The sequence below is a fragment of the Bacillus sp. UNC41MFS5 genome, assembly GCF_000686805.1.
Genome location: NZ_JMLP01000011.1, coordinates 57,672 through 115,342, shown reverse-complemented (window position 1 = coordinate 115,342; position 57,671 = coordinate 57,672). Strand labels below are relative to the sequence as shown.

Sequence of the window (57,671 nt, the reverse complement as noted above, 5' to 3'; positions counted from 1 at the left end):
ATTGTTTCAGAAGGTAGTTTGATTGGTTTTATCAAGCTATCATTAGCCTTTACAACTGGTCATTTTAATGATTGGGGCGGTGCAATAGAAACATCCAAAATAAGTTTTTTTGAGAGGCTGACGAAATTCACATGGGGGAATATTGTCTGGACAGGCATCGCCGGCAAATCTATTATCACTGTAGTTATTTTCGCTTTTTTTCTGGCGGTAATTCTATTTCGAAGCTATAAAAGGCAGGAACCAAAGGCTAATCATCCCTTTATGAATCTACTTTACCTTCTGTTTTCCTGCTATTTTGTTTGGGGATTACTTGGACAAAACATTGAAAAAGCTCGGCACGTACTTCCATTAATCATTCTGTTAGTCTTCATTATTTGTATCATTCTTTTTTCAAAAAGGGTATCATATCTGATACTAGGACTAGCGGTCATCCTCTTAGGACATCAAGTTTGGAAAGATGTTATATTATTAAAGGCCGAAGGAACCGAAAGTCCAGCTATATATAAGATGGATGAGTATCTATCGAAAATGGATCAACCTGTGATTCTTTATACATGGGAAGAAACAAGGGTACTCCAGTATATAAATGCATCTTATACACATAAAAGACTCGAAACGTTTGAGTTTTTCAAGTCAGATTCAAAATATTTCAGTGGAAGAACTATACTTCTAACGGATAAAGTAGTTAAAGGATTCCTCACACAAGGTCATTCATTGGATGGCAAAATAATAAAAGTAGCAAGCTTTCAATCAAATGAACTTTTTGATCCAGTTTATCATGATATTACTTTATATAAATGGATCGGAAATGAAGCAGTTCATTAAGAATTAGAAGAATTCAAAAAGGAAAGGAAAAATGCTTTGAAAAAAATAGCCATTGCTGGTACAGGGTATGTTGGACTTGTCACAGGGGTGTGTTTAGCGGAGATCGGCCATGAGGTCATTTGCGTGGATCGTGACCCTCAAAAAATAAATACTCTTCTTAAAGGCGAAGCAACCTTCTATGAACCGGGATTAGAAGAGTTAATGAAAAACAATCTCGAGGCAGGCAGACTTTCGTTTACAACCAGCCCTATTATCGGTTATCAGGATGCAGATATCATCATGATCACAGTTGGAACACCAAATGATAAAAATGGTTCTCTTGATTTACAATATATTGAACAGATTTCAAAAGAAATTGGCAGAATGATAACTAGAAATAATATTCTAATTGTAACGAAAAGCACGGTACCATTAGGAACAAATGAGAAAATTAAAGAGTGGATTCAGTCTGAATTGCGTTCACCCTATTGTTTTCATATTGCAGCCAATCCAGAATTCCTTAGGCAGGGTGCTGCCGTTTATGATACTTTCCATGGCGACCGTATCATCATCGGATCTGACAGCAAGGAAGCGATCGATACATTGGAAGAGTTATATAAACCACTGCAAATTCCTATTATTAAAACAGATACAAAAAGTGCGGAATTGATTAAAATTGCCTCCAATTCATTTTTATCCTTAAAAATTGGCTATGTAAATGCACTTTCTGGTATTTGTGAACAAATAGGTGGAAATATTGAAGAAGTCACCCTGGGGATGGGGATGGATGCAAGAATTGGAAGCTCGTTTCTAAATGCCGGAGTAGGTTTTGGAGGCTCTTGTCTGCCTAAAGATACGAAGGAGCTTATTCATTTAGCAAATGAAGTTGGAGAACCAATCAGACTTCTAGATGAGGTTCTGGAAATTAATAAAAGGCAAGAATTAAGGCTAATCGACAAAGCATTAGATCGGTTTAAAAGCTTAAAGGGAAAAAAGGTCACACTGTTAGGGCTATCATTCAAGCCTAATACTGACGATGTCCGTGAGTCTGTTTCTATCAAGTTGGCAAAAAGGTTAGTGGTTGAGGAAGCAATCGTCACTGCCTATGATCCTGTTGCAATAATAAATGCAAAAAGAGAAATTGGAGAGCTCATTTCATATTCTGATACATTGGAGCAAGCATTGATGAATGCCGATCTTGCGTTTATTGTAACGGAATGGGAAGAGATTAAAAATATTCCTATAAATATGTTTTCTGAATGGATGACAGAGCCAGTTATTTTTGATGGCAGAAATTGCTTTCAGCTTGATGATATGAAAGGTTTCCCTGTTGAATACCATTCAATAGGCAGACCATGTGTGATTGGGAAAGAACACTAAAAAGCATTCGGTTTCGGCGGTGGATAGAAATAAGGCACGCATTGAAAAATTTAGGATATTACACTACAATGTGTAATGGAAGGGTGGGGATTAAATGACAATAAACAATTTTCGTTTTGACCAAGAAGGACTTAACCGTTTTTTCGGTCCGCTCGAGTCTAAAATAATGGACATTCTTTGGGACGGCAATGAAAAGAGTATAAAGGACGTTCAACAAAAATTAGAAAATGAAAAACCGCTCAACTTCAATACAGTTATGACCGTTATGAACCGTCTTGTCGATAAAAACATCCTCACAAAAAGATTGGAAGGAAGAACCTCTTTCTTTAAACCTGTCAAAACCAAAGAGGATTTTATTAGCGACCAATCCAAAAAACTAACAGATAACCTTTTGGACGAATTTGGCGGCTTAGTGGTTAATCATATGCTGGATTCTTTAAATGAAGTGGATGATCGTTTACTTCAGAAACTGGAACAAAAAATTGAACAATTAAAAAAGGGCAGAAAGTAATATGATCTGGAAACAAAAATCAACTGCTGTTTTCGGATTAGGTCTTTTCTTTGCGATTATTTTGTTAGTTCAAATGGCTATGTTTTTAGTTAATATCTTATTTGGCCCATTAGAGCTATTTAATATCTTCAATTTTTGCATTAGCTTATTTGAAAAAGGCACGTATGCCTACTATGCGATTTTAATAATTGTGAATGCGTATATTTTTTATACAGTTTTCATGATTTGTAAAAAGGTCGTACAGCAAATCCTAGTTTTAAATTCATTTCAAAATAAAATTCAACTACTTATGAATAAAGGTAAATCCCAACAATTGAATCAAATTTTTAACAGAAAAACTGATGATATCGTTGTGATCAATCATAAAGAACCGTTGGCATTTACATTTGGGTTTTCGAACCCAGTAATTGTCCTTTCTACTACACTAATTGAAATGTTAGATTCAAAGGAATTAGAAGCAGTCATTTACCACGAGACTTCCCACCAAAGGTATTATGATGGAATTAAGGTGTTTATTTTACAAGTTATCTCAGAATCTATATGGTATATCCCGCTTACGAGATGGTCCTATCAGAATTATCGGATTATGATTGAACTAGTTGCAGATGAATATGCGATTAATCGAATGGGTTCAGAACTTGGATTAGGCAGCGCTCTTTTAAAGCTAATCAAGAAGCAGCTGAAGGTTAATTCAAATCTAACTCCAGCTATCGTGCATTTTGCGGATAGTACAGTCGATTACAGGCTTCAACAATTAATTAATCCGCAACAATCGATTCCAGTTAAAGTAGAGACACGAACAATCGTCATCTCTTTAAATGTATTTATTTTAATATTATTGCTATTAGTTATTGCATAACATGGATTGGAGGTTAATTCCAATCCTTTATTTAATAGAAGTATTATCACTTGACCGTTTGTAACAAGTTACACTACAATGAGTAGTGTTAAATAGATTTTTTTCGTGTAAAAGGGTGAATTTGTTACTCATTTACACTACGGTTCGTAGTGGAGATTAAACGGAATTTGAGAGGAGAAAGTATATTGAAAAAATTAGAAGTAGGGACACTCATTTTAAGAATATTTTTAGGGTTATCATTTTTTATTCACGGTGTTTCAAAGTTTCAAAATGGTATTGAAAATACTGTAGGTTGGTTTGATAGTATAGGAATTCCGGGGTTTGTGGGGTACATAGTCGGCATTATCGAATTAGTAGGAGGTCTGTTGTTAATCATCGGATTTGGAACACGATATATTGCTGCTCTGTTTGTATTCATCATGATAGGAGCTATTTTAAAAGTAAAATTGGCAGCAGGCTTCATGGGAAAAGGACAAGGTGCTGGGTTTGAATTGGATCTTGCCTTTGCAGTCATGGCAGTATTTCTATTCCTAAATTCGAAATCTGCTCTTTCTCTTGATTCAAAATTATTCTCAAAAAACTCACAATAAAGATTAAATACTAGAGAAATTAGAGGGTGAATTGATGTCTTCAGGGAACAAAAAAACGAAAAAGTCGAATAATCAATCGTCTAAATTTATTTTCTGGGTGATTGGTTTAGTCGCAGTTTGTCTTGTCGGGTTAATTTTTTTATCAAATACAGCTAAAAAAGAAGCAATGGACTATGAGGGACAGCCATTTTTAGGGGAAAAGTCTGCCCCTGTAAAAATCGTTGAATTTGGTGATTATAAATGTCCTTATTGCAAAAATTTTAATGATACACTACTTCCAAATATCGAAAAGGATTTGATCGATACAGGAAAGGCTTCGTTCTATTTTATGAATTATTCGTTTATCAATGTGGATTCTACTCGTTCTGCCAAATTTGCGGAAACCGTCTTTCAGGAACTAGGAAATGAAACGTTCTGGAAGTTTCATGAACTGTTATATGAAAAACAGCCTGATGATACGAAAGCGGAGCAAATGGATATCTATACGGAAGCCTTTCTTAAGAACACTTTACGTGAAATTGCCTCTGAAGCAGAGGTGAAAAGAGTGGTCAATGCCTTTAATAATGACCAATCAAAAGAGGCATGGGAGAAAGATATGAGTGCAGCTAATAAGTTAAGTATTACAAGCACCCCTTCGATTTTTATTAATGGTGTGAAATTTGAAGGGAACACCTATAATGATTTCAAGAAAAGAGTAAAAGAGGCTGCAAATGAAGAGTGATTTTTAGAATGAAATAATTGCCTAAATAGAACTTAACTGTTGAACCATGTCTGAAAATACAAATGAATTCGGGAATACATCAAAAAAGGTGGTACATCGTCTTATCGATGAACCACCTCGTATTATTTTATTTATGTTCCTTATCGTGATCATCATCCATTATACCTTTTGTTGACTGTTTAAATTCTTTAAGAGTAGATCCCAAGGCACGACCTAGCTCAGGCAGTTTTTTCGGCCCAAAAACAATTAATGCAATCACAAATATCAATAAGGCACCACCGATTCCTATGTTTGCCACCTTGACGCCTCCTAATTATTTTACGAAAAAAGCCGTAAAATACATGATTAATAGTCCAAGCGTAAATCCTGTGAAATTCATCCATGATACAACTGGTTCCGTATTCTTTTTTTGTTCTTCGATCAGCATTTTGGAAATAACGAATATTACCTGTAAAATGGCACCCGCACCAATTCCTAAAAATACTGCCCCCCAAATTGGTGAAAAGATAAAACCTCCAAACCATGTTCCCAAAATGGCGGGAGCACCAGCAATTGTTCCTAATAAAACAAAAGAACTAAATTTTGGTTTGCTTTTTAATAATGGAGCAGCAATCCCAATCCCTTCAGTTATATTATGCAAGGTAAAACCGATTACTAAAAAAGTCCCTAATGCAGCTTCTCCGAGGGCAAAGGAAGAACCAATAGCCAACCCTTCTCCAAAATTATGAAGACCAATTCCTGTTGCCATCAATAATGAAATTCCCAGCGGTGAATAACCCGTTCGTTTTTGTCTTTGATGTTGATATTGATCAAATCCAACCAGTAAAAGAAAAGAAAGAACCGTACAAATAATCACAACCATGTTGCCCTGGAACACAGACGGTGCTTCAGCGCCTATTTCAAATCCATCAAATAATGTGCCAAAAAATAAGAATAATAGAAGTCCTACTGTGAGAGCAAGAATGGCATTAATCCAGCTTTTTTTCAAACGTTTCATAAATGGATACCATAGTAATCCTAAAGTAATAGGAACAATCCCTACGTAAAAGCCGATAAATCCGTAATTCAACACATTATCCCATGAAAATTCAGGAGTTAAGGTTGCTGCATCAATAGCAGCTTCTGTTATGATTCCATTTTCAGATATTAATAGAATTGTATGAGGATCACCTTCAACCCATGGATAATTAATCGTTACTTTTCCATCTTCAAACCTGTTCAGCGTGGAATCTGGAGTCATCGAAAAATTCCATACAGAATCATCAACAATCACTTGAGAAATCGTCAGTGTTTCTGGGCCTGTATTACTTACATCTAACTCAAAACCTGATGGTACAATTTTAATTTGTTCAACATTAAGCACTTCGATGGGGGCAGCAGGATCTCGTTCAACTCCAGCTCCATTCTTAAATACCCATCCCAATACAAGTATTAAAAGAACCAGTGGAATAAGACCTGTAATCAGCCATTTTGATTTCATGGTTTTCACTCCTTTCTATTCAACCTCAAAGAATCCCATCCAGCCAAGTTCCGCAAATTCGCTGACATGAGCGTGAAACATATATTTTCCCTTGTATGGGAAACGAACTTCAATAATCCCACGTTCCCCTTGGCACTGCATGATGGTATCAGTAAATTGACTTGGGTTGTCATTTCTACCTGTTGGTATATACGTAAAATAGTTTGCATGTAAATGGAATGAGTTTAATAAGTCAAATTCGGTTAAATTACTTAAATAGATACGGACAAGCTTATCTTTCTTGATTTTAATTGGGTGATTCATAAAGGCAAACGCATAACCATTCACCGTATAAAACTCATTTGCACCATCTAAATCTAAATCAAAGGCATTCATGACCATATTTAATTCAAGTGCAGGTTCCCTTGGTGTTTTTGGATCAATAATAAAATTTCCATATAATCCTTTATGAATATGGCGGCGTAAAGGTAAAACATGGCAATGATAAAGTTGTAATCCGTATGGCTTTGCTTCAAATTCATACGTAAAGGACTGACCTGGAGCGATAGGGTCTAATCCATCCATTTCTGGTGGGTGAATACCATGAAAATGAATCGAGTGTGGATGACTTCCTTGGTTAATAAAATGAAATCGTAGTAGATCCCCCTCAGTACAACGGAATGTTGGTCCTGGAATCGTTCCATTATAGGTCCAGCCAGGGAACTTAATCCCCTTTGCGATTTCTATTTCTTTATCAACTGCAACTATTTGATATTCACGCAGAGTACGACCGTCTAATTGTTTGGTAGTTTTTCCATAATCAAACTCGGTTAAGAGACGTTCCGCCATCATATATCCTTCTGTTTTTGAAGAATCATACATATTGGTGTGATTTGCAGAATGATTATTGTGACTTGTTTTATGATCTTCTGCATGTGCCACACTGGAAAATGGTGCAACTTTATTTAAATAAATACTTCCTGCTATCCCTAATGCTCCGGTCGTTCCCATTTTTAAAATATCTCTTCGAGAAATATTATTTTTCGACATGTTTTTACCTCCTCCTAAAAAGTTTCCTTCAAGCAACTTTATTGTCCTTGTCAATACTTTATGTTACGGACATTCATCTTGTCAATACAGAATTTGAAAAACATTCAAATAATTATTTGACCATTTAAACGTAATTACATATACTGATAATCAAATGGGCGTTTGAATAAGGAGGAATGGAACTTTTGAAGCACGATGATATATGTGAAGTAACCTGCGTGGATGGAGAAAAAGTAAAACGGGTAAAAGAATCGATTTCCCAACAAAATACAATGGCAGTTTCACAAATATTTAAAGCATTATCCGATGACACTAGAATAAAGATTGCTTATTCGTTAAGTGAGGAAGAGGAATTATGCGTATGTGATGTAGCAAATATTGTGGGATGTACCACGGCAACGGCCTCTCACCATTTGCGGCTTCTTCGGAATTTAGGATTAGCAAAATATCGTAAAGAAGGAAAATTAGTGTTTTATTCACTGGATGATGATCATGTAAAACAATTGATTCAAATTGCATTTGAGCATCAAAAGGAGGTGAAATCTCATGAGTAACGCTTTAGAAAAATCAAGTGATAAAACCGTTTACCGTGTACAGGGATTCACCTGAGCAGGCTGTGCCACAAAGTTCGAAAAGAACGTACAACACCTGGATGGTGTTGCTAATGCGAGTGTAAATTTCGGTGCGGCTAAGCTTACGGTTTATGGAGAAACAACAATAGAGGAATTAGAGAAAGCAGGAGCTTTTGAAAATATAAGAGTTATCCCTGAAAAACAGCGATTTGAAGAGAAAAAAGAGCCGTTTTTGAAAAAACATTCATATGTTATTGCCTCATTGGTTTTCTTGCTGATTGGATGGGTATCAGCACAAATAAATGGGGAAGAGAGCATCTCTTCGATTTTAGCTTATGGAGCTTCTATCTTAGTGGGTGGTTATCGCCTTTTCACCACGGGCTTGAAAAACTTATTTCGACTTGAATTTGATATGAGAACCCTCATGACCATAGCTGTTATCGGAGCAGCGATTATCGGTGAGTGGGGAGAAGGTGCAACGGTTGTCATCCTGTTCGCCATCAGTGAGGTTCTAGAGTCTTACTCGATGGATAAAGCGAGACAATCCATTCGTTCCTTAATGGATATTGCTCCGAAAGAGGCCTTAATTCGTAGGGGCGATAAAGAGTTTACAGTAGAAGTGGACGATATTCGAATTGGTGATATTTTAATCGTAAAGCCTGGACAGAAAATCGCTATGGATGGAACGATTGTAAAAGGATTATCGTCTGTGAATCAAGCTGCGATTACTGGGGAATCAGTTCCAGTTTCCAAAACTGTTGATGATGAAGTATTCGCTGGAACTCTTAATGAAGAGGGACTTCTTGAAGTTAAAGTTACCAAACATGTGGACGATACTACGATTGCAAAAATCATTCATTTGGTGGAGGAGGCTCAAGCAGAAAAGGCACCTTCACAAGCATTTGTTGATCGCTTTGCGAAATATTATACTCCTGTCATCATGTTGATTTCGCTTTTAGTAGCCGTACTGCCCCCCTTATTATTTGAAGGGGATTGGAGTAAATGGATCTATCAGGGGCTGGCAGTTTTAGTGGTAGGTTGTCCTTGTGCACTCGTTATTTCCACTCCTGTTTCGATTGTAACAGCTATTGGGAATGCGGCAAGAAATGGTGTCTTGATCAAAGGTGGGATTCATTTAGAGGAAATGGGAGCGATTCAAGCCATTGCCTTTGATAAGACAGGGACTTTAACAGAAGGAATTCCTGTTGTAACGGATTATCTTCCTCAAGAGAATACAAATCCGAATGAACTTCTTTCCATTATCGCTGCATTAGAAAATGGTTCACAACATCCTTTAGCTTCAGCGATCATGAAAAAGGCTGAACAAGAACAATTACCTTATCAAGGCCTTGCTATTGAAGACTTCTCTTCCATTACAGGTAAAGGTATTAAAGGTAGAGTTAAGGATCAAATGTATTATGTGGGAAGCCCTAATTTATTCGATGAACTCTTAACCAATGGAATACCAGCGAATCTTAAGGAGACCATAACTGAACTCCAAAATAAAGGAAAAACAGTTATGGTGGCTGGGACTGATTCAGAAATATTAGCCCTACTAGCAGTTGCCGATGAAGTGAGAGGAAACAGCCAATCAGTTATCCAGAAACTTCACTCATTAGGTATTCAAAAAACGATCATGTTAACGGGCGATAATAAAGGGACGGCCAATGCAATTGGTCAACAGGTAGGAGTTTCTGATATTCAGGCTGACCTTTTACCTCAAGATAAACTTGCCTTTATTAAAGAATTAAGAAATAAATACGACCGTGTGGCCATGGTTGGGGATGGTGTGAATGATGCCCCAGCTCTTGCAGCATCGACTGTTGGTATTGCCATGGGAGGAGCTGGAACGGATACAGCTCTCGAAACAGCCGATATTGCTTTAATGGCTGATGATTTAGGTAAACTGCCATTTACGTTAAAACTAAGCAGAAGAGCATTATCTATCATCAAACAAAACATCACTTTTTCATTAGGAATTAAACTCTTCGCACTATTATTAGTGATCCCGGGCTGGTTAACCCTATGGATTGCGATATTTGCAGACATGGGAGCCACACTTATCGTGACGCTTAATGGTTTGCGACTTCTCAGGGTAAAAGACAAATAAGCTATGGCTTCCCAACAGTTTGGGAAGCCATTTTTTTAATGCTGGAGGGGAAAAAAGCTAACTGTTCATCCCTTATAGTTTGTAAGTTTTTTATTAAGATAACATTAAATAAAACAAGACAAAATGACTACGGAAATTGATAGAATTTGCCGTTGATTGGAAAAAATATAGATTACTCATTTGAATTTTTATCTCTTTTTAGTTCTAAATTCCTGTTATTGATTCACCATCTATCGGCCCCTGTATTATTTTATTATTTACAATCTTCATAATGTATCAATAAACACCATTTATAATCAAAGTCGTGTTTAAGAAATCCTATAATCTGAGGGGGAAGAAATCATGACAAATGAGAGAACTTTGGACGAATTAATTAGGAATTTTACCGAAAGGAATTTGAAAAAGAATGTAGATCGCCGCAGCTTTCTTTATGGTGCTGGCAAAATAGCAGGACTGTCCCTAGGGTTGGCCATTGCTCAGTCAATGGGAGGATTTAAAGTTGATGCGGCTCCGAATTTCAGCGAATATCCTTTTACACTTGGTGTCGCTTCTGGAGATCCGTTATCTGATAGTGTCGTTTTATGGACAAGGTTGGCTCCGGATCCGTTAAACGGCGGAGGGATGCCATCTCATATCGTTCCAGTCAATTGGGAAGTTGCAACAGATGAAAACTTCCGAAACGTAATTAAACGAGGAACAGAACATGCCTCGCCTAACCTCGCGCATTCTGTCCATGTAGAAGTGAGCGGGCTGAAGGCGAACACGGTGTATTTCTACCGATTTAAGACCGGAAATGAACTAAGCCCTGTTGGAAAAACAAAAACCCTTCCGGCAGCAGGTGCCAGTGTAGCAAGCATGACGTTCGCATTCGCTTCCTGCCAGCAATATGAACACGGTTATTATACGGCGTACAAGCATATGGCGAAAGAGGATCTCGACCTTGTGTTCCACGTCGGCGATTACATATATGAATACGGTACGAATGAGTATCTTTCTGCAACGGGCAATGTCCGTGCCCACAAAGGCGATGAAATTATCACGCTTGAAGATTACCGTACTCGTCATGCCCAATATCGTTCAGATGAACACCTAAGGGCTGCACACGCTGCATTCCCGTGGGTGGTTACATGGGATGACCATGAAGTGGAAAACAATTACGCAAATGTCATTCCAGAAAAGGACCAGTCTGTTGAAGCGTTTATCAAGCGCCGTGCCGCTGCTTACCAGGCATATTATGAGCACATGCCGCTCCGCATGACCTCATTGCCTCACGATGGCGGGATGCAATTATACAGGGATTTCACTTATGGAGATTTAGCGAACTTCTATGTTCTTGATACACGCCAGTACCGGGATGACCAGGCGAATGGTGATGGTACGAAAGCTCATACACCGGAATCCTTAGATCCAAAGCGTACACTTCTCGGTGCTGAGCAAGAACAATGGTTGTTTAACAATCTAGGAAAGTCTAAATCTCATTGGAACGTCCTTGCCCAGCAGATTTTCTTTGCGCAGCGCAAATCCGGAACAAGCACGGCACCAAAATTCAGCATGGATTCATGGGACGGCTATCCGGCACAACGCCAGCGTGTCACAGATTTCGTTGCTAGCAATCACATCAACAACCTAATCGTTATTACTGGAGATGTCCATGCAAGCTGGGCTTCTAACCTGACCACTGATTATAACAATCCAGACGCTCCGATTTTTGGAGCAGAGTTTGTGGGAACATCGATTACAACAGGAGGAAATGGATCGGATTGGCGTGCAGATACAGCCAAATCTTTAGCGGATAACCCGCACATCAAATTCTTTAATAATTACCGCGGATACGTTCGATGCCAGGTTACTCCAGAGCAATGGCGTGCAGATTACCGTGTTGTTCCGTTCGTAACCGAGCCTGGAGCTGATATTTCCACAAGAGCATCATTTGTTTATAAGAGAGATCAGGCAGGGATACAGGAAATAGCGGCAACTACAGTGCCTATGGGTGTCAAAATGTCTGAAGAAGTCGAAGAAGACCGGCATAAAGCCCACACACGAGCGCATGAAATCCAAATGGAGAAAAAGAAAAAGCGTGGAGCCGTTACTAATTAATTTAGTTGAAAGGCTTGGTTTAAAGACATTATTGAATCACCCCTACTGACACTTAGAGGAGATGAACTTATATGCTTTCCAATATTGGTATCCCAGGGTTAATTTTAGTACTCGTCATTGCTCTAATCATTTTCGGGCCATCAAAGCTGCCGGAAATCGGTCGGGCATTTGGCCGAACCTTAACCGAATTCAAAGGAGCTGCAAAGGAATTAGTATCTGATGATCACAAAGAGGAAGAGAAAAAACCTGCACTTTCCGCTGTGAGAAAGGAAAACTAATAGAAAAGAGAGCAGGCGGTCTGCCCGTCAGCTCTCTTTCTATGTGTGCGGAGGAAGATTGGAGTAACTTTCACCTAACCGCGTAAGAATAAAAAGGAGGTTTCTAGTATGGACACCAAAGATATGCGTCTGACAGATCATTTAGAGGAGTTTCGCCGGCGTTTGATTATGACGGTACTGGCTTTTGTTACTTTTCTAATTGCCAATTTTATTTTCGTCAAGGACATTTATAAGTGGCTTGTGAAGGATCTGGATGGAAAACTGGCTATCCTTGGTCCGAGTGATATCCTCTGGGTCTACATGATGATCGCAGCAGTATTTGCAGTCGCTGCAACTATTCCAGTAGCTGCCTACCAGACGTGGCGTTTTGTGGCCCCTGCGCTGAATCGTGAAGAAAGTAAGGTGACCTTAAGGTTCATCCCTGGGTTATTCCTGTTATTTATTGGAGGGATTTCATTCGGGTATTTCGTGCTGTTTCCGATTGTGCTCGGATTTTTAACGAGTCTTTCAGCAGGACAATTTGAAACGATGTTCACAGCTGAAAAATATTTTCGGTTCATGATCAACCTAACACTGCCATTTGGCTTTCTGTTTGAAATGCCGCTTGTGGTGATGTTTTTAACAAGATTAGGTATTCTCAATCCAATTAGGCTAGCCAAGGCGAGGAAACTCTCCTATTTTAGTCTAATTGTTGTATCCATTCTGATCACTCCGCCTGATTTTCTTTCAGATTTTCTGGTGATGATTCCATTGCTTCTACTATATGAAGTGAGCGTATCCTTGTCTAAGATAGTTTACAGGAAAAAATTGCTGCTTGAAGCGGCTCTACAGAACGATGGTCTACCGGAAAGCGGATGATTCACAACAGATCATCAGTGAAAAGAATTAATATAAATTGGAAAATACTTAAGGATGATACCGAAATGGTTTCATCCTTTTATTTTTGATGAGTTCAAAGAAATTGAAAATCTGTGGGTTTTGATTCAAAATGATGATGTTATAATGAATGGAATGTGTAAAAAAATATTGGCTATCAAGAAAGGATATACAAAATGAAAAAATTACTTTTTTTACTAGTTGGCATGTTGGTAATGCTTCCTTCCATTGCCAGCGCCCATACTGAATTAACCACATCCAATCCAACTTCTGGACAAGTGGTTAAAGAGGACCTTAAAGAAATCGTTCTTACATATGAAGGAAAGATTGAATCGTTAAGCACAATGACTTTAGTAAAAGATGGTAAGGAAATACCTTTAGTAAGTGTTACCCCAAACGACAATCAACTAATCGGTACCGTATCAACAGCCTTAGAAAATGGTACTTATTCGGTACAGTGGAGTATTGCTGGCGAAGATGGTCACCCTATATCTGGTGAAATTCCATTTACAGTGCAAAAGGTAGTGAAGGAAGAACCGAAAGTTGAAACAAAACAGCCCGTTACTCCAAAAAAGGAAGAACCTAAAAAAGAGAATTCTAACCAGGAAAAAACAAAAAATGATTCGACGGATTCTACATCAAATATGAAGAATATTATTATTAGTGTGGTCGTCCTCATTTTAGTCATTGGAGTATTCCTTTTATTCAGAAGGAAACGTTAATAATGGGGTTGTTAATTCCTATTGCAGAATTCGGTAATTATTTGTTGTATTCGATTCTTGTCGGGCATGTGGCTTTGCAGTTTGTACCTGAAACAAATAAACCAAAAATAAATATTCCAGTACCAGTTTTACTGCTTTCCACACTTGGAATTATTATTTTCTCATTAGGTCCTATTGCCCAGACTGTTTCCTATTTTCAAGGTGGAGTTGGTCTTCCCTTAGCCATAAAATCTGTTTTGTTGGACTTCCAAGTAGGAAAAGCATGGATTTTTATTGGGTTTATGGCTACATTCCTATATCTAGCGATTTTGCTAAAAGGCTCCAAATATGTGCAAACCATCTTGCTGCTATTGATGATATTAGCAGTTGGATATTCCAGCCATTCTGCTTCACTGTCATTTTGGCCAGGATTGCTGTCACATAGCACTCATTTTCTAATTATTACATTATGGACAGGGATACTTATTCATGTTGCTTGGTTCTCTAAAGAGTGGTCAAATTGGTCTGAATTTTTACGGTGGTTTACGCCTTTTGCCGTTTTCTGCATTATCATCATCATTATTAGTGGGATTTATCTAATGTTATTTGTAGTTGAACCTAGAGATTATGTACAAACTTGGGTCTTGCCGTATGGACAAATGCTTCTTTTAAAGCATATTAGTATCGTTCCCGTATTAGTTTTTGCCTTAATAAATGGTGTGCTTTCAAGAAAAGTATTAAAACTCCCTACCTTTAATCCTAAACCCTGGGTAAAAGCAGAAAGCGTTATTTTATTGCTCGTTTTCTACTTTACAGCGGTGATGGGAACGTTATCGCCACCACATGAGGTTGAATTCACTGTGAAGTCGGAAGGTGCATCTAAGTGGGTGGAATGGTTATTGGGGAAAAATATCCTTTCGACCTTACAGTTGGATTTAGTACCGTCCATTCAAACGGGACTACTAATCATTGTTTCTATCCTATTTTTGTTAATGATTATCATTAGTTTTAAAAGGGTAAAGCCTATTCTAGGAGTCCTGTTTGGTGTTGGTTTTATCGTAGCATTGTATTTTGGTTTAATTCTGTCTATTGTCATATAAGTCCAGTCAGATAATACAAACAACACAAAAAGGGCTGAAATTTTCAGTCCCTTTTTATTCTTCTGTGTAGACCCTGCTCATTTTAATGGGATCGTCCTAGATTTTCTCATTAGAGAATATCCTTCTTTGCGTAACTTTGATATGATTGTAGAATAAGTAAATTAATAACAATGAGATGGTGAATTGCTGATGGCAAAAGAAGAAAAGGACAGATATAATGCCAATTCGCTAGTAAGGGGATTGGAGATTTTAAAGTTATTTAGTGAAGAACGTCCGACATTATCCTTAGTAGAAATTGCAAAAGAACTCGATGTGAGTCGAACTGTTCCGTTCCGATTATTGTATACACTTCAAACACTTGGATATCTCGACCAAGATGAACACACGAAACGCTACAGTTTAACTCCGAAAGTGCTAGAATTAGGCTTTGCTTATTTAAGTACATTAAAACTCCCGGAAATTGCGCAGCCTTATTTAGAAAAATTAAGGGATGAGACAGGGGCATCTTGCCATCTATCTATTTTGGATGGTCAAGAAGTCGTTTATGTCGGCAGTGCACCTGTCCGCGGGGTGTCCGCGGTCAATGTGAATATCGGATTAAGACTGCCCGCCCATGCGGTTGCTAATGGAAAGGTGCAGCTGGCTTATCAGCCACAAGAAAAACTAAACCAAATATTATTCGGCTCGAATTTAAAACCCTATACGGAGCGAACGCAAACCGACTATATGGATTTTGGGCAGGAGTTAGCAATAATCAGGCAAAAGGGGTATGCGATTACAAAGGGAGAATTCCACCATGGAATTCAGTCCGTGGCTGCACCTATTTTTGAGCGGACAGGTAAAGTATTGGCCGCGCTTAATTTGGTTGCAACTGAGGCTACGTTCAACCGAGATTTTATTGAAAAAATAGCTGTACCTAAAGTGCTGGAAACTTCCGAAATTCTTTCTGGCTTTATGGGCTATCATGCGAAAATAAATTAGTGAGCTTGCGGACCATCGCAAGCTTTTTTTGTTTGTTTTATATACAAAACGTATTTTATTAAATAAAACAATTTGAATAATTACGGTTGACACAATTTTCCCAAAACTTTAAAATAAACTTAGTAGCAAACTTTGTTTTGTATATAAAACATATTTATCGCTGCTGGAAAATATTAAAGGAGGGATAAAAGTCCGTTTGGGGCATCGAAATATTATATAAAAGATAATAAAATCTTATGGAAGCGTATTCATTGGGATTCAAAACAAAAAGGGGGCACTTTTCTTGCTGAAAACGAATAAACGTTGGATTTATATTGCCATGCCTATTTTCTTTTTTTGGTTTTTTGGACAAATTGATAAATTAGGGATTTCGATTATCCAAACCGATCAAGGTTTCTTAACTGATCTAGGATTAACTGGTGCCGATAAGAACGCAAAAATTGGAATGATTACTTTTATCTTTACGATTTCTTATGCCTTATCCAATATCTTTTGGGGCTTTATCATTGATAAGCTTGGAGCAAGGAAGACAGGCATTATCGGTCTAACTGTTTGGGCAATTACCATGGTGGTTGGCGGGTTATCTACTTCCTACGAGATGTTTATCTTGAGCCGTGTCATTCTTGGTATCGGTGAAGGAATGATGATTCCAATTTGTGGAAAATTTATTTCAAATTGGTTCCACCAGCGCGAACTCGGCCGGGCGCAATCTTCATGGCTGGCAGGAAACTATTTAGGACCGGCATGTGGAGCCGTTATCTTAACACTTGTGATTGCTACTTTCCATTGGCAAGCTGCCTTTTTTGTTTTAGCAGCTTTTAATATTTTAATTGTTCTTCCCATGTTTATCTTCCTTACACGTGATACTCCTGAAGAACATCCACGATTGGATCCAAAGGAATTAGCTTATATTCGTCAAACAGATTCCAAGGTAACAACGAAAAAACAAAACTTTGCTCAAGACTACCGTTATTGGATTGTTTGGTTCGGCATGTTAGTGTCATCGTTCTTATTTTTTGGGATTAGTATTTGGCTTCCTACTTATTTAGTTGGTGCGAAAGGATTCTCAAGAGAGGCTATGACTGGAATCACCTCGTTATCATGGCTCTTTGCCTTGGGATTCGTTCTAATTTGCGGGTATTTGGCGGATAAAACTAAGCGTCCTAGTTTACTTGCGACGATTCTATTTCTTTTGACAGCCACCTTTTTAACAGCAGCGATTCTTTCTCCGCAGCCAGTGATGGCAGGGATCTGCATGGGCTTAGCGATGGGAACACAAGGGGGCGTATTCCATTTAAGTAACTTATTTATGGTTAAATTCTCGACACCTGAAACAGCCGGCCGTGCCGCTGGATTAATGGGTTTCACGAACATTCTAGGCGGGTTTTCTAGCTATATTATGGGCTTTATGGTTGATATCGCAGGCGGGGACTTTGGACCGTCCATTATTATGTTGATTATTGCAGCTGCGCTTGGATTCGTTGCGTATCTGTTTACTTTGAAAAGAGAAGCATCAGAATTAAGGATTGAGAGTGTACCTCCCAACCGGGTGACGATTTAGTATGTTTATCGAAATTAACGTTACGTATATAAAACGTAGTTTTAAATATTAAATTTTCTCAATATTTTTAATTGACAATTAGGGTATTGGGATTTATTATTGGTTTATAAGGAAAACAATGTTTTATATATAAAACAAAAGGAGTGTTTTTGATGTCTGAGGAAAAATTTTCGGTAGAAGCATTTGAGAAAAAATATGTGGCGAGGTTAAAGGATCGTACGCTCGATTGGAATGTGTTGAAGTTCCAGGAAGATATTGATCCAGCTTATCGCCGGGCACAAATGAGATATATCGGCCGCGGTGCCACAGCGAATAATGATTCGAATGTGATTGCAGCTGAACACTTTACTTTAAGCACGATGGTTTTACCAGCAGGGTGTATGGGCCCGCTTCATTTACATGATGATGTCGAAGAAGTTTTCTTTGTGATCAAAGGCAGCGTAACTGCTCTTATTCAAGAAGAGGGCGAAAGTGAAGTCCATGAAATTGTCTTAAATGAAAGGGATTGCATTAGCTCCCCTCCAGGAGTCTACCGCGGCCTCCGCAATGATACCGAGGAAGAGGCATTAATGCTTGTCATGTTAGGAGCAGTAAAGCCGAATTTACCGACCTATCCAAAAGGCAGTGCGTTAGAAGAACTTCGCATCCAGCGTGCTAAGGAAAGAGAAGCAATTATTAACGGAAAGTAATTTTACAATTAGGCAGTTTGTTAAACATGCTCCCTGATTACCTGTGGCAGGGATGGTCCTCTTACATGAACCCAGGATCATCCCTGTTTCCTTTAAAAGTACAAGAATGTGGAGGTGGCGAGATGTTAGGTATTACTCATTTACGGCATATCAGCTTAATTACCCCTGTTCTCCAAGAACAAGCTGATTTTTATGAAAAGATTTGGGGCCTAGATAAAGTGGCTCAAGATGAACAATCGGTTTATTTTCGCGGAGCAGGTCCAGAAAACCATATTTTAAGCTTGCATGCAGGTGAAAAAAGAGGACTGCACCATATCGCGTTTGGAATGGTGGATAAAAATGCGGTCGACCGCGCCGCGGAAATCCTTGCTTCAAAAGGTGTCAAGATTGTTTCTCAGCCAGGATATTTAGATGAAGAAGGAAAAGGATATGGCTTGCGCTTTGTCGATCCAGAAAATCGCTGCATTGAATTATCCGCTTGGGTTGAAATTCATACTTCGATTTGGAACAAGAAAAATGTCGATCCGGTCAAACTGAACCACGTCGTAATGAACACGAAAGACCTGGATATGATTACTGATTTTTATACGAATGTCTTAGGGTTTAAGGTGACTGACTGGAGTGAGCACCAAATGTCCTTCTTGCGCTGTAACCGAAAACACCACTCGATTGCTTTTAATCAGGATGCTCACGCCTCTGTTAACCATATCGCCTATGAAGTCGATACCGTCGATGAGGTCATGAGAGGAATAAGTAATGTAAGAAAAGCAGGCTATCAAGAGATTTGGGGCCCAGGCCGCCATGGTCCTGGAAACAATGTATTCTGTTATTTTCAAGATCCCGGGAAGTTTGTCATGGAGTATACCTGTTACTTAGAAACGATTGAAGATGAGTCAGAATGGCGGGCACGAGTCTGGAAGAGGGTACCGCATCTAATGGACCAATGGGGCATTGCCGGACCGCCAAAACCAGAAACACGAGCCGCGATGGGTGGAGTGCCAGACCCAGGATGGGTCGATGTAAAAACATTGGTATAGCCGAAAAGGGGTGTCATGATGGATTTAGGATTAAAGGGTAAGGTAGCGGTCATTATGGGGGGGACCTCTGGTGTTGGCTTAAAAACAGCAGAGATGTTTCTTCAGGAAGGGGCCAGCGTCGCGGTTTGCGGCAGAAATAGTGAGCGCAAAGACCAAGCTTATGATCACCTCACGAAATTTGGATTAACATCCTCCATTTTTGCCGCAACCTGTGACGTCACCAATAGAGATGAAGTCAATGAATTTATCAGCGGTGCAGCAGACTATTTTGGCGGAATTGATATTCTTGTCAATGCGGCCGGACAAAGTGTGATGGGACATTTCTTTGATGTTACCGACGAACAATGGCAGCAGCAAATTCAATTGAAATACTTTGCAATTATTTATGCGGTGAAGGCAGTTCATCCTTATTTGCTTAAACGAGGCGGCGGCCGCATCGTTAATATTAATGCAACCTTAGCAAAAGAGCCGGAAAGACATATGATTGCCACGGCGGCAACGAGAGCAGGATTATTAAATTTAAGCAAGACATTATCGCAAGAACTTGCGTCCGATAATATTTTAGTCAACTCAGTCAGCTTAGGCTTAATTCGAACCGATCAATGGGAACGGAGAAGATTGAAAAATGCTCCGGATATGAACGCTGAAGACTATTATGCAGACTTAGCGAAAAAGCGGAATATCCCTTTAGGCAGAGTAGGAGAAGCAGAGGAAGTAGCCAGTGTGATCTTATTTTTAGCCTCAAATAAAGCAAGCTATGTATCAGGTTCAACCATTGAAACAGCAGGAGCGCTCGGGAAAGCGCTTTAATTAGATACTATAGTATAACTCATTGTTGATTGGAGCGGAAGGCGCGAGACTCCTGCAGGAGTACGGGGCAGGGGAGACCCCGCAGGAGCGCAGCGACGAGGAGGCTCCCCGTCACGCCTGCGGAAAGCGAAGTGCCTGGAGTGGAAATCAACAATACCATTAACATAGCTAAAATCATAGATAAAGGCAGGAATGAATAATGAGTGAAGTTAAGCAATTAGAATTTACAACAGCTGACGCAGTGGTCCAAGAACTTGTTCGTGCTGGCGTCGAAGTAGCGTTTGGAATTGTGAGTATCCACAATATGCCGATTTATGATGCGATTCTCCGAGAAGGAAGTATTCATTTAGTTTGTTCCCGCGGGGAAAGTGGAGCAGCAAATATGGCAGATGGCTATGCCAGAGCGACAGGAAAATTGGGCGTCGTGATTACGAGTACAGGAACAGGGGCTGGAAATGCAGCCGGTTCGCTAATTGAAGCATGGGCCGCAGGTGTACCGGTTCTTCATCTGACCGGCGAGGTGGCTTCCCCTTACTTAGGAACGGGCAGAGGCTATATTCATGAATGTAAAGACCAGTTATCGATGATGGAAGGCGCTAGTAAAAAGGCCGTTCGGTTAAGAAAACCTGAGCAAGCAGCTGCCGTCGTTAGACAAGCGATCCAAGACGCATTTGCTTATCCAGCAGGACCGGTAACACTTGAAATCCCCATTGATTTTCAATCGGCCATTATTCCAAATCATTCGATTGAGGCATTCAGCGTAATAGCTCCAACCAATCAAACCATTCCAACCTTACCTGAAGAGGTAGTAAGCAAAATTAGTCATGCTCGCCGGCCGGTTATTTGGGCAGGAGGAGGGGTGATTACTTCTGGTGCATCCAAAGAGGTGACAGCCCTTGCCGAAAAGATTGGGGCAGCCGTGATCACCAGCCAATCGGGTAAAGGAAGTATTCCTGAAAATCATCCTCAATGTATTGGCCATTTTGCTGCAAATGAATTAACGAAAAACCTCTTGAAAGATGCCGATTTGTTGATCAGTATTGGCGTGAGATTTAGAGGAAATGAAACTGCGAATTGGAAAGTCCCTGCTCCCAAAGAACATATCGCGATTGATGCAGACTGGCAGGCGATGAATCGAAACTATGAAACTAGCTATGGACTTGTCGGCGATGCCAAACTAATTTTACAAGGATTAAAACAGGCATTAGCTCAAACATCAGTAGTTCCGGATCCTTCCTATCTGGATGAAGTACAGTCTGTTCGGGAAGAATTACGAACCCAACTACGCGCGACACTTGGTCCCTATGAACAAATACTCGATGGAATGCGAAACGTGCTGCCTAAAAACACCATTTTAGTCCGGGATGTCACCGTTCAGGCAAATGTGTGGGGAAGCCGATTATTTGAAATCAATGAGCCTAGAACATCGATTCACGCGTCTGGAGGGGGAATCGGCCAAGGGCTGCCAACAGCAATTGGTGCACAAATGGCCAATAAGGATCAGTCTGTTGTATTGATGGCGGGAGATGGCGGCTTTATGGTTAATGTCGGCGAAATGGCCACCGCTGCCCAAGAGAAACTGCCGTTGATTGTCGTTCTATTTGATGATGCGGGGTACGGAGTGCTCCGAAATATTCAGGATGCGGCATATGGCCGTCAGGTAGCGGTTGATTTAATGAGTCCTGACTTTGTGTTATTAGCGCAATCGATGGGATTTGATGCCGCGCGAATTGGTTCAGCAGCAGAATTTGTCACGGAGCTGGAAAAGGCCGTTACAAGCAAAAAGCCTAGCATGATTGTGGTCGATATGGAAGCAGTCGGACCGATGGCAAAACCATTTGGAGGTCCTCCAGGTGCAGCCGATGCTTTCAAACCGAAAAAGTTGTAGGGAGGAATAAACGTGATTTCAACACATCCATATGTTTCAGGAAAATACTTAATTGGCGGTCAGTGGATCCAAGCCGAAAAAACAGTAAAAGTCATTAATCCAGCACAGACGAGTGAAGTGGTCGGCGAAGTTGCTTTATGTTCAAAAGCGGATGTAGAAGAAGCAGTGGGAACCGCAGCGAAAGTCTATGAAAGCTGGTCGCAAAGTGAGATTGAGGACCGTGCTAACCGGATGAGGCTCGCAGCTGAGGAGATTAAGGCCATCGTGGAAGAGAATGTTAGTTTACTAGTTCGCGAGAATGGCAAGGTACTGGTTGAAGCAAAGAAGGATTTGCTTCGATGTGTCGATATAATGAAGCAGGGAGCAGAAGAATTATTAGAGTGGTGGCAGCCTGAAAGCTTGCCAGGTGGTCAAAAGGTGCAGATCCGCAAGCGTCCGCGCGGGGTGGCAGCGATCATCTCACCGTGGAACTCACCGCTGATTCTTACCTTTAAGCGAGTCATTCCTGCGGTGTTGGCAGGAAATACTGTTGTGGTGAAGCCGGCGACCAGCTGTCCCTTAACGATTATGACGTTTTTAAAAGTGGTTGCATCCTACTTTCCGGATGGAGTCATCAATGTGGTAACGGGTTCCGGCGGTGTGATTGGGGATGCATTATGTTCCGACCCGCGGGTTCGCACGATTGCATTCGTTGGCAGTACCGAAACGGGTAAGGAAATTATGCGTGCCGCTGCTGGGACCGTCAAAAAACTGTATATGGAACTGGGCGGAAATGATGCAGCGATTCTTCTGGCTGATGCTAATTTAGATGACGAGGCTGTGAAACGTCTCAGGTTTGGTGTTCTTCGTGCGGCTGGACAAGTGTGCTCCGCCATTAAAAGGATCTATGTGCACGAATCCCGTTATGAAGAGATCGTTGATAAATTAACGAAGGAATTCAGTCGCATTCGAGTTGGGGATGGGATTCAAACGGATGTGGAGATGGGTCCATTAAATAACAAGTCACAATATGACTATGTAAACGGCTTAATCAAACGAGCTGCTGATGCAGGAGCGAATGTCATTACGGGCGGAATTCAACTCAATCCGGAATCGTGGGAACAAGGTTATTTTATTGCACCGACGATTATTACTGGAGTAGAGCAAACAAGTGAAATTGTGCGTGCTGAACAATTCGGCCCAGTGATTCCGATTTTGCCGTTCTCGGATGTTGATGAAGTCGTACGACTAGCCAATGACAGTGAATTTGGTTTAAGAGCGTCTGTTTGGACAGAGGATGAGGCGTTAGCGGTAAAATTAGCGGACCGATTGGAAGCAGGAGCAGTTTTTCATAATAATCATACGGTTTTCCAAGACCTCCATCTTGATTTCCCTGGATTAAAGGAAAGCGGTCTTTCTCGTGAAACGAGACATTGCGGGCTCGAATATTTCGCAGATTCTTATGGTTTGGCCAATTAAGGGGGAATCTAGATGAGAATAGGGTTAATTGGGGGAGGAAATATTGGCAAGTTCCTCCTTCAACGCATTAATATCGAAGGACTTCTTCCAGGTGGTAAAATTGTCGGCCTCTATACACGGAGCAAACAAACGGCGGAGCAGCTTGCTGCTGAATTTGATACAGAAGACTATCAGGATGTTCAACTGTTAATCGAAGATCCTGCGATTGACGTGGTGATTGAAGCGGCGACCATTGAAGTGGTGAAAGACAATGCGGCTGCGATTCTAGCAAGTGGCAAAGATTTAGTGTTAAGCAGTGTGGGTGCTTTAGCCAATGTGGATTTTTACCGGGAACTTGAAAGGATCTGTCAAGCAAGCGGCACGAGAATCCATTTACCCGCAGGGGCCATCGGTGGATTGGATATCCTGAAGGCAGCTAAATCGATAGGCGAACTAGAATCGGTTTCTATTATTACTAGGAAACCGCCCCAAGCACTTCCTGGAGCGCCTGCTGACCGAGAACAAGTGATGTTCGAAGGCTCAGCAAATGAAGCGATTGAATTATTCCCGAAAAATATTAATGTATCGATTATTTTGTCTTTGGCGGGGCTGGGTCCAGATCAAACAGGTGTGAAAATTATCTCTGATCCAACCGTGAGGAAAAATAGTCACACGATTGAGGCATCCGGTTCTTTCGGAAAACTATCACTTCAAGTGGAAAATGATCCAATGCCAAATAATCCGAAGACGAGTTACTTGGCTGCGCTGAGTGTATTGTCTGTTTTGAAAAATAAGGATTCGGTCGTTATAGTGGGATAATGGTAAAATAATTATATTATAGTAAAAAACAGGGGAACCCCGAAGTGTTGTTATCATTCTCCTGTGAATATGAGGAAAAAATTAGGGGGATAGGCCTATGATTAAAACGAACATCAATCTTGAAGAAATGTCGCAAAAAGAAGCTATTGAATACTTAATCGAATCCGTTCGACCAGAAGAAGGTTCCATTCCTGCCTCGCTTTTAGGTGACCCAAAGATTTATGACATTGAACACAAGAAAGTATTTTTAAAAACTTGGTTGTTTATTGGTCATGTATCTGAAATCCCCAATAAAAATGATTTCATTACGAGAGATGTAGCTGGTTATTCTGTCATTCTTACACGTGGTGCTGATGGTGAAATTCGTGGTCTATATAATATGTGTACCCATCGCGGCATGAAGCTTTGCCGGGCAGATGCCGGTAATAAATCTTCCTTTACCTGCCCATATCATGGCTTTAATTTTAAAAACAATGGCGACTGTGTCGGCGTTCCGCTGCAAAAGGATATTTACGGTGAAGGCTTTGATAAATCGGGTTTAGGGCTTCATAAAGTCAGAATTGAAACCTACAAAGGCCTGATCTTTGGTACATGGAATGACGAAGCAGAATCATTAGAAGATTTTTTAGGTGACTTTAAATGGTACCTTGATATTTTAGTGGGCCGTGCCGAAATGGAAGTCGTAGGGCCGCCGCAACGATTTATTATTCAATCGAATTGGAAAATTGGTGCCGATAATTTTGTTGGCGATTCCTATCATACGATGGTGACGCACGGCTCGATTGTTAAATTAGGAATGGTTCCAAGTGCTACTTATTCCAAAAAAGGGTATCAAATCCATACAAACCATGGACATGGCTTAAATCTTGGCACGCCGAATCCTGATTTTGCTTTTCCTGAAGAACTCAAGGATGAATTTAAGTCCAATTTAACCGAAGAACAATATGACGTCTTGTCTAATATAAAAAATATGATTGGGAATATTTTTCCAAATCTATCCTTCTTGATTTCTCATACAAAGGTAAAAGGCCAGTTGATTTCCAATACTTCGGTTCGTCTCTGGAGACCGGTGGGTGTTGACAAAATGGAGGTTATTACTTGGTTTTTAGTCGAGAAAAATGCTTCACTCGATTGGAAAAAGCGCTCTCGTGAGTCGTTTATTTTAACCTTCAGTCCATCCGGTATTTTTGAACAGGATGATACCGAGGTATTTACGGATATTACTGCGGCCGCCTCTGGTACGATGCCTTTAGTGAAACAGTTGACCTTTAATTATACGATGGGGTTACATCGTCAACCTGTCGAGGATTTTGTAGGTCCTGGGGTGGTTTTTGATGATAAATTTACCGAGGCCAATCAAAGGAACTTTTATCGTTACTGGCTCGATTTAATGACGACGTGATGCGAAAGAGCCTTTTTGAAATATGTGTGAATGATGGGAGGATTCATGATGAGTATAGAGAAAATGCTGGCAACCTATGAATTTGAACAATGGCTGTATGTAGAGGCCAAGTTTCTTGATGATATTGATTTTGATGGCTGGTTCAGCCTCCTTCATCCGGAAATTTCCTATCAAATGCCGGTTCGGGTCAATAAGGAAGGGATTGAGCGACCCGATTATTCCTTAGATATGTTTGCATTTGATGATGATATTGAATTATTGAAAATCCGCGTTGATCGCTTAAAAACGGATTACGCCTGGGCTGAGATACCGCCGTCGCGGACACGGAGGTCGGTCAATAACGTGCGCCTGCTCGAGTACGTTCCGAATGAAAAGGCAGTCGTCCACAGTTATTTAACCATCTACCGCAGCCGCAGTACTGATATCCATCACGATCTAATTTCGGGCGAACGGCAAGATGAATTTAGGTATGTTGATGGGGAATGGAAGCTATCTAAGCGGTTTTTTATTGTGGACCAAACGACATTAAATACAAGGAATTTGGCGATTTTTGTATAATAGCTAAAGTAGAAGGGAACACCATGATGGCTCAACTCACAGGAAAATCAATTTATTTGACCGGAGGTGCCTCCGGAATTGGAAAGGCTGTCACCGAGGCATTTGTGAAAGAAGGTGCTGTGGTCACCATCCTGGATCGGTCTCTAGCCGGGCTAAAAGAGCTCAAACAGCAATTTGGAGAACAGGTTCAATGCGTTGAAGGTGACGTGACTGTTTATGAAGACCATGTGCGAGCAGTGCAAACAGCTGTCGAAACATACGGCAAATTAGACGTGTTTGTGGCTAATGCTGGTGTCTTCGATGGATTCGCCAAATTTGAAAATGTCACTCCGGAAGCGATGTCTGATGCCTATGACCTGCTATTTACTATCAATGTTAAGGGATATTTTAACGGGGCAAAAGCAGTTACTGCGGAACTTAAGAAAACAGCCGGGAATATGATTTTCACGGTTTCTGGGGCCGGGTTTTATCCTGATGGCGGAGGAGTCTGGTATACGGCGAGCAAACATGCCCAAATCGGGTTAATGCGGCAATTGGCGTTTGAATTAGCACCAGATATCCGTGTCAATGCGGTGGCACCTGGAGGAACGTTAACCGAACTTCATGTCATTCCGCCGCTTCAGCCCTTTGTAAAAACAGTCGATAATGAGACAAAAGAGAAGAGTATTAAGAAACGAAATCCACTCCAAATTGCGATGCAATCGGAAGACCATGTGGGAGCTTATCTACTACTTGCTTCCGATCAGGCCCGTGCGATTACCGGTGAAGTGATTTCAAGTGATGGGGGCTTGGCTGTTCGCGGACTGGGTTGATTTTAGCATGAAATAACTGGGGGAATATCAATGACCGAAAAATCATTGACGGAATTAAAGCCGTTAGCTGGAAATAACGTCATTAATCAAATTGCTTTCGTTGTTCGTGATATTGAGCAAGCATCCGAAGCATTTGCGAAACTTCTGGGGATACCGACACCTAAGTGGTTTTTAACAGGCGACCGTGATGTTTCTAAAGTGGTCTTTCGCGGTCAGCCAACTGAGTCCCGTAGTAAACTCGTATTTTTAAATACACCGACTGTGCAATTCGAATTGATTGAACCGAACCAAGAACCTGGCACCATGCGCGAATTTTTGGATTCGGTGGGGGAAGGTATCCATCATATCGCTTTTGATGTGGACTCTATTAAAGAGAAGCTGCCTGTTTTTGAGGAGAATGGATTTCCGTTGCTGCAGAGCGGGGAATTTACATCTAGTGATGGAAGATATGTTTATGTCGATACGTTAAGTAGTCATAAGACACTCATGGAACTACTAGAAAGTGCTGAACCGCGGGATACCACTCCTAAGACAGATACCTTCATTCCCTTACTTGGAACCAATACAGTCGAGCAGCTGGCCATTGTGGTGAGAGATTTGGATGCAGCTGCTGAAGCATATTGTAAGTTATTGGGTGTGGAAAGACCTCCGGTGATTCAGTCAGGTCCAAGTGAGCTTACTCAAGTTATTTTTGAAGGAAAGCCAACGGAGGCTGACTCCAAATATATGTTTATAAATACTCCTTTACTTCAACTTGAGTTAATTGAGCCGGGCGATTCACCGAGCACCTGGAAAAAGCACCTCGAAACATATGGCGAAGGGGTTCACCATATTTCCTTTGTGGTCGAAGATATGGAGGAAAAGGTGAGATTACTGGAGGACATGGGTTATCCGGTAATCCAAAGAGGTAATTTCTGGAATGGTAAGGGCAGATATGCATATATGGACACAACCTCTACATACAAGGTGATCATCGAATTACTTGAAAGATTTTGATTTTATCACCAGGAATATATTCTATTAAAGTGGCAGACTTTTTCGCATTAGGATAAGGTCTGTTTTTTTTAATCAATAAAAACATATTTTTTTGATTTAAGGGAAACTGTGTCAGCTTGCTGTGTAACCCAACCAGTAAAAGTAGAAATCAAAACCTCTTCATCATGTTGTTGATAAGTTTGGAGACCAATCAGATGCCTATGACCCTATTGTCCAATATCATTGTTAGGTGCAGCAAAATAAAAAAATTTTAAATCTACTTAGTTGATTGATTTAATAGGAATGGAAGCGCTTTTTCGTAGAAAATTACTGTTTTCTGATGATTGACAATATAAAAATTGATTAGTAATATCAACCTAACTTAAAAAACGATTATAAACTTATCGAGAGCGACCGAGGGACTAGGCCCTATGACGTCCGGCAACCCCCTTGTAGGGAAGGTGCCAATTCCTGCAGAATGACTTTCATTCTGAAAGATAAGTCGAAATATCCATTTGTATTTCGATGCCCCTTTCAGTTGAGAGGGGCATTTTTTGTTTGGAAGCTATCATTATTTCATAATATAGAATTTGAAAAAAGAGGTAATCATATGATTGAGATTCAGAATCTTTCAAAGGTTTACACAACGAAAAATGGCACGGTGAAAGGTGTTGATGAGGTTTCGCTAACTGTTCAAAGAGGCGAGATTTATGGAATTGTCGGCTATTCTGGTGCCGGAAAAAGTTCATTGCTCCGCTGTATCAATCTGTTAGAGCGCCCCACAAAAGGAAGCATTACCGTTGATGGTATTGATCTTACTTCGTTGAAAGGCGAGAATCTGCGGTTAGCCCGGTTAAAAATTGGCATGATTTTTCAACACTTTTATTTAATCAGTCAAAAAACAGTGTTTGAGAATATTGTGTTTTCCTTGAAAGCTGCCAACTATCCAAAGAGCCAAATAAAAGAACGAGTGGAAGAACTGCTTGAAACCGTAGGACTTGCGGATAAACGAGATGTGTACCCAGCGCAGCTAAGTGGTGGACAAAAACAACGGGTGGGGATTGCACGAGCCCTTGCTAATAATCCGAAGGTGCTATTATGCGATGAAGCAACCTCAGCACTTGATCCGACCACAACCAAATCAATCTTAAATCTATTAAAAAAGATCAACAAAGAGCTGGGCATTACGATTGTATTAATCACCCATGAGATGAATGTGGTCAAGGAAATCTGCCACAGAATGGCAATCATGCAAGAAGGAAAGGTCATTGAAGAGGGAGCGGTATATGATATTTTTGCCAACCCTCGGGCAGAACTCACAAAGGAGTTTATTGATAGTGTTGTTTCTTATGACATTCCGGAGGCGATTTTATCTACTTGTGATGGACCAATCATCAAGGTGCTGTTCAAGGGGAAAGTTGCCGGAGAGGGTGTTATTTCCGATACGCTCAAGCAATTTAACGTAAAAGGTAACTTTCTGCATGGTTCGATTGAATATATTCAAGAATTGCCACTTGGCATTTTTATAATGGAACTGAAAGGACCGAAGGAGGAAGTGAAGACGGCGCTTCAGTATATTGAAGACCGGGCAGCACAAGTGGAGGTGTTACGTAATGGGCTTTGATTTTAATCATCTTATGGAACTTATTCCTGATATTAATACAGCTTTTTTACAAACCATTTATATGATTCTCATCTCATTAGTCATCTCCATTGTGATTGGCTTGCCGGTTGGGATTCTCTTATATGTTACGGACAAGGGATTGTTCTTGCAAAATCGCTGGGTCCAGCTTTCTGTGGGATTTATTGTTAACCTTATCCGGTCTATTCCTTTCATCATTTTATTGGTTGCGTTAATTCCATTAACAAAATTTCTCGTTGATACAACCATAGGGCCGACTGCCGCGAGTGTTTCGCTTTCTGTTGCTGCGATTCCCTTCTTTGCTCGGATTGTCGAGACGGCATTAAGGGAAATCGATAAAGGCGTCATCGAAGCCGCGATTGCTGCTGGTGCTACCCCATGGATGATCATTAAAGATGTCCTGCTCCTTGAGGCAAGGTCGGGGATTATCTCTGGTATCACCTTAACACTCATTAGTTTGGTTGGATTTTCTGCTATGGCCGGTACCGTTGGCGGAGGTGGAATCGGTGATTTAGCGATTCGCTTTGGTTATTATCGCTATGACAACACAATCATGGTTGCCACAGTTGTCATTTTAGTTGTTTTAGTTCAGTTTGTTCAGCTTTTTGGTGATTTCATTGCCAAAGTTGTCGATAAAAGAAAATAAACAGAAAGAGGGAAAAAGTCATGAAAAAGTGGTTTTTAGCAATTAGTTTACTTTTAGTCGTAGCTGCTTTAACAGCGTGCGGCAGTTCAGGTGACAAGGAAAAGGCAAGTGCTAATTCAAAGAATATTAAATTGGGTGCCACTGCGGGTCCGTATAGTGATATGTTGAAGAAAGCGATTGTACCAAGCTTAGAAGAGAAGGGCTATAAAGTAGAGGTTGTTGAATTTAGTGATTATATTCAACCAAACAAAGCGTTAGATAATGGTGATATTCAGGCTAACCTCTTCCAAAACACAATTTATCTTGAAAGTTTTGCGAAGGAAAATAATATGAAATTAACCAAGTTGATTTCTGTTCCAACGGCACCTATGGGGCTTTATTCAAACGCTTATAAATCACTTGATGAGGTGAAGGATGGGGCAACGGTTACTATTCCAAATGACCCGACAACTGCCGCTCGCGCATTGAATACGCTCCGCGATGAAGGCTTCATTAAAATCAATGAAAAAGCAGAACCGATTAGAGTGTCCGAGAAGGATATTACGGAGAATAAGAAAAACTTGAAATTTCAGCCGATTGAAGCAGGTCAGCTGCCTCGTTCTGTCGACAGTGCTGATATAGCTGCAGTCCCTGGAAACTTCGCTCTTGCTGCCAAGATGGACTTGCTTAAAGCACTAGCGCTTGAGAATATGCTTGATCAGTATCGGAATGTGGTTGCTGTCAAAACGGAAAATAAAGATTCTCAGCTGGCGAAGGATATTAAAGCCATAGTCGAATCGGACAAATTCGAGAAAATCATTGATGAACAATTTAAAGGCTTCGGAAAACCGGAATGGATGACTAAGTAACAGGAATTATATCCTACTAATAACCGGGATTCCCACAGTCACTTATAGGAATCATCTCGTTTCACTAATGCTTACGTCCAATGAATGTATCTTTCATTGGATGTAAGCATTTTTAATTTAGTTTTTTATTAAACTTGGTGCCTGACACCAGCGTGAAATCTTATACAACTGGCAGGAACAGAATCCCAATGGATATGACACCATGTATTAACAAAATAAAATAATCAATAACCCCTAATCGTTACCGTTATACCTATTTTTCAAAGGAGCGGGGCACAAATAAGGAAGTTATGAATGGGTAATAATAACAAGGTGAAAGGGGTATGTGTATGGAGTTATCAATTAACTGGAAAGGGAAAATGGCTTTTTCGGGGGTCACCCCCACCGGGCATGAATTTATTATGGATGCGGCACCAGAAGTTGGCGGGGAGAATTCTGGTCCAAGACCGACGGAGCTGCTGCTGCAGGCGGTTGCTGGCTGCACAGGGATTGATATTATCTCGATCTTGCACAAAATGCGCCTTGAGCCTTCCGCATTTCAAATGGATGTAAAAGGCGAACGGGCCGAGGAGCATCCGAAGCGCTTTACTACGATTAATATTCATTATGCGTTAGATGGAGAACTGCCTGAAGATAAGGTGGTCCGGGCGATACAAATGTCGAAAGACAAATACTGTTCCGTCTCCCATTCCTTGAATGCGGAAATCACCGTAAGCTATTCAATCAATGGGGTTAAAGGGGAAAAAGCGATATAACGATTATAAGAAGTAACAGCCAATCGCGTGTTACTTCTTATTTATAGTTGTTGTATTAAATTATTTAATTCACTGAGAAGCACCCAGAGTGCCCGTTCACAGAATTTTAGTATGAGGATTGGAACTGTGAAACATCCAGAGTGCCCGTGAACAGAAATTTGGCATGAGAAAGGGCACTGTAAACCATCCAGAGTGCTCGTTCACAAAATTTTGGTATGAGAAAGGGCGCTGTAAACCATCCAGAGTGCCCGTGAACAGAAATTTTCCATACGAATGGGCACTGGCATCCTTCCATCACGTTTAAATTTATAATCCCAAATTACCGATTATCGGTAATCAACATATACCTCAATACCGCGGCAAGTCCCGCGCCATGCTTGAATTCGCCTTTTTCAATTAAAGTCTTCACTTCGTGCATCGTCAATTTATGTACTTCAATTTGTTCGCTAGTTTCCAGTCGTTGCTCTGTAGCATGAAGGCCGGTGGCTGCGAATAAATAAATTTCCTCGCTTGTAGATCCAGGTGACGGATAAAAACTACCTAAATCGAGCCAATAGTCAGCTGTATTGCCAGTCTCTTCTTCCAATTCTCTTTTTGCCGTTTCGATGGGAGCATCGCTTTCGTTGTCAATCATTCCCGCGGGCAGTTCCCATTCCCAGCTTTTGATCGCATGGCGATATTGTTTTAGACAAATGATTTCCTTATCCGCCGTGATAGGAAGGATACAGACACCCTTTGCAAAATCTAAATAGGAAAAGTTCCTTTCCTCTCCGTTCGGGACAATGACCTTTTCAATCACTACCCCAAAACGATCCACTTGTTCTTTCCTTGAACTACTAATCTTCCAAACCATCTTTCTTCATCCCAACCTTTCATTAACATAAACCTATTGTACACTCTTTTTGGTAATTGGCTAATTCTAGCCGGGTGTGGATATTTATGACATTATTTGTAAACACTAGTTGAGACATATGTTTTTTAAGGGGGAAAGGACAACAAGTGAATCAAATACCTCCGTTTCGCAGGCAAAGGTCTTATCTTTCCCAATTTACAACAGGTCAATTGCATTTGAAAAATCCGTGGATTGCTGCTTTTTTTTCATTTTCCTATCCTGGATTTGGACATATCATGCTTCATCGCTACATAGTTGGGTATATTCTTATTCTTTGGGAGACCTTCATTAACGAAAAAGCGAAAGTGAACCTTGGCATTTTATATACGTTAATAGGTGAATTTGAAAAAGCAAAGGATGTTTTGGATGATCGGTGGTTAATTCTCTATCTGGCGATGTACATGTTTGGAATATGGGATAGCTATCGGACAACCATTGATCTCAATAAGCAATATGTATTGGCCGACCGCGAAGATGCTCCCCTTCTCCACATGAAGATGGGGACATGGGACACCAATTTTTTAGATAAACGAAAACCTGTCAATGCGTTAATCTGGTCCGCTTTATTTCCAGGTCTTGGTCATCTTTATCTCCATCATGTCATTACGGGGTTCTTTATTTTTGTTTATGCCGTGGCAATCACGTATTTGGGGCATATTCCACATGCCATCCATGCCTCGATGACTGGTAATTTTGCTCATGCCAAAGAAATATTAGATATGCAATGGGCTTTGTATTTTCCTTCGATCTACTTTTTCATTATTTATGATTCTTATGCTTATGCCATTGAGCACAACAAATTGTGTGAAAAAGAAATGTCAAAATATCTACGACAAAGATATCAAAGTAAAGACTTTATTTTTCCTCTATAGAAAGTGAGTGTTAATCAGGTGTATGTCATAGCCACTTTCGAGAATTCCTTATTTATTGAGTTAGCTATCTCTGCGATAGAACAAAAGGGGATACCTAAAGAAAAGATTCTAGCTGCCCCGCTCGATAAACGCTCAGAGCCAAGACAATTGTTTGATACGATTCATAGAGCGGATGGTTTTAGCCTATTTGATGGTGCTGCGATGCTGGGAACTTGTTTCATGCTGCTCGGTGCCATTTACGGATATGTTCTAAAATGGGGACCGATTATTTGGGGAATTATTGGTGCGGTCAGCGGGTTACTTTTGGGCTTTTTAATTAAAATGCTCCTTGTCAAAAATAAGCAGCGAGCGGCAAAAAGCATCACAGCGGAAATTGTTTTAATGATTCGCTGTGAAGAACATCAATGGGAAACCATTGAAAAGATTTTATGGGATCATACGGCTCTTGGAATAACTAGAATACACAATGGGATTAGCCCTATACTAACCCAAAGTTAAGGAGCAAAAGCACAGATTTTTTTCTTATTCTTGATTATCTGTAAAGAAAGTGAACGTTTTAGCACAAAGTTACCCAGTATTCGGCATATTCCGAGGGGCGATTCAGGATTAGTTGTCATAAACAACATGATGATAGTTAATAATGTCGATATTTGATGACGAAAACTAGTTACTTGTAGGCGCTTTCAATTGATAAACTTTTAAGTACATAGTTCAAATATTAAGGAGCTCAGTGATGATGACTAACGATGATCTTTTTGTACAAATCGAAAATTTGAGGAATTCAATGATAAGAGTGGGGCTTTCGAAAGGATTAAATTCAGTGGAAACTGTAAAACTAAGCGAAAGACTTGATAAGTTAATTAACTTACAAATGGGGTTATTTACGAAGATTTCTGCTTGAGTATATAAATGTATTTAGCCGATAAACTAGTATGCCACCCACTAATATCCCAGCGTAAAAAAAGCGTACAAGTCCTCTGGAGAGGTCTTGTACGCTTTTTTTACTGAGATCTACTAATACGGGCAGCATCCATAGGAATGCGCTGAATGAATTTAATGTCTGATAAGATTCAATGACTATCTTATTTCTTGCTATAATAATAGGTAAATGATGTAAATGAGGGAGGGGGTTTTTAACGTATGAAAATAAAGGTCATCATCGCGGATGATAACTCATTTATTCGAGAGGGTCTGAAAATTATTTTGTCTACTTACCAGGAATTTATCGTGCTCGACACCGTGAGTAATGGAAAAGAGGCAGTCGATTACTGTCTAGCCCATGAAGTCGATCTTGCCTTGCTCGATGTACGCATGCCCAATATGAACGGGGTGGAAGCAACGAAGCTGATTGCTGAGCAAACAAGCACCAAGCCGATTATTTTGACGACCTTTGATGATGATGAATATATTCTTGAGGCCATCAAAAATGGGGCAAAAGGCTATTTGTTAAAAAATAATGACCCGGAACAAATCCGGGATGCGATGAAGAGTGTGTTCCTCGGAAACAGTATTCTTCAGGATGTGATTTTAGAAAAAATAAAATCCAATTTGTCGCCGGCCAATAATGCAGCTGAAACAAAGATCGACCTCACCCAGTTTACCGAACGAGAACGTGATATCCTGTCATTGATTGCGAAGGGATATTCCAATAAAGCCATCTCTAAGGAATTATTTATCTCAGAAGGGACAGTCGCGAATTACATCACGTCTATTTTAGGAAAGACCGGTCTTGAGCACCGAACCCAAATCGCGATATACTACCTCACCGGGAAAATCAATTAAAATGGAGATTTGGATTATTTTTACGAAGCTGATCTTGCTTGTGTATATCGCGATTCAATGTGCACAGGCAAATGACAGCCATATCTCCTGGGTGGTTCTTGCGTTTTTGGTTTATTTTTGCGCCAATATTACCGTTTATCTTTTAAAAAATGCCTCGATGAAAATGGTCCTCCATGTCCTGTCCATTGGTATTTTGACAGGGGCCTATCTAATCGTAAATCCTTTGTTTTATTTGCTGTTGCCACTTACGATTATCGAGCTTGCGGCCAGTTTTATCGACAAGAAACTTACGGTTTTATTGCTATCCTTGCTTCCCATCCTATATATGAAAGCATGGCTGCAGCCCATATACGGCTTAGCGGCTTGTCTTTCTTTTGTGATTTTTTCAATCACGTCCATTTATGGAGAGAAACTAGTGAAAAATGAAGCGCAAAAGGATGCGATGCGAAAGCGGCTCCAGAAACTAACTAAACATATTCATGAAAATAGCGAATACATACGGCAGTCCGAATACACCTTTAAATTAGAGGAACGCAACCGGATTTCACAGGAAATCCATGATAAAATTGGGCACTCAATGACGGGAGCTCTTTTTCAAATGGAAGCGGCGAAACGGCTGCTGGAGACCGATCAACAAAAAGCAACCGAACTCCTCCAAAATGCTATCAATATTTCGAAAGATGGGATTGAAAACATCCGCCTGACCTTAAAAAATATGAAACCGCCGACAGAACAGGTGGGGATTCATCGCTTGAAGCTGCTGGTAGATGATTTTAATTCCAAACAGCCAATCAAAACCGTCCTTACCCATGAAGGCAATTTAGATATTATCACACCGATTCAATGGAAAATCCTCCATGAAAATGTCACAGAGGCACTGACGAATGCCATGAAATATTCTCTTGCCACGCAAGTGTCTGTCGATCTAAAGGTCCTAAATAAAATGATTCGAGTCGAAGTGAAGGATAATGGAGCGGGAACGGAGATCATCAAAAAAGGTCTAGGCATTATTGGGATGGAAGAGCGGACGGCTGCCGTCAATGGAAAAATCATAGTTGATAGCACGTATGGTTTCTCCGTCACCACGCTCCTTCCGCTAGGCACATGAACATCTCACGCTGAAAATATGAATATTCTCATATGAAAAGAATGAACGATTGCACTTATGCGCGTTCATTCTTTTTCTATATACTGGAAATAGAAAACGACATGAGGGGTGAAACGATGAACGTATTAGAAATTAAAAATTTAACGAAAAAATTCGCTGACTTTATTGCGGTTGATAATATGAGTTTATCTGTGGCTGAAGGTGAAATCTTTGGTTTTCTTGGCGCCAATGGAGCTGGGAAAAGTACGACGATAAATATGATTGCGGGCCTGCTCCGCAGCAATGATGGGACGATTCATATTCTTGGTAAAAATAGTGCCAAATACAGCCGCTTTGCCAAAATGAATATTGGCATGGTCCCGCAGGATTTGGCCATTTATGAGGATATGACCGCTATTGAAAATGTGAAATTCTTTGCGGGACTTTATGGGTTGCGCGGAGCCGAGCTCAATGAGCGAGTCGAGGAGGCCCTCGAATTCGTTGGACTCCAGGATAAGCATAAAAGCTATCCGAAGAGTTTTTCGGGCGGAATGAAACGGCGTCTCAATATCGCATGTGCGATTGCCCACCGTCCGAAGTTGATCATTATGGATGAACCAACGGTAGGGATTGATCCACAGTCCCGAAACTATATCCTTACCTCGGTCCGGAAGTTAAATGAAATGGGCTGTACGATTATTTACACGAGCCACTATATGGAGGAAGTCGAGGAAATCTGCACACGGATTGCGATTATTGATCATGGAAAAATCATTGCCGAAGGAACAAAGGAGCAGCTGAAATCGATAATTACCAATACGAAGGATGTTTGGATTGAGGTCAAATCGACTGAGAAAGTGGACCTAGCGGCGATTAAAAGCATTAATGGTGTCGAAGCTGTTTCCGTTGATGAACACATGATTAAAATCAACTCCGATACCGGGGTCAATAACTTAAATAAAATCATTGAACACTTTATGAGCAGCCAGATTGAAATCCGCTCCTTACAAGAAAAAGCACCGAATCTGGAGACGGTATTTTTAACATTAACGGGCAGAAATTTGCGTGACCAATAAGGGGGATTCACTTTGAATATACTCAATATCGCATGGAAGGGAATTAAAACAGACTTCCGGGACACCCGTACGTTGTTTTTTATGTTGGCTTTTCCGATTGTATTAATGCTCGTCCTCGGAACAGCCTTGTCGAACACATTTACGACCAGTCTCCCTGTCGATGATATCGATGTCTTATATAAAGATACAACGAAGGGTGAGTTTTTTCCTCATTTTATTACCGAGGTCGAAAAATCAGGGGTTCATTTTAAAAAAGCAACCGGTACGACCGATGGTGAAAACGAAGTAAAGCAAGGTTCCTATGATGGCTATGTTGAAGTAACCGATCAGGGAATTCAGCTCTATGTCAATAATGGAACCAGTATTGAAGGGAATATCCTTCAAGGGATGCTCTCCTCCTTTGTCGATCAATACAATATCGCATCCGAAATTATAAAGGTGGCACCGGAAACGCTGGAGAGTGCCTTTACTCGTGAGAAGCCAGCTGATTTTATCAAGGAAACCTCACTGCTTCCCGATAAACAGCCCGGTTCAATGGACTATTATGCAATTGTGATTACGACAATGATTGTTCTGTATGGGGCAATGTCGGCAAGTTCGCTCATCGTAAGTGAACGCGTACGCAAGACGGCTGACCGTCTGATTGCTTCTCCGGTTAGGAAAAGTGAAATTTTTATCGGAAAAGTGCTTGGGAGTTTGGTCAGTAACAGCATCTGTATCGTTCTGGTCATCCTTTTTAGCAAACTCATTTTCAAAGCTAATTGGGGCGATCATTTAGGCTTGGTCTTCCTTGTGCTGCTAACAGAAGTGGTGTTTGCGGTCAGCATGGGGATTGGCGTCAGTTTCTTGACGAAAACAAGTGCGGCCCCGTCAATAATCATCATGCTATTCGTTCAGTTATCATCCTTTTTTGGCGGTGCTTATTTTAAAATTGAAAATCCTGAAGGCATCTTTAAGCTGATTACCGAGCTTTCACCGCTGACTTGGATGAACAAAGCGTTGACGAAGATTATTTATACGAATGATTTCGCGGCGGCCATTCCGGCGCTTACCATCAATCTGGCCGGGGCGCTATTATTCTTGCTTGTGGCGATTATTTCATTGCAACGACGGGAGGGATTATAATGAAGGATATCCTTTGGTTAATTCAGAACACGCTGCGCGTGACATTTAGAAAAAAGAAAAACATAATCATGTATCTGTGTATGCCGTTAGTCGGAATCTTTATTTCCCTGCTCGTTTATGGGGGGGATCAAAAAACGATCCTGCATGTCGGGATTGTTAATGAGGACAAAAGCGAGATTACTGCGGATACCATCGACTTTTTAAAGGGATTGGAGAATGTGGAAATTTCGACAATTTCGAATGGGCAGGTCCAGGATAAAATCTCTTCTGGCGATCTTGACAGTGTGATTACCTTTGAAAAAGGGTATGCAAACAGTGTCTTGGCGGGGAATCCGGGCCATATCGAGCTGACCTCAATCAAGGGGGCGGCCATTACCGCTTACGTAAAATCTTATTTACATCAGTATATCGATAATATTGCGACAATCAGCTATGTTGCGGGTGGGAATCAACAGACGTTTGAGCAGATGTATAGCGATTTTCAGCAAACGAACTATAAGCTCGCGACTCATTCTTTAGATGACACAGCGAAAAATAAGAACATGACCAACCAAACAATAGGCTTCTTGATTATGATTATGTTGATGTCGGCCGGAAATATGGCGGAGATCATTCTGTTGGAAAAAGAAAACCGTACCTATTTCCGATTATTATCGACACCGATTAATGCGCGGAAATACATCTTCTCCAATATTGTGGTCAACATGATTGTGATGACGATCCAGGTGTTTATTACGTTAACCATCATGAAAAGCATCTTTCATATTGGCATCAACATGTCGTTTTGGTCCGCGGCCTTTGTGATGTTACTGTTTTCATTCATTTCAGTCGGGATCTCGTTAGTGATTGTTTCTTTTTCAAACAGCCGCAGTGCCGCGGGAGCTTTACAGAATTTAATTATTACTCCGACCGTGATGCTTTCCGGCTGCTTCTGGCCGGTGGAAGTGATGCCGACATCCTTACAAAAAATCGCCGATTTCCTGCCGCAGCGCTGGACCTTAGATACGCTAACGAAGCTGCAAGAAGGAAATGCGTTTAGCGGCTTATATATGAATTTTATCATTCTATTTGCCTTTGCCGCTGCATTTTTCTTGATTGCTATTTATCGGTTTAGTAGAAATAATACAACACAGAATTTTGTCTAAAATGTTTCAATTAAAAATGACTATCATCTTTTGACCGCTCAAATGAGTGGTTTTTTTTATGTAATTTTCTAATATATGGAATTTCAGTGGCCGAAGTTTAAGAAACTTTGACGAAAACAGAGGTTTTTATTCGACTTTTTCTATAATTATTCTACATAACATTACAAATTCATTACATTTTCCCCAGTTCCATTGTTATTAGTCTCTTGAAAATTTAAACTATAACTATATTAATCGGAAAAATTTTCTTTTAGAAAAGGTGAGAATGGAATGAAACGGAAACTTTTAATATATTCGGTATCGCTAGTTTTATTAACTACGATTTTTCAAGCAACCCCGACTTTTGCAAGTCCAACTATTACCCAAGAACAAATCAATGCGACAAAAGGGAAAATAACGGAAACGCAAAATCAAATTGAAGACATAGAAAATAAGATTCAAGAACTAGACGACCGAATTATCATTGGAATGGAAAAAAGCAAACAACTAAACAATGATATTAAAGTACAACAAGGTCAAATCGTAAAAACGAAAGCAGACATTGAAAAAGCAAAAAAGGACTTAGATACGAACAAAACCTACTATTCTGCAAGACTAAAAACTATGCAGGAGCAAGGTCAGCAGCCGATGATCACTTATGCTGAGTTCATTCTTTCTTCTGAAAGCTTTTCCCAGTTACTAACTCGTTCTACTGCTATAATGCAAATTCTTGATAGTAATACAGATATCATGAAGACTCTAGCTAAAAAAGAGGAAACCTTACTAGGTGCGGAGCAAAAGTTAGAAAACGAATTAGGTCAATTAAAAAAGAGCCAGAGTGACTTAGTTTCTAAACAAAAGCAGATTGAAGCAGATAAGGCCGAAATTAAAACCGTTTTGGCAGAATCAAAAAATACCTTAATACAACAACAAACGCAACTGGCTAATCAAGTAACACTAAAAAGTGCACAAGATAAAGCGCGTCAAGAAGCACAAGAAAGAGCACAGCGAGAAGCGCAAGAAAGGGCTGCAGCTCAGGAAAAAGCAACTCAAGAAGTGCAAGAAAGTGCAGAGCAACAAGCACCAGAAAGTCCAAAACAACAACCGGAACAAGAATCTCCGGCAAAAAAACCGGTCACATCCAATGATACACCGAAAGAAACAGTGACTAATTCAGGAGATGCCGATGCGTTAATCGCCTATGCTAAACAATTTTTAGGTGTTAAATACGTTTGGGGTGGGACAACACCAAACGGGTTTGACTGTTCAGGATTCACTTCATATGTATTCCGTCATATTGGTATTAGCCTTCCGAGAGTATCTCGTGACCAGCAGGATGTTGGAACTAGTATTTCCCCTTATAATGTACAAAAAGGTGATTTGGTATTTAGAGGAAACCCAGCCCACCATGTTGGCATTTATATTGGAGGCGGCAAATATATCCATGCACCTCAAACGGGTGATGTTGTAAAAATTGCTGCGTATAATCCAGCTAAATTTACAACCGCAGCAAGAGTATTGCATTAAGAATATAGATTTGAAGAAAAAGGCTTGGAGGAAAACTCCAAGCTTTTTTTGTATTTTAGGGAAAGATAATCACATAGATTAGAAGAGGTAAGAAGAACATTTTTCTAAGAAGGTGTTTACCATAACCACTATCGAGAAAATTACTGCGATCCTTGCCAGTATCGATCATCCACTGGCCCCATATTGGCTAAATAACGACCTAATCAAAAAGACGATTGCGACTAGTTATGATTATTGGGTTGAAGATACAGAAATCCCGATGTCATTGGACGACTTTGTCGTACAATATCTTGAACATGCCGAATATCTTGGCGGAATTTTTTCAAACATACATGATCCCAGCTGATGGTCAGCTGGGATTTCTTTGGTGTCAGGCACCACTGCCGAGGCACCGCTGCCGTTCAAAAGTTCGCCATAACATTTCAAACAAACTGTGAACTTGTCACTATACCCATGTTGTTTAATGAAAAAAAGGAATATAGTGTAAGCATAAAAGACAAATAAAATTTGAAAGGCGGAATCATTTATGTTTAACAAATTTTTAAGAGAAAATAAAATTGCGGCAGCCATCTTAACTGTCTTACGATTATACCTTGGCTATTCTTGGTTTACAGCAGGTTTTGGAAAATTAACTAGCGGCGGTTTTGATGCTTCTGGATTCTTAACAGGAGCGATTGCCAACCCAGTAAAAGGTCCAGACGGGGCGGTCGTATTTGGCTGGTATGTAGACTTCTTGAAACACTTTGCACTGCCAAACGTGGATGTGTTCAACGTCATCGTTCCTTGGGGCGAAACATTAATCGGTTTAGGCCTGATCTTAGGTTGCTTAACAACAACAGCGATGTTCTTTGGTCTTGTGATGAACTTCAGTTTCTTTTTAGCAGGTACTGTATCTCATAACCCAAGAGACATTTTCCTTGGCTTCATTATTCTAACAGCTGGTTACAATGCTGGTAGAATCGGTTTAGACCGCTGGGTGGTTCCATTCTTCAAAAAGACTAGCAAAAAAGGTACTGGGCATGAAAAAGCAAAGGTAAGTGCATAAAAAATCTGTAAACAAAAGACGATTCGGGCTTCATCCCGAATCGTCTTTTGTTCTAATTTGTATAGAATGACCCGGTTAGTTATCTTGAACGATGGGTTGGTCAAATAGATCGGAATTGATTGAAGTAGTTGTACTTTGGCCGTTAATTGTTGTGATATGAACCCCTGTATTGGTAGAACCTGAGCCGTGTGTACTTTTCGAGGCGGTTTTAGGAGAGATAAATAAGGAACTGCCAAATTGGACAACCCCGCCACTAATTGTATCGATTTTCACCGGAAGTGGAAACTCAGACATAGAAGAACATCCTTTGCACTTTAATATTTTACTATATGTGAATCAGCAATCTTTTGTTCGCAGGATTACCATTTGAAGCTGTTCAAAAGTTCGTCAAAACATTTCAAACAAACTGTGAACTTATCACTATACCCATGTTGTTTAATGATAAAAAGGAATATAGTTTAAGTATAAAGAACAAATAAATTTTGAAAGGCGGAATCATTTATGTTTAACAAATTTTTAAGAGAAAATAAAATTGCGGCAGCTATCTTAACTGTCTTACGTTTATACCTTGGCTATTCTTGGTTTACAGCAGGTTTTGGAAAATTAACTAGCGGCGGCTTTGATGCTTCTGGATTCTTAACAGGAGCGATTGCCAATCCAGTAAAAGGTCCAGACGGCGCGGTCGTATTTGGCTGGTATGTAGACTTCTTAAAATACTTTGCACTGCCAAACGTGGATGTGTTCAACGTTATTGTCCCTTGGGGCGAAACATTAATCGGTTTAGGTTTAATCTTAGGCTGCTTAACAACAACAGCGATGTTCTTCGGTCTTGTGATGAACTTCAGCTTCTTCTTAGCAGGTACTGTATCTCATAACCCAAGAGACATTTTCCTTGGCTTCATCATTCTAACAGCTGGTTACAATGCTGGTCGAATCGGTTTAGACCGATGGGTGGTTCCATTCATTACTAAAATGAGCAAAAAAGGCACTAGTCACACTGGTCATGAAAAAGTAAAAGCTTAACATTAAGAAAAGCAGAAGCAGCTCCAGCGAGGGCTAAACTTCTGCTTTTCTTTTTAGCTAAAATATTCATCTCCAATGAACGTGGAAAATTCGTTTAATATGGTGTCTTTATCGATTACATCTGAATGGATAAATTGAAATGCTTCTTGGATTGCTGCCTCTATTTGTTCCTCAGGCAATCGGTGTACATTAGAGGAAGGTCTAAAGTATAGGTACATGGGAAACCCGCCATCGTTTGTGGGGAGTATATAAGGGATTTTTAGTCTTCTTGCTCCCAATCGTTCGTAAAAATTTATCCGCCGTAACTGTTGTTCTCTCGTGTCTCCATCCTCTTCAGGTATTTCCACTTCTACAAAAATGCCGATAAATCCATCTTGCTTTGATTGAAGAATTTTTTGGAAAAAGAGGCTCCCATAGCCAGCATTCCGGAATTGCTGATCGATTGCTATATAATCAAGCCAGATCGCTGGTAAGTGATCAAATTCATAAATTAAGGCATAGCCAACGATTTCCTCTTGTTGCTTTGCCCAGATGAGTTTGTATTTTTCGTTAGCTAAAAGCAATTGAAAATGTTTGTAATCTTTTAATTCATTTGCTGGAAAGTCCGCTTGTAAGAGTTGATAGACGTTGTGCAGCTCGCTTAGATTGCCTTCCGATATTTCAATTTCATTGTTTTCCATTTCGGTTGCCTGCCTTTATTTTTTTTACATTAAAATTTATTTTTAGATTCTGTTCAAAATTACCTTTTGTTCCATATGCTTTAGGATAAGGGGTGAATGTTATGTCAACTGAACCGTTTGATATCGAGACATTAAAGCACATAAGGAACAAACTTGATTATATTTACTATATCGCAAAAAGCAATTACAACGACAACCCTGAATTAATGGACACGATTGAAAATTTAGCCCAAGTTTCAAAAATGTTTACGAATATAAAAATTCAAGAGCTAAGCAAGCAAGAAGAAACACCTAGCCCTCAGGGATACATTCTCTCCAAACTAGCGAACTCCTACTCTAGAATGAAAGCATATGAAAAACAAAAAGAAGCGGATTTCCCAACTTGGAAGGATTGAAAGGAGAGAGGTGCTTCATGCACTTCTCTTTATTTTTTCACTGGTGCCTGACACCATCCAATGTATTTCCAAAATTATTTAGTAAAACTAATATTTTCTTAGAATCAGGTCGTTGGTCATAGTATAATAGTTTTTATGAGTCTATTCGACATTTAAACTATTATATTAGGAGGAAAAATGAAGAAAGTTGTCATCTCTGTTTTGTCACTGTTAATTTTTGTTTTAGTTCATCCCTCTCTAATGAGAGCAGCGGGTACAACCTATCCCAATGTGAATGATTATATCATTTCTAAGAAACTAGTACCTGCAAAAGTAGAAAACCAGTACAAAAGCATTTTTACAAAATTTACATATCGGAATGGGTATGGTGAGGTTGAGGGTGTTGTAGCCCATGAAACAGCCAACAGCAGCTCGACGATTACAAGTGAAATTGCCTATATGACGAGAAACCATAGAAATGCCTTTGTTCATGCGTTCGCGGATGGTTCGCGCGTCATTGAAATCCATTCACCGAATTATGGGGCTTGGGGTGCAGGTTACTATGCAAACCAACGATTTGTGCATATTGAGTTGGTCAGAGAGAAGTCCTTTGATAAATTTGCACGTTCAATCAATAACTATGGGAATTACATTGCCTCCGTACTCTATGAGTATAATTTACCTTTAATAAGTGCCGAAAAAACAGGCAAGGGTACTCTATGGTCGCATGGTGCAGTCACCAAGTATCTTGGTGCCACGACCCATACGGATCCACATGCTTATTTTAAAAAGTGGGGCTATAGTTGGGATCAATTTGTTCAGTTAGTGACGATGAAATATAAAGCTCTCCCTGATAAAACGGAGAATACGAATCGTTTAGCGCAAATCCCAAGTAGCAAGGTTTTGATTTATAAAGATTATAAAAATACAGCATCCGCCTCTCCAGCAGGCGAAACGTATACGAATCAAACGTTTTATATTAAAGAATTAGCCTTTGTAAGCGGACAAACGTATTATCTGCTAAGCGAGCAGGCTAGTAGTGAAAATGGAGTAATCGGCTGGGCCAAGGCTTCCGATTTGCTTACCTATCCAGAATCGAGTATAAAGTCAACGTCGAAAACATTGTATTTTACGGGTAAAGGCGCCGCTTATAGCAAAGCCTGGGGCATGAAGAAAGATGTCATTTATTCTTCGCTTGCCATATATAAAGACCAAGAATTTAAGGTAAATGCAACAGAAACGGTTGGAAATATGGTTTGGTACCGTGGGAATTTGGACGGAAAAACCGTGTGGATTTATTCAAGCAGAGTGGCACCAAAGGTGGAGCGTACGACCAGCAGGTTAGGCCAGATTAATAATGATGCTGTCATGATTTATAAAACGGTCGGTACTTCTACGGGAGCAATTCCAGCTGGGTCAACCTACACTGGAACCGTCTACTACATTAAAAAACAAGCAACCATCAACGATCAAACCTATTATTTAATTAGTACACAGCCAAGTAGTGTAAACGGAGTTATCGGATGGGTAAAATCCTCTGATTTGGCTAATTATTCTCATACTACCTATGACAAAAATGCAAAAACGATGTATTTCACAGGTAAAGGCATCTTTTATAGCAAGCCATGGGGCAGTACGAAGGATATTGTTTTTAAAGATCTTTCGAAAAATAAGAACCAAGAATTTAAGATCAATTTAGCAGAAAAGGTTGGCAATAACACTTGGTACCGTGGAAGTTTCGCTGGTAAAACGGTATGGATTCAAGACATCTACTTAAACCAAACGCTGGAAAGTTCAACGAGCCGTTTAGGCAATATCAAAAAAACCAGCGTCAAGATTTATAGAAAGTTAGGTTCTAGTTCTTATTATAAGGCAGGATCTACCTATACCAATAAGGTTTACTATATTAAGAGAAAAGGTAAGCTTAACGGTCAAACGTATTACTTAATTAGTAAAAGTTCAACTGGTACAAACGCCATCGGCTGGGTAAATTCCGCCGATATTTCCGATATTAGCTATGCAGTGGTAAGCCAAAAAGCCAAAACCATAAATCTCAAAGGAACAGGCAGTGCCTATAGCAAAGCATGGGGCGGAAAGAAAGACGTTGTTTATAAAACACTTTCTTCCTACAAAAATAAGAAATTCACGGCAGAGCTCACTGCAAAAGTAGGGAGCACAAATTGGTACCGCGGGAAATTAGCGGGTAAGACCGTGTGGTTGATGAAGTAACAGCAATCTTACAAAGGTTAAAGGGGCTTATGATAGCCCCTTTTTTTCTATTATTCTATTCAATTCACCGTTTCTTCTTTGACTACTTGTGGCAGCGGTTTTTGCTTCTGGCTCAGAAAGAAGAACACACCGAGCAGGACGAGCATTCCTCCAATAATTTGCCAGGTGACGAGTTGCTCATTTAAGAGAATCACTGCTAGGATCGTAGCCCCAACGGGTTCACCTAAAATACTCATCGAAATCGTTGTCGCATTGACGTAGTTTAAGAGCCAATTATTAATCACGTGACTAACGGTTGGTACGGTGGCGAGTAATAGGAAGATACCCCATTCTTTCGCTGGATAGCCAGTTAAAGCAACACCTGTTGATACGTTATAGATCGTAAGGACGATCGATGCAGCGAAAAACACACAAAAACTATAGAGCCAATGTGACACTTTTTTAACGATTGATTGGCCAATTAATAAGTAGCCCACCACAGAGATGACACTAAAGAAGGAAAGTAAATCGCCCATAATCGCATCATTACTTACACCGAAATCTCCCCAGCCAATCATCATCGCGCCGATAATGGCAATCCCCATCGTCATCAATGCAGACAAGGTGGTTCGCTCTTTAAATAGGAAAAAGCCCCCGACCAATGAGACAATCGGCTGCAAGGCCAGGATGATGGTCGAACTTGCGACAGTCGTTAATTTCAAAGACCCGAACCAAAGGACAAAATGCAGAGCTAAAAAGACGCCTGAAAAAAATAAGAACAACCAATCTTTTTTTACGATGTTTTTAAATTCATTTCGTTTATTCCAGACGATTGGTACCATTAAGAGACTGGCAAACCACATCCGGTACATACTCAAAATCGAGGCTGGTGCGTCTGACCATTTGACAAAAATTGCCGAAAATGAAATGGCAATGATGGAAATGGTAAGCGGCAGCCCGATACCCCTTGAACCTACTTCTTGTTGTTTCATCATATCCCCCTCTGCCTTTTGACAGGTCTATTTCAATACATAAGAACTCTTTCGCCATCCGAAAGTTGTGCAAATATTGTTTATTATATCACATGGTGTCAGGCACCAGCGCAGTAAATATTTTCATTAACAAAGGTTTGTTGGATTTTGCCTTCATCTACCATTGACGAATGGTGTGGTGTTCTATATGATATGAAGAAGAGATTACCCGTACTTGCGGGAGAGGTTCATAGCTGATACCCTCTATAAAAAACTATGGATACATGACTATTAGGCCATGTCCATATTGGACGTGGCTTTTTTGTTGGGTCCTGTTGGTTGGAGAGTAGAGGTGCTGCGAAAACTCTTTCTTGGAAAAAGTGTGGGGCACATTGCAAGGAGGTTTTTTTTATGTCTGGCAGAAGCCATGAGGAAGGTTTAAAAGATTTAACTTTATTAGGTAATCAAGGGACTACCTATTCATTTGAATATGCGCCGGAGGTATTGGAGGCGGTCGATAATCTTCACCCGGATCGTGATTATTTTGTGAAATTTAATTGCCCGGAGTTCACTAGTTTATGTCCGCTGACGCGCCAGCCGGATTTTGCAACAATGTATATTTCGTATGTTCCTGACAAAAAGATTGTTGAGAGCAAATCGTTGAAGTTATATTTGTTTAGTTTCAGGAATCATGGGGATTTCCATGAGGATTGTGTCAATATTATCATGAATGATTTAATTAAGCTGCTTGACCCAAGGTACATTGAGGTTTGGGGCAAGTTCACTCCACGCGGTGGAATTTCAATTGACCCATGGTGCAATTATGGAAAGCCAGGGACCAAGTATGAAGAGATGGCCCATTTCCGTTTGATGAATCATGACATTTATCCGGAAAAAGTGGATAATCGTTAATCAAGAAGGCCGGGTTTCCGGCCTCTTTTTTTATAATGAAGCGACCTTATGTAGTAAATGGCGCCCTTTCGCCAGTAAGTGGCGTTCATCCGCCAGTAAGTGGCGTTCCCAGTAACTGGACCCCATCCGCCAGTAATGATATAAAGCCACGGAGCCGTCCGTGGCTTTTTGTGTCTGGATTACCATGCGTAATCATCATGTTCTTCTTCTTGAATGTCATCATCATCCGTTAGTCGGTTGACTAGCCACTCGTCGTGGGTTATTCCGGTGAACATCATTTCGTTTTGAACTTCTTCGCTATTCCATTCATCCGCCAGCATATCTCCGCGTAGATTCGGATCTTTTGTCATCATTTTTTCACCTCCTCTACTATCATTGCCAATTTTTTCGTGACTATAATAGAGGGAGATTAAAAAATAGGTGACTCAGCGATTGAATCGAGGGCCGCTCGAGCCTATTCTTTCCACGATTAGAGGAGAGCACTTAACATAAAAGAAAGCCTGGTGTGAACAGTGGATATTGGTGGTTTTGATATAAAGAGGAAGTTGTTTTCCAATGATTTTGGTCTTAGTGTTTTTGAGGTTGTAGAAATTGATACGGGCCGGACGTATATCCTAAGATTGGTTGATTTTTCGAATAAGTCAACGGATTTTAAGAAGGCGCAATGGAACCAACTGCAGAATGACTACCGGACAGTGATCTCCGATTATAGCCACTTGCCGCGTATCGAACAGGTAGCTAAGGTTGATGAAGACCACTTATATTCTCTTTTGGAAGGGGAAGAAGGGGAGGCCTTAAGTGAAATAGGACCACTCGGGATTGATCAAATTAAACAGATCATTGATGCTGTCCGCCATCTTCATAATTATCAGATGGTTCATGGGTCGATTTCACCTAAAAACATCTGGATTACCACTCAAGGAAGAGTGATTTTATATGGAGCTGGGGAGGCAAAGGTCCTTGAAGGGAAGCCCCGCTTGGGAGCCGTGTCCGATATACGGCAATTGATTGCAGTCATCCAGCGTTTTTCGACATTAAACGAGTCAATTTTGGAAAAACTTAACCTTGAAGAGCCGATGACGGTTGAGGATTTAGAACAGATTCTATTTCGGGCGGAAAGAAAAGCAGGCATAAGTGAGGATAATAAACTGGCTGCCTTTTTTGAAAGAAAAAGTATGACTCAAAAAGCGGAAGCTGCTGAACGCGAACGAAGAAAAGCAGAAAAGAGCAAGCATAGAAAAGCAAACAAGATGCTCTTAGCTGGAGTCGTTGCAGCCATACTGATACTTGTTGTTTATTTTCTTTTTTAAAGAAAAAAATGCGGTTCATCCAAGATGAACCGCATTTGTGCGTGGTCGACGAAGGCTCTAAATTCCTGAGGAAATAGGAGGCTCTTAAACAAGTTCATAATCAGTCACGCTGCGGTCGACGACTCTCGCACCTTTGGAAGAGATAAACTTGCCGCTGCTTGTGGTGAAAACTTCAGAAGCAATGATCTGTGCCATTGAGAGCTTGACGACTTCTTCGTCAATTGGATCTTTGGGATTATCAACCGTTAGACGTGCTGTCTTCCCAAGCTCCGTTGCAAATTGTAATTCTAATGTTTTAGCCATATTCGTTCACCTCCTTTCTTAACCTAAAGTTCCTATCCTCTAAGCGATGATTTCAGTACTGTCATTTCGCTCTACTTTGTTTAGCATGTCATTACACAAAACGGAAATGGCTAAAGCTGCTTGAAATATCTGATCTGTTGTCGCATCTTTTTTGACATTGCTAAATGTTTTGGCGCGTAGGATTGGTTCGCCATCCTCGTCCATGCCCCCTTCAAACACTAAGCGAAGCTTCGTTCCTTCTAAAAGTGATTGTGCCATTGTCCCTCACCTCCTTTCACCTTCTATATAGAAAAAAGTCGGTCAAAAGGACATGGTGGGGAAAAATAAATTGGTGCCTGACACCAATGGTTGCTTTTTTAAAAAAATAGGAGAAATTATTTAAAAATCAAAATTATGCCTTATATGATAATGGTATTTAATATCTTTAATCGAGGGCTGATTCAAATCGGTTCTGTTAAGTAATCAAAAAAAGCAGTGATTTTACATCTCTGCTTTTTCCTCAATCTAGATTATTTACATAAAGCAATAATCTTTTCAAAATTAAACATGGTTCTCCATCAAAGATGGGCTTGCTTTGATTGCGATTTTTTAAGGAGACTTCTTGAACCTGATGCTAGTAAAACCCCAATTAGATCGATTCCAATATCAAAAATTCTCCCATCCCGTGTGAAGTATAATTGAAGGAATTCGGTTAAAGAAGCAAAGGAAACAGCCATGAATAGAATCCATGCTTTGGAACGGAATTTGGTTTGCAACAATATGGTCAGGAAGAGAAAAGCAAAGGCGTGGCCGCATTTTTGGAGCAGGAAGTCACGGGTAAGCTCGAGCGGTAATGGTGCTAGAAGTTCAGAAAAGTGGGGATGACTGTCCCATTGAAAATGAACTTGGCCTGATTCCATTAATTCTGAAAAACTGGCGGTACAGGTAAAAGTAAAGATTGCTAGAGCCCAAAATATAATAAAAAATCCACGCATAGAAAGACCTCCTGTTTCCATTCATTGTGGTCCTGTTTTTTCCGTATTATACCGCGAAGCTGGAGGAATTCAACAATCAAACAGAAGAAGACCTCTTCGTTTGATTAGAGGAGGTCTTTCGTAGGGGGAGGTGCCAGACTTGCATCCATATAAGGTGGGGGGGATGAGATGGGTTTTTGGAAAATTCCCACTTTCCATTAGACTGAATGAATCATTTTTTGATAAAGAGCAAGAATGGATTGCCCATAAGTTGTACCTGGAACAGCCCATTTTCCGTTTAAAGCGGTCCATGTTGGAGCAGAACCTCTATCGACAAGATGGAAGCGGGGATCAACTAATGGATATTGATTTGGCAGAGGCTTGGTTGTCGCATACGCGTATAAGTGCTGAAGTTGAGCAAGGACCCCTTCTTCTTCACTTTCAAACCGAGCACCGCGCGTATCTCCTCCAGTTGCTCCAATTCCTGCGAAGTTGTTCTGATCAGGATTGACGACTCCGGTAAACCGAAAATAGTCTGTTTCGTGAATGGCTTGTGCAAAGGCTACATCCCCGCGAATCCCGTAATATCTTCCAAGGGTTTGATAAAATTCACCTAATGCCGGCGCGTTTGGATTGACCTTTTTCACAAATTGGTCCATCTGTTCAGGCGAAAGGAAGGTCGGACCTAAAATAGTAAACTGTCCGGGGTCCGCGATGATGGGGATTTCTTTGGTAGTGTTGTTTGGAGTCGTAGTTGGGTTCGTGCTTGTGCTGCCTTTGGTACTTGTAGTTGGGTTTGTGCTCGTGGCTGGTGATGTGGTTGCTGGTTTATTGGTGCTTGTTGCAGGTTTTGCTGTTGGTGTTGCACTGGTGCTTGGCGCTGGTTTTTTGGTTTCTGTTTTAGTTGTCGTTGTGGTTTCTTTTTCTGTAATAATAAAGGCATCATCATAACCTGCTTTTTCGATTGCTTTTAGGCGTTTTTCTGCATTGGCGTTGGTCGTATAAGAGGCTACTTTCACGCGGTACCAAGTAGCTCCAGATATTTTTGTGGAAACAATCGATGATTGAATGTTCTTTTTCTTTAGTTCAGCGACCCTATCTTGTGCATTTTTTTTTGATTTATAAGAGCCTGCATAAACCGTATAGACTGTTTTTGTAGTAGTTTGAGTGGTTTTTGGTGTGGTTGTTGTTTTAGGTGTCTCCTTCACAGCTTTCCGTTTCAGGCCAAAGGCTTTGGCAATCCCGTTTACGTGGCCTTGGGCCACTTTTTGCTGCCAGTCTGCATTCTTCATCAGTTGTGCATCATGTTTATTACTGATAAAGCCGTTTTCCGTGAGAATGGAAGGCATTTTCGTTTCTCTTATGACGTGAAAATTGGCCTTTTTTTGCCCTCGGTCTTTCAACTGATTCACCTTGATGACCTCGGCATGGATGATATCCTGGTATTTTGCTGCTTTACTAGTATTAGATGCTCCATCATAAATAAAATCCTCATATCCTTGGGCGGAGCTGTCAGCGGAATTGATGTGAATAGCCAGGAAAAAGTCTGCGTCCCATGCGTTGGCGGCGCTTGAGCGCTGGGCTAAGCTTCTGGTAGTATCGCTTGTACGACTCATTTTAACTTGAACATTATCATAATCATTGAGGATGATTTTTCGTATTTTAAGCGCAATAGCTAAGGTAATATCTTTTTCATTCAGCCCATTCCCTTGGGCACCGGGGTCCTCACCGCCATGGCCTGGGTCTAAATATAGCTTCATACTTACTCCTCCATTTCATTTAAAATACGTTCATCTATATGTTATGGCAAATCCAATCTTGTGGACTCAATCTGCCTAACATAAACACAAAAACCATACAAAAGACCTCCATGCTATTTATGATAAGGAGGTCTTTTGTAGGGTATTTATTCTGCAACGAGGAATGCATCGTTTATTCCTGCTTTTTTTACTTCTGTTAAACGATTTTCTGCATTTTCACGGCTGGAAAAGGCTCCAGATTGGACTCGGTACCATGTTTCACCTGAGATTTTTGTGGTATCAACAAAAGATTCAATGCCTTTTGACTTGAGTTGGTCAACTCGCTCGTCCGCATTTTCTTTGGATTTGAATGAACCAGCAATCACTTTGAATAGTGTTCCGTCAGTATCTGGTTTCGGGGGCTCTACTGGTATTAGCTTCAGACCAAAGGCTTTGGCAATTCCGTTGACGTGGCCTTGTGCTACTTTTTGAATCCAAGAGGATTGTTTCATTAATGCGGCGTCATGATCGTTACTGATAAATCCATTTTCCGATAAAAGTGCTGGCATATTTGTCTCACGTAATACATGGAAGTTCGCCTTTTTTTGGCCGCGGTCTTGTAGCTGATTCAATTTTTTAACTTCCGCATGGATGATATCCTGATACTCGGCTGTCTTAGAAGAATTAGACAAGCCACTGTAAATATAGTCCTCATAACCTAGGGCGGAGCTTGGCCCGGAATTGATGTGAACCGCTAAGAAAAAATCAGCCCCCCAAGTGTTGGCCTCACTGGATCGCTGTGCTAAGCTTTTAGTTGTATCGCTGCTTCGGCTCATTTTTACGTCAATGTTTTCATAATCATTTTGTAAAATGGAACGTATTTTGAGCGCTATCGCTAATGTTAAATCCTTTTCATCCAACCCATGACCTTGAGCGCCGGGGTCTTGTCCGCCATGACTTGGATCTAAATAAAGCTTCATTTCATCCTCTCCATTTCCTAAAATTGATTATAATACATGCTATGTAGCATTGGACAAGTATGTGCGCGTGCTTGTCTCGGTATTGGTTAATGGATACCTAAACAGTTGATTATCACTATTTTAACGTAACAAAAAGAACAACCCTTACCTAAAGCCAGGGGTTGTCCTAAGTATTTATATTCGTTCCTTCATACGGTCGGGAAGATTCTGAATCGAGGTGACGACCATATCCAGCTTTGATTCAATGCGGTAAAGCAGATAAAGGGTCACGACGATGGGGAAGCCAACCTCGCTGATGATCGGAATGAGCTGCTCCACTTTTTTCACCTCCTTTGTAAAAAAAGGCCGTCCCTAAGGGGAAGCGGCCTCTCCGTTATTAAACTAGTTCATAATCCGTGACATTTCGGTCAACGACTCGGGCCCCTTTGGCCGCTACAAATTTTCCGCTGGTAGTAGTAAAGACTTCAGATGCAATAATTTGTGCCATGGATTGCTTGACGACTGCTTCATCAATCGGTTCCTTTGGATTTTCAACTGTTAAACTCGCTGTTTTTCCAAGCTCCGTATTAAATTGTAATTCTAAGGTTTTTGCCATATATCTCACCTCCTATGGATTCATAAATTTTCGAGATTATTAGGCAATAATTTCTGAGCTGTCGTTTCGTTCCACTTTGTTAAGTGTGTCCTTGGATAAAACAGTAATCGCTTGTGCAGCCTGAGACAGCTGTTCTACAGTTGCATCCTTTTTCACATTGCTGAACGTTTTTGCGCGGAGAATGGGTGCGCCATCTTCATCCATGCCAATCTCGAAAAGCAACCGAAGTTTCGTTCCTTCTAATAACGCTTGTGCCATGATCAACCACCTCCTTTCACCTTCTATATAGAAAAAAGTCGGCCAAAAGGACATGGTCAGAGAAAATAATTATCGGATGATTTATTTAAATCAAGTTAATTAATGCTATACTTGGGGAACGATTTAGTTCGTGGAAGGGGTTCATCATCTTATGAAGTATTTAAAATCACAAATGCAGCAGCTAATTAAGGATAATAAAGAATTGCATACACGCTTGAAAGAGTTGAAGGTGGAACACGGCCTCGAGAAAAACACGGCCCTAAAGGCTTTGTACCATTCAGAAGTGGCAGACGGAGGGAAATATCAATTAGCCTACCAAGCACTTGATCAGCCGAAAAAGTAAGGAACATAAAAAGGGTGTCAGGCACCACACTGGTGCCTGACACCCTTTTTGTATATTAGTGCTGTAAAAAGGCAAGTTGGATAAAGAAGAGGATAGCGAATACATATAGCAATGGATGAATTTCGCGCCATTTCCCTTTGACTAGTTTCAGAAGCGGATAGCTTATGAAACCGAGGGCAATCCCCGTTGCGATGCTTGATGTTAGCGGCATGCTCAGGACTGTCAAAAAAGCAGGGAAGGCTTCATCCAGCTCATTCCAGCGGATATTCGCGATACTTCCCATCATTAAACTGCCGACAATGATTAACGCAGGCGCGGTAATCGCTGATATCCCGGAAACCGAACTAACCAGCGGCCCGAAAAAGGCTGACAGGATGAATAATATCGCAACCGTTAGAGAAGTTAAACCCGTCCGACCTCCGGCTGCTACTCCTGAAGATGATTCAATGTAGGCGGTTGTTGGGCTCGTCCCAAACATGGCACCGACTGCCGTACCGATTGAATCGGCAAGTAAAGCCTCTCTCGCTCGCGGCAATTTGCCGTCTTTCATTAAACCGGCTTGATTGGCAACACCAATCATCGTACCGGTCGTATCAAAAATAGTCACTAAAATGAAAGAAAAGACAACAGCATATAGGCTGTGGTGAATTACTTCGGTCAATGCTGTCACTGGATTACCGATAATTAGTCCCTCAGGCAGAGTAGGCAGGGACATAAATCCTTGATTGAACTCAAGCTGGCCGGTAAAGAAAGCAATCAGTCCGGTAATGACCATTCCAAAAAAAATTGCACCATTGACCCGGAGTGCCATCAATACAAGTGTAATCGCCAGCCCCACTATGGCTAAAAGAGCAGATGCTGAATGAAGGTCGCCGAGCCCGACAAGGTTAGTAGGATGAGCTGTGATGATTTTGGTAAGGCGTAAGCCGATAAAAGCAATAAACAAGCCAATCCCAGCAGTAATCCCGTGTTTAAGGTTTTCCGGGATGGCATCAATTAATTTTTCCCTAAGGGGAGTTAACGATAAGATGACGAAGATAACGCCTGCTACAAAAACAGCCGCAAAGGCTGTTTGGTAGGTAATCCCCTGATGACCGCCTACAACAGAATAAGCAAAAAAGGCGTTGAGTCCCATTCCTGGTGCAATGGCGATTGGATAATTAGCAAAAAGTGCCATCCATAGTGTTGCTACGACTGCGGCAATGATGGTCGCGGTGAACACTTGCCCGAACGGAACCCCGGCGTCAGCGAGAATGACCGGATTTACAACCACGATATAGACCATCGTAAAAAAGGTTGTAATCCCTGAAAGCAGTTCCGTTTTTGTATTTGTATGATTTTCTTTTAACTTAAACATTGTGGTTCCTCCAAAATACGAACATTTTAATAAGACCTAAACTATAATATTCGTTTTTAGATAAAAATACAAGGGATACCTTCTATTTTGTTCTATTTTTGTAACAGTTATTCTGGTGCCTGACACCAAAAAAAGAACCACCCTGTGCCAAGGGATGGTTCCATTAATCAACTAAATTATTTACTTTTGCATCGCAGAATCGAGGGAGATGTTTTTTCTTTTGTGTACAGCCTTTTCTTTGTACATCTCCTGATCGGCCATTTCAAGAATTTCCTCAGGGGTCATGACAGTCTCCGGTTTATAGTGATAGAAACCGTAGCTTGCAGAGATAGAATAAGGCTTTTGCTGAGTGAAATTAATCTCCTCAAAACCTAGTTTGATCGTTTTCATTAGCTCTCGCACATCATTCATTTGCTTCTGAAAGAACACAATGATAAATTCATCGCCGCCTAGGCGGAATAAAATATCCACATCCGTGATATGGCGGTTGATTGTGTCACAGCAAGTCTTGATGAGGTCATCCCCAATGGAATGGCCGAATCGATCGTTTGTCTTTTTTAAATCGTTAATATCGATATAGCAGATAATAAATTCTTGAGATTCTGGACCAGCAGACAATTGCTGGTTAAGGATCTCCATCCCGCTTCTTCGGTTTAACACACCCGTAAGCATGTCAATCGAAGCATGTTTAAATAGCTCTTCCTCATTTTTTTTCAAGTCTGTGATGTCAGTAACACCGATCAAGATACAAGGTTCATCCAAGTAATCTACCAATTCTAAACTCAACATGACCCATTTTCTTATAGTAGGCGTGATTTGCTGCTCCATACAATAGTTTTTTATGCTTTGCTGCTCGTTAAGACGCTGCAGGATTTCTTGTTTTTCCTCTTGATTTTGGAACAAGAATCTTGCATCGATCCCAGCGGTGTTGTTATTATGCAAATGGTAATATTCGAAGGCATGTTTGTTCATGAGCACAATTTCATCAGTATATAACTTTGTAAGGATGAGTGGGTTGGGATTAAGGTTGAATAGGCGCCTGAAATTTTCCTCATTCTGTCTTAGTTTCAATTTGTTTATAAAATCATTTTTTCGAAATGAATAGAAAGATAAGGCAATCATAAAGGAAATGACAGCGGTCCCTGTCGAGTTAATCATCTTCGATAA

64 protein-coding genes and 2 riboswitches (2 of these 66 cut by a window edge) are annotated in these 57,671 nt (G+C 40.5%); of the genes, 46 read left to right on the top strand and 18 right to left on the bottom strand.

What is annotated here, in order from left to right:
- The 6 genes from BR30_RS0105480 to BR30_RS0105455 form a co-directional block, all read left to right on the top strand.
- A protein-coding gene (locus BR30_RS0105480; protein ID WP_051633467.1) for a hypothetical protein crosses the window boundary here: on the top strand, window positions 1–825 show its 3' portion. It extends 660 nt beyond the left edge of the window; 825 of the gene's 1,485 nt are visible here — the last part of the coding sequence; the start codon falls outside the window, past its left edge; it ends in the stop codon at window positions 823–825.
- Window positions 826–861: 36 nt separating this feature from the next.
- Window positions 862–2,184 (top strand): UDP-glucose dehydrogenase family protein, encoded by a 1,323-nt coding sequence (locus BR30_RS0105475; RefSeq protein WP_026564137.1) that lies wholly within the window; start codon window positions 862–864, stop codon window positions 2,182–2,184.
- Between the two features lie 94 nt (window positions 2,185–2,278).
- Entirely contained in the window at window positions 2,279–2,695 is a 417-nt protein-coding gene (locus tag BR30_RS0105470; protein ID WP_026564136.1) for a BlaI/MecI/CopY family transcriptional regulator, read from the top strand.
- Between the two features lies 1 nt (window position 2,696).
- The gene (locus tag BR30_RS0105465; RefSeq protein ID WP_026564135.1) at window positions 2,697–3,554 is read left to right on the top strand and encodes a M56 family metallopeptidase; all 858 of its coding nucleotides are present in this window, start codon (window positions 2,697–2,699) and stop codon (window positions 3,552–3,554) included.
- 182 nt (window positions 3,555–3,736) lie between these two features.
- A complete protein-coding gene (locus tag BR30_RS0105460) occupies window positions 3,737–4,144 on the top strand; it encodes a DoxX family protein (protein ID WP_026564134.1) in 408 nt (135 codons plus the stop codon).
- Window positions 4,145–4,178: 34 nt separating this feature from the next.
- Window positions 4,179–4,865 carry a DsbA family protein gene (locus tag BR30_RS0105455; protein WP_026564133.1) on the top strand — a complete coding sequence of 229 codons (687 nt, stop codon included), beginning with the start codon at window positions 4,179–4,181 and terminating at the stop codon, window positions 4,863–4,865.
- A 127-nt stretch (window positions 4,866–4,992) separates the two neighbouring features.
- Here the strand turns inward: BR30_RS0105455 and BR30_RS0105450 are convergent, their stop codons facing one another.
- The 3 genes from BR30_RS0105450 to BR30_RS0105440 are packed head-to-tail and all read right to left on the bottom strand — an operon-like array spanning window position 4,993 to window position 7,374.
- Entirely contained in the window at window positions 4,993–5,163 is a 171-nt protein-coding gene (locus BR30_RS0105450) for a twin-arginine translocase TatA/TatE family subunit (protein ID WP_026564132.1), read from the bottom strand.
- 15 nt (window positions 5,164–5,178) lie between these two features.
- Window positions 5,179–6,345: a ZIP family metal transporter gene (locus tag BR30_RS0105445; protein ID WP_026564131.1), complete on the bottom strand. Its 1,167-nt coding sequence runs from the start codon at window positions 6,343–6,345 to the stop codon at window positions 5,179–5,181.
- 15 nt (window positions 6,346–6,360) lie between these two features.
- Window positions 6,361–7,374, bottom strand: coding sequence for a multicopper oxidase domain-containing protein (locus BR30_RS0105440; protein WP_026564130.1), 1,014 nt, complete (start codon window positions 7,372–7,374; stop codon window positions 6,361–6,363).
- Between the two features lie 185 nt (window positions 7,375–7,559).
- Between BR30_RS0105440 and BR30_RS0105435 the strand changes: the two genes are divergently transcribed.
- From BR30_RS0105435 to BR30_RS0105320, 23 genes are all read left to right on the top strand, one after another.
- Window positions 7,560–7,928 carry an ArsR/SmtB family transcription factor gene (locus BR30_RS0105435; RefSeq protein ID WP_026564129.1) on the top strand — a complete coding sequence of 123 codons (369 nt, stop codon included), beginning with the start codon at window positions 7,560–7,562 and terminating at the stop codon, window positions 7,926–7,928.
- Window positions 7,921–10,056, top strand: a complete 2,136-nt coding sequence (locus BR30_RS0105430; RefSeq protein WP_081825355.1) for a heavy metal translocating P-type ATPase — start codon at window positions 7,921–7,923, stop codon at window positions 10,054–10,056. The genes BR30_RS0105435 and BR30_RS0105430 overlap by 8 nt, the downstream gene beginning before the upstream one ends.
- 342 nt (window positions 10,057–10,398) lie before the next feature.
- Entirely contained in the window at window positions 10,399–12,153 is a 1,755-nt protein-coding gene (locus BR30_RS0105425; RefSeq protein ID WP_026564127.1) for an alkaline phosphatase D family protein, read from the top strand.
- Window positions 12,154–12,224: 71 nt separating this feature from the next.
- A complete protein-coding gene (locus tag BR30_RS0105420) occupies window positions 12,225–12,431 on the top strand; it encodes a twin-arginine translocase TatA/TatE family subunit (RefSeq protein WP_026564126.1) in 207 nt (68 codons plus the stop codon).
- A gap of 108 nt (window positions 12,432–12,539) precedes the next feature.
- Window positions 12,540–13,289: a twin-arginine translocase subunit TatC gene (gene tatC, locus BR30_RS0105415; protein WP_026564125.1), complete on the top strand. Its 750-nt coding sequence runs from the start codon at window positions 12,540–12,542 to the stop codon at window positions 13,287–13,289.
- Window positions 13,290–13,483: 194 nt separating this feature from the next.
- Window positions 13,484–14,029: a copper resistance CopC family protein gene (locus BR30_RS0105405; RefSeq protein WP_026564124.1), complete on the top strand. Its 546-nt coding sequence runs from the start codon at window positions 13,484–13,486 to the stop codon at window positions 14,027–14,029.
- 2 nt (window positions 14,030–14,031) lie between these two features.
- A complete protein-coding gene (locus BR30_RS0105400) occupies window positions 14,032–15,108 on the top strand; it encodes a copper resistance D family protein (RefSeq protein WP_026564123.1) in 1,077 nt (358 codons plus the stop codon).
- Between the two features lie 189 nt (window positions 15,109–15,297).
- Complete coding sequence (locus BR30_RS0105395; protein WP_026564122.1) at window positions 15,298–16,089, top strand: IclR family transcriptional regulator; 792 nt, start codon at window positions 15,298–15,300, stop codon at window positions 16,087–16,089.
- 283 nt (window positions 16,090–16,372) lie between these two features.
- Window positions 16,373–17,650, top strand: a complete 1,278-nt coding sequence (locus tag BR30_RS0105390) for an MFS transporter (RefSeq protein WP_026564121.1) — start codon at window positions 16,373–16,375, stop codon at window positions 17,648–17,650.
- A 152-nt stretch (window positions 17,651–17,802) separates the two neighbouring features.
- Complete coding sequence (locus BR30_RS0105385) at window positions 17,803–18,339, top strand: cupin domain-containing protein (protein ID WP_026564120.1); 537 nt, start codon at window positions 17,803–17,805, stop codon at window positions 18,337–18,339.
- Between the two features lie 122 nt (window positions 18,340–18,461).
- Complete coding sequence (locus BR30_RS0105380) at window positions 18,462–19,376, top strand: VOC family protein (protein WP_026564119.1); 915 nt, start codon at window positions 18,462–18,464, stop codon at window positions 19,374–19,376.
- An 18-nt stretch (window positions 19,377–19,394) separates the two neighbouring features.
- Window positions 19,395–20,186: an SDR family oxidoreductase gene (locus tag BR30_RS0105375; protein WP_026564118.1), complete on the top strand. Its 792-nt coding sequence runs from the start codon at window positions 19,395–19,397 to the stop codon at window positions 20,184–20,186.
- 199 nt (window positions 20,187–20,385) lie between these two features.
- Entirely contained in the window at window positions 20,386–22,074 is a 1,689-nt protein-coding gene (locus tag BR30_RS0105370; RefSeq protein ID WP_026564117.1) for a thiamine pyrophosphate-binding protein, read from the top strand.
- 12 nt (window positions 22,075–22,086) lie between these two features.
- Window positions 22,087–23,532 (top strand): aldehyde dehydrogenase family protein, encoded by a 1,446-nt coding sequence (locus tag BR30_RS0105365; protein ID WP_026564116.1) that lies wholly within the window; start codon window positions 22,087–22,089, stop codon window positions 23,530–23,532.
- Between the two features lie 12 nt (window positions 23,533–23,544).
- Window positions 23,545–24,330 (top strand): aspartate dehydrogenase, encoded by a 786-nt coding sequence (gene nadX / locus BR30_RS0105360; protein WP_026564115.1) that lies wholly within the window; start codon window positions 23,545–23,547, stop codon window positions 24,328–24,330.
- Between the two features lie 97 nt (window positions 24,331–24,427).
- A complete protein-coding gene (locus tag BR30_RS0105355) occupies window positions 24,428–25,732 on the top strand; it encodes an aromatic ring-hydroxylating oxygenase subunit alpha (protein WP_026564114.1) in 1,305 nt (434 codons plus the stop codon).
- Between the two features lie 48 nt (window positions 25,733–25,780).
- Entirely contained in the window at window positions 25,781–26,290 is a 510-nt protein-coding gene (locus tag BR30_RS0105350; protein ID WP_026564113.1) for an aromatic-ring-hydroxylating dioxygenase subunit beta, read from the top strand.
- A gap of 23 nt (window positions 26,291–26,313) precedes the next feature.
- Window positions 26,314–27,102: an SDR family NAD(P)-dependent oxidoreductase gene (locus BR30_RS0105345; protein WP_231507630.1), complete on the top strand. Its 789-nt coding sequence runs from the start codon at window positions 26,314–26,316 to the stop codon at window positions 27,100–27,102.
- 30 nt (window positions 27,103–27,132) lie between these two features.
- Window positions 27,133–28,098: a VOC family protein gene (locus tag BR30_RS0105340; protein ID WP_026564111.1), complete on the top strand. Its 966-nt coding sequence runs from the start codon at window positions 27,133–27,135 to the stop codon at window positions 28,096–28,098.
- Window positions 28,099–28,475: 377 nt separating this feature from the next.
- Window positions 28,476–28,581: riboswitch (SAM riboswitch) on the top strand.
- A 106-nt stretch (window positions 28,582–28,687) separates the two neighbouring features.
- Window positions 28,688–29,701, top strand: a complete 1,014-nt coding sequence (locus BR30_RS0105335) for a methionine ABC transporter ATP-binding protein (RefSeq protein ID WP_026564110.1) — start codon at window positions 28,688–28,690, stop codon at window positions 29,699–29,701.
- Window positions 29,691–30,365: a methionine ABC transporter permease gene (locus tag BR30_RS0105330; RefSeq protein ID WP_026564109.1), complete on the top strand. Its 675-nt coding sequence runs from the start codon at window positions 29,691–29,693 to the stop codon at window positions 30,363–30,365. The genes BR30_RS0105335 and BR30_RS0105330 overlap by 11 nt, the downstream gene beginning before the upstream one ends.
- 20 nt (window positions 30,366–30,385) lie before the next feature.
- The gene (locus tag BR30_RS0105325; RefSeq protein WP_026564108.1) at window positions 30,386–31,213 is read left to right on the top strand and encodes a MetQ/NlpA family ABC transporter substrate-binding protein; all 828 of its coding nucleotides are present in this window, start codon (window positions 30,386–30,388) and stop codon (window positions 31,211–31,213) included.
- A gap of 329 nt (window positions 31,214–31,542) precedes the next feature.
- Window positions 31,543–31,968, top strand: coding sequence for an OsmC family protein (locus BR30_RS0105320; RefSeq protein WP_026564107.1), 426 nt, complete (start codon window positions 31,543–31,545; stop codon window positions 31,966–31,968).
- A 319-nt stretch (window positions 31,969–32,287) separates the two neighbouring features.
- Here BR30_RS0105320 and BR30_RS0105315 read toward each other — a convergent pair whose 3' ends face one another.
- Window positions 32,288–32,821 (bottom strand): NUDIX hydrolase, encoded by a 534-nt coding sequence (locus tag BR30_RS0105315; protein ID WP_026564106.1) that lies wholly within the window; start codon window positions 32,819–32,821, stop codon window positions 32,288–32,290.
- 146 nt (window positions 32,822–32,967) lie between these two features.
- On the opposite strand from BR30_RS0105315, the gene BR30_RS0105310 reads away from it, so the two are divergent.
- The 11 genes from BR30_RS0105310 to BR30_RS0105260 all read left to right on the top strand — a co-directional run bounded on the left by BR30_RS0105310 (window position 32,968) and on the right by BR30_RS0105260 (window position 42,498).
- Window positions 32,968–33,732 carry a hypothetical protein gene (locus BR30_RS0105310; RefSeq protein WP_026564105.1) on the top strand — a complete coding sequence of 255 codons (765 nt, stop codon included), beginning with the start codon at window positions 32,968–32,970 and terminating at the stop codon, window positions 33,730–33,732.
- 3 nt (window positions 33,733–33,735) lie between these two features.
- A complete protein-coding gene (locus BR30_RS32690) occupies window positions 33,736–34,230 on the top strand; it encodes a hypothetical protein (RefSeq protein WP_231507629.1) in 495 nt (164 codons plus the stop codon).
- 238 nt (window positions 34,231–34,468) lie between these two features.
- A complete protein-coding gene (locus BR30_RS35695) occupies window positions 34,469–34,633 on the top strand; it encodes an aspartyl-phosphate phosphatase Spo0E family protein (protein WP_231507628.1) in 165 nt (54 codons plus the stop codon).
- 239 nt (window positions 34,634–34,872) lie between these two features.
- Complete coding sequence (locus tag BR30_RS0105295; protein ID WP_026564104.1) at window positions 34,873–35,514, top strand: response regulator; 642 nt, start codon at window positions 34,873–34,875, stop codon at window positions 35,512–35,514.
- Window position 35,515: 1 nt separating this feature from the next.
- Window positions 35,516–36,622, top strand: coding sequence for a sensor histidine kinase (locus tag BR30_RS0105290; RefSeq protein ID WP_026564103.1), 1,107 nt, complete (start codon window positions 35,516–35,518; stop codon window positions 36,620–36,622).
- A 116-nt stretch (window positions 36,623–36,738) separates the two neighbouring features.
- Window positions 36,739–37,677: an ABC transporter ATP-binding protein gene (locus tag BR30_RS0105285; RefSeq protein ID WP_026564102.1), complete on the top strand. Its 939-nt coding sequence runs from the start codon at window positions 36,739–36,741 to the stop codon at window positions 37,675–37,677.
- 12 nt (window positions 37,678–37,689) lie between these two features.
- A complete protein-coding gene (locus tag BR30_RS0105280; RefSeq protein WP_026564101.1) occupies window positions 37,690–38,802 on the top strand; it encodes an ABC transporter permease in 1,113 nt (370 codons plus the stop codon).
- Window positions 38,802–39,947 (top strand): ABC transporter permease, encoded by a 1,146-nt coding sequence (locus BR30_RS0105275; RefSeq protein ID WP_026564100.1) that lies wholly within the window; start codon window positions 38,802–38,804, stop codon window positions 39,945–39,947. Before BR30_RS0105280 ends, BR30_RS0105275 begins: the two co-directional genes overlap by 1 nt.
- Before the next feature lie 270 nt (window positions 39,948–40,217).
- The gene (locus tag BR30_RS35120; RefSeq protein ID WP_051633465.1) at window positions 40,218–41,453 is read left to right on the top strand and encodes a C40 family peptidase; all 1,236 of its coding nucleotides are present in this window, start codon (window positions 40,218–40,220) and stop codon (window positions 41,451–41,453) included.
- Between the two features lie 112 nt (window positions 41,454–41,565).
- Entirely contained in the window at window positions 41,566–41,799 is a 234-nt protein-coding gene (locus BR30_RS0105265; protein WP_026564099.1) for a hypothetical protein, read from the top strand.
- A 180-nt stretch (window positions 41,800–41,979) separates the two neighbouring features.
- A complete protein-coding gene (locus BR30_RS0105260) occupies window positions 41,980–42,498 on the top strand; it encodes a DoxX family membrane protein (RefSeq protein WP_026564098.1) in 519 nt (172 codons plus the stop codon).
- 75 nt (window positions 42,499–42,573) lie between these two features.
- Here the strand turns inward: BR30_RS0105260 and BR30_RS0105255 are convergent, their stop codons facing one another.
- Window positions 42,574–42,792, bottom strand: coding sequence for a spore germination protein (locus BR30_RS0105255; protein ID WP_026564097.1), 219 nt, complete (start codon window positions 42,790–42,792; stop codon window positions 42,574–42,576).
- Between the two features lie 207 nt (window positions 42,793–42,999).
- Between BR30_RS0105255 and BR30_RS0105250 the strand changes: the two genes are divergently transcribed.
- Window positions 43,000–43,521, top strand: coding sequence for a DoxX family membrane protein (locus tag BR30_RS0105250; protein ID WP_026564096.1), 522 nt, complete (start codon window positions 43,000–43,002; stop codon window positions 43,519–43,521).
- 53 nt (window positions 43,522–43,574) lie between these two features.
- On the opposite strand, the gene BR30_RS0105245 is transcribed toward BR30_RS0105250, so the two are convergent.
- Window positions 43,575–44,201 carry a GNAT family N-acetyltransferase gene (locus BR30_RS0105245; protein WP_026564095.1) on the bottom strand — a complete coding sequence of 209 codons (627 nt, stop codon included), beginning with the start codon at window positions 44,199–44,201 and terminating at the stop codon, window positions 43,575–43,577.
- A 101-nt stretch (window positions 44,202–44,302) separates the two neighbouring features.
- On the opposite strand from BR30_RS0105245, the gene BR30_RS0105240 reads away from it, so the two are divergent.
- Both BR30_RS0105240 and BR30_RS32675 read left to right on the top strand, forming a co-directional pair.
- Window positions 44,303–44,596 (top strand): hypothetical protein, encoded by a 294-nt coding sequence (locus BR30_RS0105240; RefSeq protein ID WP_035445082.1) that lies wholly within the window; start codon window positions 44,303–44,305, stop codon window positions 44,594–44,596.
- Window positions 44,597–44,773: 177 nt separating this feature from the next.
- On the top strand, window positions 44,774–46,804 hold the full coding sequence (locus BR30_RS32675; protein WP_051633464.1) for a peptidoglycan recognition protein family protein: 2,031 nt from the start codon (window positions 44,774–44,776) through the stop codon (window positions 46,802–46,804).
- 59 nt (window positions 46,805–46,863) lie between these two features.
- On the opposite strand, the gene BR30_RS32670 is transcribed toward BR30_RS32675, so the two are convergent.
- Window positions 46,864–47,775, bottom strand: coding sequence for a DMT family transporter (locus BR30_RS32670; protein WP_035445081.1), 912 nt, complete (start codon window positions 47,773–47,775; stop codon window positions 46,864–46,866).
- A gap of 216 nt (window positions 47,776–47,991) precedes the next feature.
- Window positions 47,992–48,038, top strand: a riboswitch (PreQ1 riboswitch).
- Between the two features lie 127 nt (window positions 48,039–48,165).
- On the opposite strand from BR30_RS32670, the gene queF reads away from it, so the two are divergent.
- Entirely contained in the window at window positions 48,166–48,666 is a 501-nt protein-coding gene (gene queF, locus BR30_RS0105220; RefSeq protein WP_026564093.1) for a preQ(1) synthase, read from the top strand.
- Window positions 48,667–48,845: 179 nt separating this feature from the next.
- On the opposite strand, the gene BR30_RS36510 is transcribed toward queF, so the two are convergent.
- Complete coding sequence (locus BR30_RS36510) at window positions 48,846–49,019, bottom strand: hypothetical protein (protein WP_155928446.1); 174 nt, start codon at window positions 49,017–49,019, stop codon at window positions 48,846–48,848.
- 159 nt (window positions 49,020–49,178) lie between these two features.
- Between BR30_RS36510 and BR30_RS0105210 the strand changes: the two genes are divergently transcribed.
- Window positions 49,179–49,976: a serine/threonine-protein kinase gene (locus BR30_RS0105210; RefSeq protein ID WP_026564092.1), complete on the top strand. Its 798-nt coding sequence runs from the start codon at window positions 49,179–49,181 to the stop codon at window positions 49,974–49,976.
- A gap of 84 nt (window positions 49,977–50,060) precedes the next feature.
- Here the strand turns inward: BR30_RS0105210 and BR30_RS0105205 are convergent, their stop codons facing one another.
- From BR30_RS0105205 to BR30_RS0105170, 8 genes are all read right to left on the bottom strand, one after another.
- A complete protein-coding gene (locus tag BR30_RS0105205) occupies window positions 50,061–50,279 on the bottom strand; it encodes a DUF2922 domain-containing protein (protein ID WP_026564091.1) in 219 nt (72 codons plus the stop codon).
- A 39-nt stretch (window positions 50,280–50,318) separates the two neighbouring features.
- Window positions 50,319–50,537: a DUF1659 domain-containing protein gene (locus BR30_RS0105200; protein WP_026564090.1), complete on the bottom strand. Its 219-nt coding sequence runs from the start codon at window positions 50,535–50,537 to the stop codon at window positions 50,319–50,321.
- Between the two features lie 299 nt (window positions 50,538–50,836).
- Entirely contained in the window at window positions 50,837–51,253 is a 417-nt protein-coding gene (locus tag BR30_RS35115; protein WP_051633463.1) for a VanZ family protein, read from the bottom strand.
- Between the two features lie 197 nt (window positions 51,254–51,450).
- Window positions 51,451–52,992 (bottom strand): N-acetylmuramoyl-L-alanine amidase, encoded by a 1,542-nt coding sequence (locus BR30_RS37680; RefSeq protein WP_026564089.1) that lies wholly within the window; start codon window positions 52,990–52,992, stop codon window positions 51,451–51,453.
- Window positions 52,993–53,138: 146 nt separating this feature from the next.
- Window positions 53,139–53,951 carry an N-acetylmuramoyl-L-alanine amidase gene (locus BR30_RS0105185; protein ID WP_026564088.1) on the bottom strand — a complete coding sequence of 271 codons (813 nt, stop codon included), beginning with the start codon at window positions 53,949–53,951 and terminating at the stop codon, window positions 53,139–53,141.
- 174 nt (window positions 53,952–54,125) lie between these two features.
- Window positions 54,126–54,269, bottom strand: coding sequence for a YvrJ family protein (locus BR30_RS0105180; protein WP_026564087.1), 144 nt, complete (start codon window positions 54,267–54,269; stop codon window positions 54,126–54,128).
- A 58-nt stretch (window positions 54,270–54,327) separates the two neighbouring features.
- Window positions 54,328–54,546 carry a DUF2922 domain-containing protein gene (locus BR30_RS0105175; RefSeq protein ID WP_026564086.1) on the bottom strand — a complete coding sequence of 73 codons (219 nt, stop codon included), beginning with the start codon at window positions 54,544–54,546 and terminating at the stop codon, window positions 54,328–54,330.
- A 39-nt stretch (window positions 54,547–54,585) separates the two neighbouring features.
- The gene (locus BR30_RS0105170) at window positions 54,586–54,804 is read right to left on the bottom strand and encodes a DUF1659 domain-containing protein (protein WP_026564085.1); all 219 of its coding nucleotides are present in this window, start codon (window positions 54,802–54,804) and stop codon (window positions 54,586–54,588) included.
- A 151-nt stretch (window positions 54,805–54,955) separates the two neighbouring features.
- Here BR30_RS0105170 and BR30_RS0105165 point away from each other — a divergent pair, with 151 nt between their 5' ends.
- Window positions 54,956–55,147 carry a hypothetical protein gene (locus BR30_RS0105165; RefSeq protein ID WP_026564084.1) on the top strand — a complete coding sequence of 64 codons (192 nt, stop codon included), beginning with the start codon at window positions 54,956–54,958 and terminating at the stop codon, window positions 55,145–55,147.
- Between the two features lie 55 nt (window positions 55,148–55,202).
- Here the strand turns inward: BR30_RS0105165 and BR30_RS0105160 are convergent, their stop codons facing one another.
- Both BR30_RS0105160 and BR30_RS32660 read right to left on the bottom strand, forming a co-directional pair.
- Window positions 55,203–56,504, bottom strand: coding sequence for an NCS2 family permease (locus BR30_RS0105160; protein WP_026564083.1), 1,302 nt, complete (start codon window positions 56,502–56,504; stop codon window positions 55,203–55,205).
- A 180-nt stretch (window positions 56,505–56,684) separates the two neighbouring features.
- Window positions 56,685–57,671: the 3' portion of a sensor domain-containing diguanylate cyclase gene (locus BR30_RS32660; RefSeq protein WP_051633462.1), read on the bottom strand. 507 nt of this gene lie beyond the right edge of the window; the window shows 987 of its 1,494 coding nt (coding positions 508–1,494); the start codon falls outside the window, past its right edge; the stop codon is at window positions 56,685–56,687.

Coding starts and splice junctions, on each gene's coding strand:
- BR30_RS0105470 (WP_026564136.1), top strand. CDS start 2,279: ATGACAATAAACAATTTTCGTTTTGACCAAGAAGGACTTAACCGTTTT.
- BR30_RS0105465 (WP_026564135.1), top strand. CDS start 2,697: ATGATCTGGAAACAAAAATCAACTGCTGTTTTCGGATTAGGTCTTTTC.
- BR30_RS0105455 (WP_026564133.1), top strand. CDS start 4,179: ATGTCTTCAGGGAACAAAAAAACGAAAAAGTCGAATAATCAATCGTCT.
- BR30_RS0105445 (WP_026564131.1), bottom strand. CDS start 6,345: ATGAAATCAAAATGGCTGATTACAGGTCTTATTCCACTGGTTCTTTTA.
- BR30_RS0105440 (WP_026564130.1), bottom strand. CDS start 7,374: ATGTCGAAAAATAATATTTCTCGAAGAGATATTTTAAAAATGGGAACG.
- BR30_RS0105425 (WP_026564127.1), top strand. CDS start 10,399: ATGACAAATGAGAGAACTTTGGACGAATTAATTAGGAATTTTACCGAA.
- BR30_RS0105420 (WP_026564126.1), top strand. CDS start 12,225: ATGCTTTCCAATATTGGTATCCCAGGGTTAATTTTAGTACTCGTCATT.
- tatC (WP_026564125.1), top strand. CDS start 12,540: ATGGACACCAAAGATATGCGTCTGACAGATCATTTAGAGGAGTTTCGC.
- BR30_RS0105405 (WP_026564124.1), top strand. CDS start 13,484: ATGAAAAAATTACTTTTTTTACTAGTTGGCATGTTGGTAATGCTTCCT.
- BR30_RS0105400 (WP_026564123.1), top strand. CDS start 14,032: ATGGGGTTGTTAATTCCTATTGCAGAATTCGGTAATTATTTGTTGTAT.
- BR30_RS0105395 (WP_026564122.1), top strand. CDS start 15,298: ATGGCAAAAGAAGAAAAGGACAGATATAATGCCAATTCGCTAGTAAGG.
- BR30_RS0105385 (WP_026564120.1), top strand. CDS start 17,803: ATGTCTGAGGAAAAATTTTCGGTAGAAGCATTTGAGAAAAAATATGTG.
- BR30_RS0105380 (WP_026564119.1), top strand. CDS start 18,462: ATGTTAGGTATTACTCATTTACGGCATATCAGCTTAATTACCCCTGTT.
- BR30_RS0105375 (WP_026564118.1), top strand. CDS start 19,395: ATGGATTTAGGATTAAAGGGTAAGGTAGCGGTCATTATGGGGGGGACC.
- BR30_RS0105370 (WP_026564117.1), top strand. CDS start 20,386: ATGAGTGAAGTTAAGCAATTAGAATTTACAACAGCTGACGCAGTGGTC.
- nadX (WP_026564115.1), top strand. CDS start 23,545: ATGAGAATAGGGTTAATTGGGGGAGGAAATATTGGCAAGTTCCTCCTT.
- BR30_RS0105355 (WP_026564114.1), top strand. CDS start 24,428: ATGATTAAAACGAACATCAATCTTGAAGAAATGTCGCAAAAAGAAGCT.
- BR30_RS0105350 (WP_026564113.1), top strand. CDS start 25,781: ATGAGTATAGAGAAAATGCTGGCAACCTATGAATTTGAACAATGGCTG.
- BR30_RS0105345 (WP_231507630.1), top strand. CDS start 26,314: ATGATGGCTCAACTCACAGGAAAATCAATTTATTTGACCGGAGGTGCC.
- BR30_RS0105340 (WP_026564111.1), top strand. CDS start 27,133: ATGACCGAAAAATCATTGACGGAATTAAAGCCGTTAGCTGGAAATAAC.
- BR30_RS0105335 (WP_026564110.1), top strand. CDS start 28,688: ATGATTGAGATTCAGAATCTTTCAAAGGTTTACACAACGAAAAATGGC.
- BR30_RS0105330 (WP_026564109.1), top strand. CDS start 29,691: ATGGGCTTTGATTTTAATCATCTTATGGAACTTATTCCTGATATTAAT.
- BR30_RS0105325 (WP_026564108.1), top strand. CDS start 30,386: ATGAAAAAGTGGTTTTTAGCAATTAGTTTACTTTTAGTCGTAGCTGCT.
- BR30_RS0105320 (WP_026564107.1), top strand. CDS start 31,543: ATGGAGTTATCAATTAACTGGAAAGGGAAAATGGCTTTTTCGGGGGTC.
- BR30_RS0105315 (WP_026564106.1), bottom strand. CDS start 32,821: ATGGTTTGGAAGATTAGTAGTTCAAGGAAAGAACAAGTGGATCGTTTT.
- BR30_RS35695 (WP_231507628.1), top strand. CDS start 34,469: ATGACTAACGATGATCTTTTTGTACAAATCGAAAATTTGAGGAATTCA.
- BR30_RS0105295 (WP_026564104.1), top strand. CDS start 34,873: ATGAAAATAAAGGTCATCATCGCGGATGATAACTCATTTATTCGAGAG.
- BR30_RS0105290 (WP_026564103.1), top strand. CDS start 35,516: ATGGAGATTTGGATTATTTTTACGAAGCTGATCTTGCTTGTGTATATC.
- BR30_RS0105285 (WP_026564102.1), top strand. CDS start 36,739: ATGAACGTATTAGAAATTAAAAATTTAACGAAAAAATTCGCTGACTTT.
- BR30_RS0105275 (WP_026564100.1), top strand. CDS start 38,802: ATGAAGGATATCCTTTGGTTAATTCAGAACACGCTGCGCGTGACATTT.
- BR30_RS35120 (WP_051633465.1), top strand. CDS start 40,218: ATGAAACGGAAACTTTTAATATATTCGGTATCGCTAGTTTTATTAACT.
- BR30_RS0105260 (WP_026564098.1), top strand. CDS start 41,980: ATGTTTAACAAATTTTTAAGAGAAAATAAAATTGCGGCAGCCATCTTA.
- BR30_RS0105255 (WP_026564097.1), bottom strand. CDS start 42,792: ATGTCTGAGTTTCCACTTCCGGTGAAAATCGATACAATTAGTGGCGGG.
- BR30_RS0105250 (WP_026564096.1), top strand. CDS start 43,000: ATGTTTAACAAATTTTTAAGAGAAAATAAAATTGCGGCAGCTATCTTA.
- BR30_RS0105245 (WP_026564095.1), bottom strand. CDS start 44,201: ATGGAAAACAATGAAATTGAAATATCGGAAGGCAATCTAAGCGAGCTG.
- BR30_RS0105240 (WP_035445082.1), top strand. CDS start 44,303: ATGTCAACTGAACCGTTTGATATCGAGACATTAAAGCACATAAGGAAC.
- BR30_RS32675 (WP_051633464.1), top strand. CDS start 44,774: ATGAAGAAAGTTGTCATCTCTGTTTTGTCACTGTTAATTTTTGTTTTA.
- BR30_RS32670 (WP_035445081.1), bottom strand. CDS start 47,775: ATGAAACAACAAGAAGTAGGTTCAAGGGGTATCGGGCTGCCGCTTACC.
- queF (WP_026564093.1), top strand. CDS start 48,166: ATGTCTGGCAGAAGCCATGAGGAAGGTTTAAAAGATTTAACTTTATTA.
- BR30_RS36510 (WP_155928446.1), bottom strand. CDS start 49,019: ATGATGACAAAAGATCCGAATCTACGCGGAGATATGCTGGCGGATGAA.
- BR30_RS0105205 (WP_026564091.1), bottom strand. CDS start 50,279: ATGGCTAAAACATTAGAATTACAATTTGCAACGGAGCTTGGGAAGACA.
- BR30_RS0105200 (WP_026564090.1), bottom strand. CDS start 50,537: ATGGCACAATCACTTTTAGAAGGAACGAAGCTTCGCTTAGTGTTTGAA.
- BR30_RS35115 (WP_051633463.1), bottom strand. CDS start 51,253: ATGCGTGGATTTTTTATTATATTTTGGGCTCTAGCAATCTTTACTTTT.
- BR30_RS37680 (WP_026564089.1), bottom strand. CDS start 52,992: ATGAAGCTATATTTAGACCCAGGCCATGGCGGTGAGGACCCCGGTGCC.
- BR30_RS0105185 (WP_026564088.1), bottom strand. CDS start 53,951: ATGAAGCTTTATTTAGATCCAAGTCATGGCGGACAAGACCCCGGCGCT.
- BR30_RS0105175 (WP_026564086.1), bottom strand. CDS start 54,546: ATGGCAAAAACCTTAGAATTACAATTTAATACGGAGCTTGGAAAAACA.
- BR30_RS0105170 (WP_026564085.1), bottom strand. CDS start 54,804: ATGGCACAAGCGTTATTAGAAGGAACGAAACTTCGGTTGCTTTTCGAG.
- BR30_RS0105165 (WP_026564084.1), top strand. CDS start 54,956: ATGAAGTATTTAAAATCACAAATGCAGCAGCTAATTAAGGATAATAAA.
- BR30_RS0105160 (WP_026564083.1), bottom strand. CDS start 56,504: ATGTTTAAGTTAAAAGAAAATCATACAAATACAAAAACGGAACTGCTT.